This is a genomic window from Marinobacter alkalisoli (assembly GCF_045449855.1).
GTDB lineage: Bacteria > Pseudomonadota > Gammaproteobacteria > Pseudomonadales > Oleiphilaceae > Marinobacter.
Genome location: NZ_JBJJLC010000008.1, coordinates 1 through 57671 on the forward strand (window position 1 = coordinate 1; position 57671 = coordinate 57671).

The following is a 57671-nucleotide window of genomic DNA, read 5'->3' on the forward strand; positions in this document are numbered from 1 at the left end:
TTTCGGCAACGCATCCGCACTCGCTTCATGCACGGAATGAAATATGAAGAGGAAATGGGGGCACACCGGGGCATTTCAAGCCCCGGTTTTGACGGAAAGTCAGTCTTCCAGGAGGAAGTGGGCGCGTGCAGTGGCAATCGGCTCAGAACGGGATTTCTGCCAGGCGGTGATCATTACGTTAGCCACTCGGTTGCCCTGACGGGTCAGGCGACACTCGGCGAAGGTTTCGCGGTTCAGGCCGGCGCGCAGGTAATCCAGGGAAAAATCCACGATGCGGGGCATGCGCAGGCTGTCCTGGGACATCATCAGGTAGATGGCGGCGGACATTTCCATGAAACCGCCGATCACACCACCATGGATAGCCGGTAGGATCGGGCTACCCAGGTTTTCTTCCTTTTTCGGCAAACGGAAAATCAGGTCGTCGCCGAAACGGTCGCACTCCAGGCCGATGAATCCGGCGTAGGGAACGCTTTCCAACAGGCGGGAAAAGTCGCCGCTTTCGCGGGTGTAACGGAGGATCTCAGGGTCGGTCATACATCACCTCCGGTAATCAGATCACGGAAACTTTTGGGCGAGGCTTCCTTGCCGATGCGCATGAAGGTGCCGACACAGTTGGCGATAGTCTCGCCGCCTTCCTGGTAGGCCTCACAACGGGTAAAGATGATGTTGCGGGTGATCTTGTAGGTTTCCGCGCGGGCATACACTGGCTTGTGAGGTTCTGCCGGGCGCATGTAGTCCACCCGCAGGTCCAGTGTCGGGCACAGCTCAAAATCCGTAAGGGCGCAGATGATCACCGAACCGGAGGTGGTGTCCATCAGCGTGGTGATGGCGCCGCCGTGGATCACACCGGTGTCCGGATTACCTATGATACGGTCGCTGTATGGCAGGCACATGGTCAGTACGCCATCCCCGGCTTCTTCAACAGTCAAACCCAGTTCCCGGGCCTGGTTCAGGGTTTCAATGAACCGGCGAACCCGGTTCAGTCGGATGTCATTAGTCATTTCAGTATCGCCAGATCGGTTAACTGCTGGATTTCGGAACGGCATCGGTTTTAGCCGCGGGCTCTTCAAATACTTTTCCGCCGCGCAGGGCATGCAAGGCGTTGGAACGGAATTCCCGGCGGTACAGAACGACAACAACCAGGGTAGAGCCCGCGATAAACGCCACCGGGTGGATAAACCACGCCACCACCGCCATGGCGTAGTAATAGGATCTCAATCCAAGGTTGAACGCATCGCCCGCCAGGTTGCATACCCGTGCTGCGCTCTGGGCAAAGGCTTCTCGCGCTGCCGGGCTGATTTTGGTGTCCTCCGGTAATGGTGCGCCCCCGATGAGCACAGCCACAAAGTTGTACATGCGCATGGACCAGGTGAACTTGAAGAATGCATAGATAAACACCACCAGCAAAACCACCATCCGCAACTCCCAGATCGCACGGCTGGGCAGGTTGCCAAACGGTAGGGTACTGAACACCTCCATCACTTCCTGAGTGTAGCCCAGTGCGGTGATAATACCCGCCAGGATCAGCAGGCAACTGGACGCGAAGAAAGCGCCGTTACGCTCCAGGTTGCCCACGACCGACGCATCCGGAATGCGGTTCTCCCGGCGCAGCATCCCCCGCATCCAATCCTCCCGGTACAGGTCCAGGGTATTGGACAGGCACGGTCGGTCATTGGCTTTACGGCGGGAATACTCGGTGTAGCCAATCCAGCACACCAGAAACCAGGCCAAAGCAATCAGTTCCAGATAATCAACCATGGAGGTCCCATTTGCGGAATCAGAAAAAGGAAGGTTAACAAGGGCCTTATCATACACTTCGCGAGAGGGTCTCTCCAGATGACACGGGCACGATGGCTATAACCGCTAATCACCGGATGTGGTATAAACTGACCCTAAGCACCCGGGATTATACTCACCCCGGATCAAGGACTGATAACAGGAGTTTACCGTGACGAACCGGCCGTTCTTTCGCTGCCTGCCCCTGATCGCCCTGCTCTTTGCCATGGCCGGATGTTCCGTGAATCCGGTGACCGGGGAAAAGCAGTTATCGCTGATTCCTGAAAGCCAGGAACTTTCCATCGGCGCCGAGCAATACACACCGACCCAGCAAACCCAGGGTGGCCAGTTCTATCTGGATCCGGACCTGACGGTTTACGTGAATGAAGTGGGCCAAAAGCTGGCCAAAGTCAGTGACCGACCCGACCTGCCCTACGAGTTCGTGGTGCTGAACAGCAGCGTCCCCAATGCCTGGGCCCTGCCAGGTGGCAAGATAGCCATCAACCGCGGGCTGTTGACCGAACTGGAGGATGAGGCCCAGATGGCCTCCGTGCTCGGCCATGAGATTGTCCACGCTGCCGCACGTCACAGTGTACAGCGCATGCAACAAGGCATGTTGATCAGTGCCGGCGTGGCGGGGCTGGGTTTTGCGCTGTCGGATAATGAATGGGCCGGCCTGGTCATGGGGGGTGCTGCTCTCGGTGCCCAGATGATTCAGGCCCAGTACAGCCAGGGTGATGAGCTGGAGTCCGACCGCTACGGTATCGAGTACATGGTCGAGGCCGGTTACGATCCCCAGGCCGCCGTGGAGCTTCAGGAACTGTTTGTGAAGCTGTCGGAAGGTCGCCAGTCGAGCTTTATTGACGGTCTGTTCGCCAGCCACCCTCCTTCACAGAAACGGGTTGAGGAGAACCGCAAACTGGTTCAGCAGTACGGTGCCGGTGGTTACCGTGGCAAGGATGTGTACGACAGGAAACTGGCCAAGGCCAGAAAGCTCAAACCCGCATACGAGGCCCACGACGCTGCCCTGAAGCTGGCCAGCGAAGGGGACATGGACGCCGCCCTGGGTAAAATCAATGAGGCTATCCGTATTGAACCGGACGAGGCCATGTTCTACACACTCAGGGGCCGCATTTACGAGGAGCAGGATAGCATGGCGAAAGCCGAGGCCGACTTCGAAAAGGCTGTGTCACTGTACCCCGAGATGTTCAGTTACCGCCTCTATAACGGTCTCAATGCCCTTGACCGGAACAAGCTCGACAAAGCCCGGGACAACCTCACCAAAGCCAACGAGGTGGTTCCGACCTCCATCGCCTTCCTTCGCCTGGGTGATGTGGCGGTGAAACAGAACCGTCGCGATGATGCGATCAGGTACTACAGCACGGCGGCGGAAGCCGGTGGCGAAGTGGCCGAAGAGGCCAAAAGGAAGCTTGCCAGCCTGACCCAGTAACCGCTGACCATCACTTTCGCAAAGGCCCGGACAATGCCCGGGCCTTTCTATATCTGGACGCGCGATTCCCTACCCCCTGTTCCCTACTCCTACCCCGCGTTTTGCCCTGTTGACGGACAAAGCCTGTCACTGACCGCATTGACTTTTAGAGCAAAAACTCTAAAAATCAGATTACACCAACAACAATCGGACGATTGCCATGTTAGCGAAACGTATCCAACCGATGGTTTTCCAGGCGCGACGACTTTATGTGGAGCTGATGTTCCAGGTGATGGGCCGGGCACTGCAGGCGGTAAGCGAAGTGGATGCCCAGGTCCAGCAGGAAGCCTCTGCCCTTCCGGACGGTTTTTTGTTTGAGATGATGGTGATGCCGAACGGCTCCAGCCTCATCGTTGAGCATACCGGTTGCGGCCGCTTCCACTACCACGGCAGCAGCGCCCCGCGGCCGGTGGATCTGTCAATCCAGTTCAAGCACATAGCCCACGCGTTCATGGTGCTGTCGTTTCAGGAAAAGACCTCCGTGGCCTTCGCCAACGACAGGATGCTGGTGGATGGTGACATCAGCTACGCGATCCGCATGACCCGGGTATTGAACCGGCTGGAAGCCTTCATTCTGCCGAAGCTGGTCGCGAAACGGGCGGTCAAGGAATACCCCGCCAACCTGCACCTGCCGGAAAAGCTGATCAGTGCCGCACGGATCTACCTTAAAGTCGCAACCAATTTTGTCGAAACGGTGAGAACATAATGACCAACAAATACTATGAGTTCTTTTGCCCGGTTAAGGTGATCGCCGGTAAGGCCGCGCTGGAGCATATCCCTTACGAACTGACCGGGATGGCGGCAAAGCGCCCGATGATTGTGACTGACAAAGGCGTGCGCGCCGCCGGCCTGCTGGACCCGGTTATCTCTGCCTGCGAGGAAAGCGGACTGGAAATCGTCAGCATTTACGACGACGTTCCGCCGGACTCGTCCACCGGCGTGGTGCGTGACATTGCTGGCGTTTACCGTTCCGAGAAGTGTGACTCCATCATCGCCGTAGGCGGCGGTTCCGCCATCGATACCGCCAAGGCCGTTAACATCCTGGTGTCCGAGGGTGGTGATGACATTGCCGCGTACGCCGGCGCCGGCGTGCTCAAGCATCCGCTCAAGCCGTTCTTTGTGGTGCCAACCACTGCCGGTACCGGCTCCGAGGTGACTGCGGTGGCGGTGATTGCCGACACCGAAAAGCACGTAAAACTGCCGTTCACATCCTCGTTCCTGTTGCCGAACGCGGCGATCATCGATCCCCGCATGACCCTGACTCTGCCGCCTCACATCACCGCGGCGACCGGGATGGACGCAATGACCCACGCGATCGAAGCCTTCACCTGCATGGCGAAGAACCCGCTCAGTGATGCCTACGCCACGGCAGCGATCAAGAAGATCAGCGCCTCTCTGCTATCGGTGATGGAAAACCCGAAAGACACTGATGGCCGGCTGGAGCTGGCCCAGGCTTCCACTATGGCCGGGATTGCGTTCTCCAACTCCATGGTGGGTCTGGTGCACGCCCTGGGCCACGCGACTGGCGCCATCTGCCAGCTGCCCCACGGCCTATGTATGAGCCTGTACCTGCCTTACGTGCTGGAGTACAACATCGAAGCCATCCGCGAGCCGCTGGGTGAACTGCTGCTGTATCTGGACGGCCCGGACGTGTACGCAGCCACCCCGGCAGCCCGCCGGGCCGAGGCCAGCATTTCCGCCATTCGACGCCTGCGGGATGCTCTGTACAAGCACTGCCAGCTGCCACGTACCCTGAAAGAGGCTGGCAAAGTAGTCGAGGAACAGCTCGACCAGATCGCCGAACTGGCGCTGGACGATGGCGCCATCATGTTCAACCCGAAAGAAGTGTCCCTGGAGGACGCTCGCGAAGTTCTGCGACGCGCCTGGGCATAATCCGGAAAGTGCATTGGTACAGTCCGCCCTACGGGCTGTACCAATGCAGGCTGATTGCCAGCGTTTCAAAACATGCCAATCAAATCATTGAAAAGGTCTTACAAAAAAGTAACAATTGCCCAAAAGCTGGCAAGGATGTGCCGGGTAAGTTCTCGTTTCCGACATCAGGGCCTTCCTTCTTATGCCAAACCGAACATCCAGCTTCCCCGCTGTACTCCCTCTGTTCTCACTCCTGCTGCTGATTTCTACCTTTATGATGACAGGCATCGCGTCAGCAACCACCAGTGAAACTGAAGACGACAGTAAAACTTTCAGATTCAATGTTTCTCCCAATGGATACCCTCCGTACCTGATCCTGGACGGGCGCCAACCCTCTGGCATCATGTGGGATGTAGTCAGCCTGATTGCTCAACGTATCGGGTATGAAGTCATCCCGGAAATGATTCCCCGCAAACGAGTGGACAAGATGCTGTTGCGGGGGTATATCGATGGCACGCCACGGGCGATCGAATGGACGGACAATCCGGATAAGTTCCTGTTTACCGATCCCATTGTGGCGATTGAGGAAGTCTTTTTTATTCCCACGGATTCCGACCTGCAGTACCGGACGCCTGAAGATCTCTTCTCGAAAACCGTGGTCACTCACCTGGGCTATGTCTACCCTGTGCTGGAACCCCATATCGAGTCCGGCGCGATCAAGCGCTTTGACGTATCCCGCGACCGGGACATGTTCACCTTCGTGCTCCACGGAGAACACTTTGACGCGGTCGTGGCTGACCGGCTGGTTGGTCAGTGGATCCTTCTCAATGAAGGATGGCAGAAGGATTTCCGGACCTCCGCCGAGAGCATCAGCAATTACGGATTCCGCCTGATGCTCCGCAAGGATTGGGGGGAGTTTGCCAAACGATTCAATGTCGAGCTCGCCAACATGCGCGCGAATGGCGAACTCGAAGAGATCCTGTCACGCTACCGCTGAGCGCCGGATTACTCCAGGCGCCTCAGCAACAGCATCGGAGACACACTCAGCACCGGCCTCAGTTGCCAGCGTCCGAACAGCGCAAGAACCACCGCACTGAATAGCGGAATGGGCAATACCACCGCCCAGTGCCACTGGAACTGACCTTCAAACATGCGGAACTGCAGGGCCCAGACAGCAGCTTCCGCAGCCGCGACACCCAACACACCGGCAAACAGTCCCAGCAACGCGAATTCCAACATGGTACTGCGGACCAGCAGGGACTGACGTCCGCCGAGGGTCCGCAACAGCGCCCCTTCCCTTTGCCGATCCCGCAGTGTCGCGCTGACCACCGCAGCCATCACCACCAGCGCCGCCGCCAGGATCAGCGCCAGAATGGCTTCGATGGCCTGGGTCACCTGCCGGACAATATCCTGTATCCGCTCTATGATGTGATCAATCTCTAGCACCGAGACCGTCGGGTACTGGCGTGAAAACTCGTTGAGAGCGTTTTTATTGCCCCGAGACAGGTAGAAGCTGGTAATCCAGGTGGCCGGCATTTCCTCCAGGCCGCCCCCCGGTGGAAAGGCCATGTAGAAATTGGGCTTCATGCTGTCCCATTGCACCGTGCGGATACTGGTGACAGGTTCAGTCACTTTCTCTGAGCCGATGGTAAAGGTCAGCTCGTCACCGATTTTCAGCCCCAGCTTTTCCGCCAGCTCCGCCTCAACGGACACCCCGGAGGTCTGACCCGGTGTAAACCAGGTACCATCGATAATTTCATTATCCGCCGGCAGGGATTCCATCCAGGTCAGGTTCAGTTCCCGGTTCAGCGCGCCCACCCGTTCGTCTTTGGTGACCGCTTCCTTGACCGGTTCTCCGTTCAGCTCGGTGAACCGGCCACGCACCATCGGGTACATCTCATCCAGCGGCTGACCGCGTTCCTGCCAGAACGCGTCGATGTCCTCAACCACATCCGGGGCAATGTTGATCAGGAAATGGTTGGGGGTATGTTCCGGCAGCTGTGCCTGCCAGTCCTCCAGCAGAGAGGTTCGGACCAGGATCAGTGTTGCCGCCAGCATCAGCGTCATGGCGAATACCGCAATCTGGGACAGGCTGGCTCTCCGGTGGCGGTAGAGGCCAACCAGGGCCAGACGCCAGGCATTACCGCCACCACTGATTTTGCGAAGGCTCAACACCATCAGCCATCCGAGCAGCGCCAGGGTACCCAGTAACAGCATCAGCCCACCCAGCAATGCCAGAACCAGGGACACTTCGCCAGCGTACATCCACACCAGTCCGAAGATGGCCGCCAGGGCAATAGCAAGATCCGGTAGCGCTTCCCGCCCGGATTCCCCGGGCTGGGAACGCAGTACCCGCATGGCCGGCACATTGCGCAAACGGCGGATGGGCGGGTAGGCAAAGGCAAACAGCGACACCAGGGCTGTCAACAGAGACGGCGCCAGTGCGGCGGGGTCGAGCTGGTAATCCACCGGCCGCTCCAGCGCATCGCTGAGCAATCTGGACAGCAGCCAGTACAACGGCAAGGCAATCACCAGGCCGCCAACCGCGCCGGCGACGCCCCAGAGCCCCAGGCGTTGCAAATACAGTTTGCCGATACCATGACTGCTGACCCCCAGGGTTTTCAGCAGTGCCACGGTATCCCGCTGTGACAGCGCATACTGACGGCTGGCAACGGCCACCGCGACGGCGGCCAGCATGACCGCCAGGCTGCCGCCCAGCAGCAGGAAGCGCTCAGCCCGCTCCAGGGAACGGGAGAAGGTTTCGCCGTCTCGCACGCCTTCCCATTCATGGCTGGGTTCCAGTTGCGGTTGCAGCCAGCGGTAATAGCCTTCCAGTGCCGCTTCCTCGCCGGCGAACAGGTAAACGTATTCCACCCGGCTGCCTTCCTGGATTACACCGGTGTCCGTTACGTCGTCAGCATGCATCATCACCCGCGGCGCCAGGGCCGACAGGCGGAAGCCGCCATCGGGTTCGCGCACCAGCAGGCCGGATATTTCCAGCTCCAGATTACCCACTTCCAGGGTGTCGCCCACGTTGGTGTCCAATAGCCGGAGCAGCCGCGGGTTAATCCAGACCTCACCTGGGCCCGGGCCCGACGACACCAGTTGCCGGGGTTCATCCGGCCCCTGCTGATATTCGACCTGGCCACGCAACGGATACTCATTGCTGACCGCCTTGATGGATACCAGTTGGAAATTGTCCGCCCCGAACACCATGGTGGAAAATTCCACCATTTGCCCGGTTTCCAGCTGGCGGCTCTGGGCTTCCGTCAGCCAGCCCTCAGGAATCGGACGACCATTCTCGGCTTCCAGTTGCCGGTCCGCTGCCAGAAACGAACTGGCCGAGGACACCAGCGTGCGTTGCAGCTGGCTGGCGAACAGCGCAATCGTGGCGACCGTAGCAACCGCAATCATCAGGGCCGCCAGCACAACGCGCACGTCACGCTCGCGCCAGTCACGGCGTATGGACATCAGTTTACGGGAAGCCGCCATCAGATTACCGGCTCCTCGGTTGTACGGGTGTCTGGTTCGGTGAGAATGCCTGCTTCGATACTGAACTGGCGACCACAGCGAACAGCCAGATGCTCATCGTGGGTCACCATGACCAGCGTGGTGCCCTGCTCCCGGTTCAATGCCATCAACAGGTCCGACACCGCCTGCCCGGTACGGTTATCCAGGTTGCCCGTGGGCTCATCCGCAAACAGCACCACCGGATCCGACGCAAAGGCCCGGGCAATGGCAACCCGCTGCTGTTCACCGCCGGACAACTGACGCGGGGTATGGCTGAGACGCTCGCCCAGCCCTACGCGCTCCAGTAACTCCCGGGCTTTTTTCTGCGGGGCATCATGCCCCCCCAGCTCCAGGGGCAGCATCACGTTTTCCAGCGCCGTCAGCGCTGGTAGCAGCTGGAACGACTGAAACACGAACCCCACTCTGTGGGCCCGTAGCCTGGCACGCTCGTCCTCGGACAGTTTGCTGATCACCGCCCCGTCCAGTTCCACGGTGCCTTCCGTGGGCGTATCCAGCCCCGCCAGCAAACCCAGCAACGTGGTCTTGCCCGATCCGGACCGCCCGACAATCGCTACGGATTCACCACGATTGATTTCCAGACTGACCCCCTGCAAGATCGTCAACGTATCAGTCTCCAGACTGACGCGGTGGGTCAGGTCACTGACTTTCAACATGGGTGGCTTGCGGCCCCCTGGGTTATGTTCGGTCTGGTCGCTCACGGAGTCTCCAACGATTTTGGGTCTTTAACAGGTTGTCTATGGATACGGTATTTTTACGTCTGAGATCAATAGTTTTCCTCGCTTTTCTTTGCGCCTTTACCCAGGTTCAGGCCAATCAGGACGAGGCTCCGAACACCTTGCTGATTGTCGGGGACAGCCTGAGCGCCGCCTATGGCGTGCAATCCGACGAAGCCTGGGTGGCGCTGTTACGGGCCCGGCTGGATGCCGAAGGCCTGGAAAACTGGCGCGTCGTCAATGCCAGCATCAGCGGGGAAACTACCGATGGCGGCTTGCGCCGGCTGCCGGGATTGCTCGACAAGAACGAGCCGGAAGTGGTGGTGATCGAGCTCGGCGGCAACGATGGCCTGCGGGGATTCCCGCCGGGTGTGATCGAGAAAAACCTGGCAAAAATGATTGAACAGGTACGCGAAGCCGGCGCCCATCCGCTGCTTGTGGGCATGCAGATTCCCCCCAACTATGGCGAACGCTATACCCGCGCCTTCGCCGGTATTTTCCCGAAACTGGCGGAACAGTATGACACCGGGCTGGTCGAATTCTTTCTCGAAGGCATCTACAACCAGGACGGCATGATGCAGAGTGACGGCATTCATCCCACCGCCGAGGCGCAAAGCCTGTTGTTGGCCAACATCTGGCCGAAACTGGCGCCACTGCTGAAATAAGCCAGCGTGCCGGGCCCACCCGGCACCGTCATCCGTTTCGGACTAACCCACCACCGACTGGATATGGGCCACGGCGCGGCGCTCGGACCAGTAATAACCGTCCCGGGCGTGTTCAACAAAACCGACGTGGCCACCCCAGCGTGGCGCTTCCACGCGAACATGCTGCCCTAGCAGGTCCCTTGATTCCGGGAAACACCGGAGCGACAGGAACGGATCATCAGCCGCGTTCACCATCAGCGAAGGCACACGGATATCCTTCAGTTTGCCAAGGGCGGAACAGCTGGCCCAATAATCAGCGGCATCCCGAAAGCCATGTAATGGCGCGGTGTAACGGTTATCAAATTCGTGAAAGCTGCGAATGTTCTCGAAGCCGGTTACATCTATCAGGTCCGGGAAGCGCCGGGCCTTCTCCTGCATTTTTACGTGCAGATCCCTCAGGAATCGCTGCATGTAAATTTTCCGGCTGGGTTTGGCCAGTTCATCCGCGCTACCTGCCAGGTCACAGGGCACGGAATAGGCAACCGCACCGCAAATGCGGCTGTCCACCCTTTCCGACTGCTGACCGAGGTACAGCAGGGTGAGGTTACCGCCCATACTGAAACCGGAAAGGAATATTGTCCTGTAGTCTCGTGACAACCCGTGGCGCACCACGCGGTCCAGGTCTTCCGTTGCACCGCTGTGGTAGAAGCGGGGCTGCAGGTTCATCACGCCACCACAGGAGCGGAAGTTCCAGGCCAGAACATCCCATCCCGCCGTTAAAAGCGCCCGGGTCAGCCCGAGAATGTAGGGTCTGCGGCTATGACCCTCAAGCCCATGGGACAGGATCGCCAGCCGGTTACTGCCCTGGCGGTACCAGTCCAGGTGCAGTTCGTCGTTATCACTGGTGGTGAGTACCTCTGTCTCCGGCTCGGCCATGGCCACCTTGCGGAACAGCGTTGGCCACACCGATTGCAGGTGACCGTTGCGAAGCCACGGTGGCGGCCGATAACGGAACGCCTGTTTGCCAATATCCGGCGGCACCGGATGGGGAGCAGACTGATAGTACAAATTTTAACCTTTTAATTCAGAGGGTTGACCCCAACGAATAAAGCCCTTATTATTCGCGCCACTTAGCTGTTCCCCGATAGCTCAGTTGGTAGAGCAACGGACTGTTAATCCGTTTGTCGCTGGTTCGAGCCCAGCTCGGGGAGCCACTTATTCCGAAATGCCGCTGTTTCCAACGAAACAGCGGCATTTTTCGTTCCGGGCTTCAGATAACCTGAGGCCGCTGCATGAAATCCTGCAATACACGATACAGAGTATAGCCGTCCTCGGTGCCGGCCACCTCACGAATCGAGTGCATACCCAACTGGGGCACGCCGATATCCAGCGTGGTCACCCCAAGGATCCCGGCTGTCAGCGGCCCGATGGTGCTGCCACAACCCATATCGCTGCGTACCACAAACGTCTGGTGGGGCAAGCCCAGCTCGTCACTGATGTGACGATACACCCCGGCGGATCGGCTGTTGCTGGCATAACGCTGGTTGTGGTTCACCTTGATCACCGGCCCCTGGTTGATCAGCGGGCCGTGGTTCTCGTCGTGGCGATCCATGTAGTTGGGGTGAATGCCGTGGGCATTGTCAGCCGAGATCATCATCGAGCGGGCAATAGCGCGGGATCTTCCGTCGCCGCACCAGCGATCAAGAACCGTAGACAGGAACGGCCCCTGAGCGCCCTCTGCCGACATGCTGCCCACCTCTTCGTGGTCGTTACACACCAGCAGCGCGGGTTCGTCGCCGGAGGTGTCCAGCAACGCCTGCAGACCGATGTAGCAGCTCAGCAGGTTATCCAGCCGCGCCGAGGCGATAAACTCGTCCCGCAGCCCCACGAATGACGCACCACGGGCATCGTAGAAACTCAGCTCATAACCAAGAACCTTGCGGACGCTGATGCCGGATTCATCAGCAATCTGGCGCTCCAGCAGCGAGGCAAACGTGGTGGTGTCGGAATCCGGCACCTGCATCATCACCGGTGGCAGGTCCGTTTGCGCATTAATGCTCCGGTTGCTGTTGGCTTCACGATCCAGGTGGATGGCAAGGCTGGGAATAAACGCCACCGGCTTGCGGAAATTCACCAGGACATCCTGTACCGCGCTGCTCTCATCCAGAACGGTGACGCGGCCGGCCAGTGACAGGTCACGGTCAAACCACGGGTTCAGCAACACACCGCCATAAACCTCGACACCCAGTTGGAAGAACCCTTTACGACGCAGTTCCGGGTTCGGCTTCACCTTCAGACAGGGGCTGTCCGTGTGAGCGCCGACCATGCGAATGCCCTTCTCTACAACATCACCCTGCCCGGTCCGGAACGCCACAATCGATGAACCATTACGAATCGCATAATAGCCCCGGCCCTTCTCCAGCGACCACTCGTCTTTCTCATCCAGCTCGGTAAAACCGGCCTCGTCGAGACGGGCCTTCATGGTGGCTACCGCGTGCCAGGGGGTTGGGGAGGAATCGAGAAAATTCAGCAAACCGTGATTAAACTGCGCGTGTTCCATGATGCTCCTGATTAACTGATAATACCGGCAACAGTATGGCATGAAGCCAATAACCGTCATACTGGTGTCCTTGAACTAAATGGCACCAGATGAAACCCGGAGTTTACCTTGCCGCTACCACGATTTCTCGACATCGAATACTGCCAGACCGACGACACCGTATTTCCGACCGCCATATCCTGGTCACTGGAAGATGGGCGCCTGAAAACCGTCGTCATCGCCCCGGAAGACAGCTGGATTCCCGAAGACGGCGACCTGGGCGACATCGATCTGCTCTACCTCGAGGAACAGGGCGTGCCCATCATCGAATTGGCGCGGGAACTTCACCAGGACCTGCCGGACCAGACCGTATTCACCGACGGCATGGACCCGGATGAAGTCCTGGTGGACCTCATATTTACCGCCGTCGCCATGGAACCCCCGTTCGAACTCGCCCCCATCACCGAGCTGATCACCACCCTCGACACCGACAGCCTCGAAGACCGCCGGCGCCAGTTACTGTTTGACGAAGGGCTGGAACCTACTCTCGCCGAGAACGGTGTGTATGTCCTGCTCCTGATGGCCCGGGAAGAAGGCTTGCTGGAAGACTAAGCGAATGATCACGGGCTGCCTGAGGGAAGTGTGACGCGGGTCGACGTAACAAACCGTTACAGAAGGCAGAATCTGCCCGTACCCGCAATCGTCAGGAAAGCCCATAACAATGAACAAGGTGTTGCGACATACCCTGCCGGCAGCCCTGCTGCCCATTGCCCTGGTTGGCGCCGACCTCGTCACGGCCGCTGAGAAAGCCCGTGAAGACATGCACTACGTCGGCCTGTACGCCACCGCCCTGCACCATCGCAGCATTGGCGAGATCAGCAACGATTCCGCCTGGGGCCAGGTCGGCACACTGGTCGTCGGCGGCCACATCACCGACCTGTTCCACGCTGAGGTGCGCGCCGGCGGTGGCTACAAAGACGCCAAAACCGGCGACCTGACCCTTTCCATCGACTACTTCGCGAGCTGGTACCTCGGGCTGCACTACCCTGTCACCAGCTACGCCAACGTCTACGCCCAGGCTGGCTTCTCCCACATCAGCGGCGACGCGGAACTGGCCAACTTCGGTGCGGACGAGAACCGCCAGTTCCGGGATCTGGAGGGAGACTTCCCCGACAGCAGTTTCAGCATCAGCTGGCTGGCCGGGGTGGATTTCGAAGTGATCGACAATGGTTATCTGGTGTTCGAAGGTGGCCGGCTGTTCAAGGACACCGGTTCGGATATCAATACGTTCCAATTCTCCGGAGGCGTTCGATACGAGTTCTAGTAGGTGCCCGAGAGTTTCGCAGAGGCCGGGTGTGGCCCTCCCCCGGGATTGTCGGAGGCCATGGATGGCCGGAGATCAAGCGCTCAGGGATGAGCTTGAAGCGTATCCCGGGGGAGGGCCACATCCGGCCGATACTCCAAACCATCAGATCCGGTGGCGAATATGCCAGCAGCGGTGAATTCGCGCATTGCGCTGGAAATCCTTGTCGAGGGTATCCCGTGACACTTCCTCGATGGCGAACTCCTGCTCCAGCGCCTCATCCAGCTTGAAGCGCCGGAAGTTGTTGGAGAAAATCAGCAGCCCCTCCGACGTCAGCCGTTGCATCGCCTGACGCACCAGCTTGCCGTGGTCTTTCTGGATATCCAGCACTCCCGCCATGCGAGCCGAGTTGGAAAACGTGGGCGGGTCCATGAAAATCAGATCGAACCGCTGATCCGGTGTCGGCTTCGCCGCCAGCCAGGCCAGGCAATCCGCCTGTTCCACCTTGTGATGTCGGGCATCCACCCGGTTCAGCGCCAGATTGTCCTCGGCCCACTTCACATAGGTCTTCGACATATCCAGGCTCAGGGACCGGCTGGCGCCGCCCACCGCCGCATGGACCGTCGCCGCCCCGGTGTAACAGAACAGGTTCAGGAACCGCTTGCCGGAAGCCTGCTGCTGTATCCAGTGCCTCACAGGGCGGTGGTCAAGAAACAGTCCGGTATCCAGATAATCCTTGAGGTTCACCTTCAGCGCACAGCCATGCTCGTGCACATTGAAAAACTCACCGCTGGCCGCCTGCTTTTCATATTGCGACGTGCCGGTCTGCCGCTGGCGTTGCTTGCACACCATATCCTCACGTTCGATGCCGAGGGCTTCCGGAATGACCGCCAGCGCCTCCGCCAGCCGTTCACGCGCGGCACGCTCATCCACCGATTTGGGCGCTGCGTATTCCTGCACATGAACCATCCCATCGTACATATCGATCGCCAGGGCAAATTCGGGCATGTCCGCGTCGTACAGCCGGTAGCATTCTATGCCCTGCTTACGGGCCCACTGGCCAATGGACTTCATATTCTTTTTCAAGCGGTTGCGCAGCATCGCCGCCCGCTCTTCGTTGGCAACGCGGGGCTGCACCTCACCGGGTATGCCCGGCTCCCGGGGCGTCATGGCGCTGACGTCGTCCACCGAGAACAACAGCAACTGGGCCGGTAGCTTGGCGTTGAACAGGTTGTACTGTTTGTAGCTACGCAAACCGATGGATTTCCCGAACTCCGGCGCGCCGGTAAATACCCCCAGGCGCCAGCCCGGAACGGCCGCCTTCACAGCCTCACCCAGGGAACGATACAAGGTGCCCAGTTCTTTGCGCTCACTCAGACGCTCGCCATAAGGCGGATTGGTCAGCACCAGCCCCTGGGCCGCCCATTCGCCATCAAGCTCGAAAGTCTCAACGGCGCGGCATTCAACGTCCACCAGCCCATCCAGCCCCGCCCGCTGAATATTCTTCCAGGCGGTGGCAATCACACGGCTGTCCTGATCGTAGCCTGCAATACGCGGCAGCTTTCCCTGCTTGCCTTCGTGAGCACGGCGCTCGGCTTCCTGGCGCAGTTGCAGCCACAGCTCCGGCTGGTGGCCGGGCCAGGTTTCAAACCCGAAGCGGTCGGTGTTCCGGCCCGGAGCGATATCCAGCGCCATCAGGGCGGCTTCAATCGCCAATGTACCGGAGCCACACATCGGGTCGATAAAGTCACCGCCAGCCCCGGCAATCTCTGGCCAGCCCGCCCGCAACAGCAAAGCCGCTGCCAGGTTTTCCTTGAGCGGAGCAACGCCCTTATCGGTACGGTAACCGCGCATATGAAGGCTGTGCCCACTCAAATCCAGTCCCAGGGAGAGACGGCCACGATTTAATCGTGCGGAAATAGTGACATCCGGTGTTTTGGCATCCACCGAAGGACGCTGCCCGCTGCTCGAGCGCATGCGATCGACAATGCCGTCCTTGACCCGCTGGGCGCCGTACTGGGTGTTTCGGATCGCCTCGTTCTGCCCCAGGAACATCACCCGGAAGCTGCCATTGGCCGGAATGTGCTGCTGCCAGTCGAGATGCACCACGCCGTCATAGAGCTCATCGCCGCTAACGGCGTTGACCTCGTCGATGTGAAGGATGACGCGGTTGGCCAGCCGCGACCAGAGGCACGCCCGGTAGCCGCTTTCCAGGGGCCCTTCTGCCCATACGCCAGCCGGCGCATTCCGCACCGGTTCCATACCGAAGGTGCGAAGTTCATCCGCCAGAAGGTACTCGACACCCTTCGGGCAGGTTACGAAAAAGACAGAATCAGACAAGTTCTACTCCCGGGAATTTCGGTATTCAGCTAACTGCATGGAATGGTGCATTTTCTATGGGGCAATGCACCTTCGTTATGTCACATAACTATAAGAGAAGCTTCACATAGATGAAATAAATAGTGTACATCGGCGCGATGTTCGACTTACCTTGTAAGAGACGCGTCGTTCGGGAGAGCTTAACTGCTTCTCCGTTAACAGGATCCTGACTGCTCTGGCCGGAGCTGGCAATAGTGGGTTACCCCCGCCGGGTTACACTGACGGGAAACCGCATGCCAGGGCCACTGCAGAAGTGTACACGCTTGTTCTGTTAATCCATCAGTGAGGAACGGCATGAAAAGACAGAAAAGAGATATGTACGCTCGTGCATTCAAACGGGGTTATCTGGCCGGTGTGTCCGGTAAATCCAAAGACAGTTGCCCGTTAGAGCAGGCGGAAGTCCGCCAGGAATGGTTAAACGGGTGGCGAGAAGGCCGCACAGATCAATGGGAGGGCATGACCGGCGTATCCGGCATCCATAAACTCGCAAACGTCACCACCGCGTGACACATGAACCCCGATCTTTAATCTGATCTTTTAACACTTACAATTTGACGCAATACCCCAAATAACCCAAACGGGTCCTCCCGACCCGTACCATGCGAAGAAGCGCCACGGGGTTTATTCCCCGCAAGGGCCCGCTAAGCGGGCCCACCTTCGTTCTGGGCCCGCCATTTTTTATTCCACACTGAAAACCACGGGTTCACTGCAACCGCCGAATGGCCTCCACCGCTTCCCGGATCAGTGTCGGCCCCCGATAAATAAAGCCGGTATAGACCTGAACGAGTTTCGCTCCTGCCTCAATTTTCTCAGCCGCGCTCTCGCCGTCGGTAATGCCCCCCACACCGATGATGGGCAAATCCTCCCCCAGTTCCGCGTACAGGCCCCGAATCACCCTCAGGGACGGCTCACGCACCGGTGCACCACTCAACCCGCCGGCCTCATCCGCATGGGGATGCCCCTGGACCGCGTCGCGGCTGATGGTGGTGTTGGTGGCGATCACGCCATCCAGCCCCGAATTGCGTAACGCATCCGCCACAAAGCGAATGCCCTCGTCGTCCATATCCGGCGCAATCTTGACTGCAATGGGCACGTAGCGGGAGGTGTTGGCCGCGCACTTGCACTGCTCATCCTTGATGGCATCAAGCAGTCGCTTCAGGGAATCCCCGAATTGCAGGTCCCGCAACCCTGGTGTGTTCGGCGAGGAGACATTCACGGTGATGTAATCGGCCCGGGAATAGACAGCGGATATACCCTTGCGATAATCCGATTCGGACTCGTCGTTGGGGGTGTCCTTGTTCTTGCCGACATTAATCCCGAGGATCCCCCGGTACTGGCGCTGGTCGATCTTTTCCAGCATGTGGTCAAGGCCTTCGTTATTGAAGCCCATGCGATTAATGATGGCCTGATGTTCGGGCAACCGGAACATGCGCGGCTTCGGGTTGCCAGGCTGAGCCAGCGGCGTCACTGTGCCGACTTCGATGAATCCAAAGCCCAGGGCGCCCAGGGCATCCACATGGTCGGCGTTCTTGTCGAGGCCCGCAGCCAGCCCGACTGGATTGGGAAATTCCAGTCCCATAACATTCACCGGGCATGCATCAAATTTTGGTGACAATGCCTTCAACAGTCCGAACCGATTCGCCACATCCAATCCGGACAGCGCAAGGTTGTGAGCCTGCTCGGGAGGCAGCCGGAATAACAGGTTGCGAATAGCACCGTACATCGAAAGAAACTCCTCGTCTTTGGGTGACGCGGAGTATACCGGAAGTTTTCCACAGCATCTTCCAACTCACGGATATTCGCCGTAAATGCCTGTCACGTGGACGTCCTGTAAGCTTTTCCACGGTTTCTGTGGATAACCCTGTTGAAAAACGCGGGGCAACAGGTGCTATCCCTTGATAACTGCGCCAGCCTACGAATTGATCATTTTTTAACCAGTTAAATTGTTCTTTATTTTCAATAGGTTAAAGTTAATTTGCATTATGGGCCAGCCCATGGCTACAAAATGTCACGTTGTCATTATTTTGTCACCATGTGCATAAATCGCACAGAGGTACCGTTTTTCTACTTTTGCATGGAAAGTGCCCTGATACCGCTATAATGGCACCAGAACTTCCCGGAGATTGCCCCGAATGACCAAACATCAGAATACGTCTGTTTATCATTCTCCCGATCTGGATGCGGAACGACATGCCGCTTCACGCGTCACCGTCATCGGAATGATTCTGGATGCGGTGCTTGGTGTGATTAAAGTCATCGCAGGTGCTCTTTTTCATTCCCAGGCCCTGCTGGTCGATGGTATTCACTCGTTCAGTGATGTTGCTTCCGATCTCGTGGTACTCGGGGTTATGCGGGTCTCCCGCCAGGCTCCGGACCAGAACCATCCGTACGGGCACCAGCGCATCGAGACCATCGGCACCCTGGCCCTTGGCAGTATCCTGATCGCTGTCGGTGCTGTCCTCGCCTGGGACAATACTCTGCGGCTGATTGCAGGCGGTGCCGACCAGATACCTGAATGGCCAGTGCTGGTCGCCGCTGCCGCATCCGTCGCCAGCAAGGAGTGGATTTATCACTACACCCGTCGTGTGGGTCAGGCCATTCGATCCGACCTGATCATCGCCAATGCCTGGCACAGCCGCACCGACGCGTTTTCCTCAATCATTGTTCTGCTTTCCACCATTGGCGCCATGGCGGGATTTATCTGGCTGGATATTCTGGCGGCGGTGGTGATTGCCGGCATCGTTATTCATATCGGCTGGAAATTCACCTGGAATGCCGTCAAGGAGCTGGTCGACACCGGCTTGTCACCGGAAGACACGGAAATGTTGAAGAAGATTGCGCGGGAAACCGACGGGGTGCGCAATGTGCACGAACTGCGCAGCCGTCGGATGGGGCATGACATCCTGCTTGATATTCATCTTGTGGTACGCCCGGAAATCAGCGTCTCCGAAGGGCACCAGATCGGGATGCAGGTGGTTTCAGGTATGCGGGATTCCCTCGACAGCATCCGTGACATCAACTTCCACATTGATGCTGAAAACGACGAGGACGATGTCCCCACCTCGGAACGCCTTCCTTCCAGAGAGGAGATCCAAGACATCCTCACCAGCCACGTGGGAGAACTGCCTTCCCACACGCGCCTGCGCCTGCATTACCTGAAGAACAAGGTCTACCTGGAACTGTTCTTCGACCACCCAGGGCAGGAGCCGTCCCTGAAAATCCGCGAGATCACCGAAGAACTCTCCGACTACCCATGGTTTGGCAGCCTGCGCATCTGGTACGGCACCCATTAACGGCGCCGGTTGTGCTCCATTCGGGATAGGAACTCCTGCATAATCAGGGTATAGAGTTCCCCCCCCAGGAAACGGTCTTCAACCCCTGCATCTATGCTGGGGTTGTCGTTAACCTCAATCACCGCGACCCGGTTACCGGACTGTTTGATGTCGACGCCGTAGAGTCCGTTGCCGATTAACCGTGTGGCGTTCAGAGCGGCCTGAATGACGTTTCGCGGTACCTCATAGGTTGGCATGGTCTCGAACCCGCCGCTGTCCACTTCGGCACCACCATGCTGGTAGATCTGCCAGTGTCCTTTCACCATATAGTACTTGCAGGCGTAGATAGCCCGGCCGCCCAACACACCGATACGCCAGTCGTAATCGGTGTAGAGGTATTCCTGGGCCAATACCAGGGCCGACTGTTTGAAGAGTTCTTTCAGCCCCGCCTTCAGAGATTTCTCATCTTCCGCTTTGGTCACCCCCCGTGAAAAGGCCCCGTCGGGAATCTTGATCACCGCCGGAAACCCAAGCTCACGGATTACCTGTTCCGCACTGTCCTTTTGGTCTTTCGACAGAATCAGGGTTTTGGGGGTGGGCACCTTGTTGTTCTTGAGCAGATCCGCCAGGAATACCTTATTGGTGCAGCGCAGGATCGAAACCGGGTCGTCAATCACCACCATGCCCTCGGCTTCCGCCTTGCGAGCGAAACGATAGGTGTGGTGATCAATCGCCGTGGTTTCCCGGATGAACAGACCATCGTATTCCGGCAGCCGCATATATTCGCGACGGGTGATCTGCTCCACATTGATACCGAGCTTGCGCCCGGCTTTTTCGAAACGGCTGAGGGCCACCTTGTCGCTGGGGGGCATCTCTTCTTCCGAATTAACCAGCACGGCCAGGTCAAAGCGATAGCGTCGGCGGGTTCTGGGTTTGCGCCAGACCATGCTGCTGAACCGGTCAAAGGCGGCCGCGAAGATGTCCTGTTCCTTTTCACTCAGGTCTGCCGGTGCGGCCGGTTTCATGGATTCAATCTGCCAGGCCTTGCGACGTTTGAAGACGATCTCCAGGATCGGGCATGGAAAACGCTCGAACAGGGCGCGGGCCACCGGCTTCAGATCTGCGTGCTCCGCCTGGCCAAAGTAGGTGCGGATGCGCACTTCATGTGTGGCGTGGCGTTCGTCGCTGGCCGGATCAATCTCGGAACCAGCCGCCTCCAGCCAGTTAGTGACGCTGACATCCAGATCTTCCAGCTCCAGGGAAAACAGCCCCTTGCGACTCAGGTCGTTCAGGGTCATTACCGAAGGCACCACATGGTGACCGCGGGCTTCGGCCAGCAGCGAGCAGTAATAGCCCCGGCTCAGGTACTTCGCGCTCTGACACAGATTGATGACCCGCACCCGGCTGGAAGTCGGCGCGGAGAACTGGAGGTACTGATCAAAGGTGAGGACGTCCTCACTGGGATAGTATGGTGCCCAGTCTTTGGCGCGATCCACAACGATGAGCAAACGGGACATGGTATTCCTCCCTGAGGGTAAGGCCTGACAGAATTCCGGCAACAATACGCCCGCCCCCACACCCGCACAATCCTTTCAGGATGCGTGCTTTTACGCATGGTTGAGCTAGTGTTCCGTCTGGCAAATTCGTTAACCCACTGAGCCCCTGAAAGCCTTGAGAGCAAGGCGCGGTGGCGAAGGTTTGGTGGTTCCAAATCGAGCCGACGCAACACCGCTCTCAAGGCTTTCAGGGGCTCCCGAAGGGCGTGCCGCTGGTGCCTCTGGGCCTGTGTTGCCAGCCCTTGATGTGGAACCACCACACCTGCGGACTGGCGCCTTGACCAGAGGCACCAGTGGTACGCAGTGGGTTAACGAATTTGCCAGACGGAACACTATGCGCTTGTTGAACTCTCTACCATAATAGCCTGATACGGGAAGCACGCGAGCACACCCGGCCACGATGTACCAAGGCACCACGTTTATGTCCGATCCGATCCTCCGCCAAGCCACCAATGATGACCTGGATGCCTTGATGCAGCTGGAACACCGATGCTTTCGCGATGACCGACTCTCCCGGCGCAGTTTCCGGCGTTTCCTGGACATGCCCCGGGACCGGCTGATCATTGCCGAACTGGAAAACGAGCTGGTGGGCTACTGCCTGGTGCTGATGAGCGCCGCGACCCGACTTGCGCGCATCTATTCCATCGCCGTCTCCCCTGTCGCACGGGGCCGGGGTCTTGGTGAAAGGCTGGTACAGGAAGCCGAAAGGGAAGCCGTGGAAGCGGATCGCATTGTGATGCGCCTGGAAGTGCGGGAGGACAACGCCGCCGCCATCAATCTCTACAAGCGCCTGGGGTATCGTCAGTTCGGAACTTACCGGGACTACTACGAAGACCATGGCGATGCCCTGCGTTTCGAGCGTCGCATCCTGTTCTATGAGCCGTCCCGAGAGTTCCCGAAGGTGCCCTATTATCCACAAACCACGGAATTTTCCTGTGGTCCGGCGGCACTGATCATGGCGATGGCCACCCTGGATGATCATCAGCCGGTCACCACCCTTGAGGAACTGAAACTGTGGCGCGAGGCCACCACTATCTTCATGCTAGCCGGCCACGGCGGCTGTGGTCCCCACGGTCTGGCGCTGTCCGCCTGGAACCGGGGCTTTCACGCCAGCGCCTGGATCAGCAAGGAAGGGGCACTATTCAAGGACACCGTCAGGAATGACGACAAGAAACGGGTACTGGAACTGGTGCACGAGGGCTTTCTGTATGACATCGGCCAGACCGACATCCAGCTCCACCATGATCCGCTGACACTTGAGGGGCTGGAATCGGCTCTCCACGAAGGCCGCGTCCCGGTGATCCTGATCAGCACCTGGCAACTGAACCGCAGCCGCGTTCCCCACTGGGTCACCGTCTGCGCCATTGATGGCCAGTTCGTCTACATCCACGATCCGGAGATCGACGTCGAAGCCGGCGAAACCGTGGCGGACAAACAATACCTGCCCATTGATCGCCGGGTCTTTGACAAGATGTCCCGTTACGGCCGCAATCAGCCGTTACAGGCCGCGGTCATTGTTGGTCCGAAACGCTCAGCCTGACAGCTTACCCAGTCCGCAGGGCGGCTTCCTTCAGTTCGGAAATATCGTCCCGCAGGCGGGCGGCGGTCTCGAAATCCAGCTCCGAAGCGGCCTTGTACATCTCGTCTTCCAGGCGCGCCACTTCCTTGAGGACTTCCTGGGGCGACTTGTTCCCGGTTCTGGCGCGATACCGTTCGGCTTCTTCCGCCGCTTTCTCACCGGGCCGTTCGGCTTTGCGGCGCCCACGGCCACCGCCACCAGCACCTTCCATGATATCGGAAATTTTCTTGTTCAGACCCTGGGGCGTAATGCCCTGCTCCAGGTTGTGGGCTTCCTGCTTGGCACGCCGGCGCTCGGTCTCGTCTATCGCCCTCTGCATGGAGCCGGTGATCCGGTCACCATACAGAATGGCCTTGCCATGGATGTTCCGCGCGGCACGTCCGATGGTCTGGATCAGTGAACGCTCGGAACGCAGGAAGCCTTCCTTGTCCGCATCCAGAATGGACACCAGGGACACCTCCGGCATGTCCAGCCCTTCCCGCAGCAGGTTGATCCCCACCAGCACGTCAAATTCACCCCGCCGCAGGTCGCGGATGATTTCCACCCGCTCCACGGTGTCTATGTCCGAGTGCAGGTAGCGGACCCGGATATCGTGTTCCATCAGGAAGTCCGTCAGATCCTCCGCCATACGCTTGGTCAGGGTGGTGACCAGCACCCGCTCCTTGACCGCTGTGCGTGCGCGGATTTCCGATAGCAGATCGTCCACCTGGGTAGACGCCGGGCGAACCTCGATCTCCGGATCCAGCAACCCGGTCGGCCGCACCACCTGTTCAACCACCTGGCCCGCGTGTTCCGCCTCATAGTTGCCGGGCGTGGCGGAAACGAAGATCATCTGGGGTGCAATCCGCTCCCATTCATCAAACCGCATGGGCCGGTTATCGAGGGCCGATGGCAATCGGAAGCCGTACTCCACCAGGGTTTCCTTGCGGGACCGGTCGCCTTTGTACATGGCGCCGATCTGGGGGATGGTGACGTGGGATTCGTCCACCACCAGCAAGGCGTTGGGTGGCAGATAATCGAACAGCGTGGGCGGCGCCTCACCGGGACGACGGCCTGACAGGTAGCGGGAATAGTTCTCGATGCCGTTGCAGTACCCCAGCTCCATCATCATCTCGATGTCATAGCGGGTGCGCTCTTCCAGACGCTGGGCTTCCACCAGACGGTTGTTGTCCCGCATCTGCTGCAGCCGTTCGTCCAGTTCCACCTTGATGCGCTCAACGGCATCCAGCACGGTCTGTCTGGGCGTGACATAGTGGGATTTCGGATAGATCGTTACCCGCGGCACTCGCCGCAGTACTTCACCGGTGAGCGGATCGAAGTAACTGAGGTTTTCCACCTCGTCATCGAACAGCTCGATCCGGATGGCCTCCTTCTCGGATTCCGCCGGGAACACATCGATTACATCGCCCCTGACCCGGTAATTGGCACGGTGGAACTCAACGTCATTTCGGGTGTACTGCAGTTCGGCCAACCGGCGCAGGATATCGCGCTGATCAATCTGATCGCCCCGATCCATGTGCAGCATCATTTTCAGGTAGGACTGGGGGTCGCCCAGACCGTAAATTGACGACACAGTGGCGACAATGATGGCGTCCGGTCGCTCCAGCAGAGCTTTGGTAGCGGACAGACGCATCTGCTCGATGTGCTCGTTAATGGACGCGTCCTTCTCGATAAACGTGTCCGAGGACGGCACATAGGCTTCCGGCTGGTAATAGTCGTAGTAGGAAACAAAGTACTCAACGGCATTGTCCGGAAAGAATTCCCGGAACTCCCCATACAGCTGTGCCGCTAAGGTCTTGTTGTGAGCCATGATGATGGTAGGCCGCTGAACCTGCTGGATCACATTGGCGATGCTGAACGTCTTGCCCGAGCCGGTCACCCCCAGCAGCGTCTGGTGCGCCAGACCCGAGTGAATGCCATCCACCAGCCCCTCAATTGCCTTGGGCTGATCCCCGGCGGGCTGGAAAGGCGAATCGACCTTGAACGCACCGTCTTTCATGAGGGCGCCGGTTTCTGAAGTGGCCATAATCGGCAGACAACCTCCACTGAATGATTCGGATATTCTATAGCTGCATACTACAGAGAAATTTATCGTTGCGCTGGCTTCATGGTACCATCACTGCGATCGACGACCGCCCGCAAACCAACCAGAACAACTGGATGCCGGTGCGTCGCAGCTAACAGACGCAGCTTTAAGGAGCGCAAGTTTGGACCTTCAACTTTCCAGCCGAGTACAGGCAATCAAGCCCTCTCCCACCCTCGCGGTCACCAACAAGGCAGCTGAATTACGCGCTGCAGGCCAGGACATTATCGGCCTCGGAGCCGGCGAGCCGGACTTCGACACCCCTGAACACATCAAACAGGCAGCCATGGAGGCCATTAAAAACGGCCAGACCAAGTACACTGCCGTGGATGGTACGCCCGCGTTGAAGAAGGCGATCCTTGCGAAGTTCAAACGGGACAACGGCCTGGAATACGAAGCCAACCAGATCCTTGTAAGCAGTGGTGGCAAACAGAGCTTTTTCAACCTCGCCCTCGCCACACTGAATGCAGGTGACGAAGCCATTATCCCGGCACCCTACTGGGTGTCCTACCCGGACATGGTGCTGGTCGCCGAAGGCAAGCCGGTGATCATCGAAACCACCGCTGACACCCGCTTCAAGATCACGGCGGAACAGCTGGAAAGCGCCATCACCGAGCGTACCCGCCTGTTCGTGATCAACAGCCCGTCCAACCCCAGTGGTATGGCTTATACCCTGGAAGAGCTGCAGGCCATTGGCGAAGTACTGAAAAAGCACCCGCAGATCATGATCGCCACCGACGACATGTACGAGCCGATCCTGTGGACCGGCAAGCCGTTCTGCAACATCCTCAACGCCACACCGGAGCTGTACGACCGCACGTTTGTACTGAACGGCGTGTCCAAGGCCTACTCCATGACTGGCTGGCGTATCGGCTACGCCGCTGGTCCGGCGAAAATCATCGGCGCCATGAAGAAGATCCAGTCCCAGAGCACCTCCAACCCGGCGTCGATCTCCCAGGCCGCCGCACAGGCTGCCCTGGATGGCCCGCAGGATTGTGTCGGTGAGATGGTCACGGCGTTCAAGGAGCGCCACGACTGGCTGGTAGAGGCCCTGAACAAGCTGCCGGGCGTAGAGTGCCTGACTGGTGACGGAACTTTCTATGTGTTCCCGAGCTTCCAGGGCGCTATCGATGCCGACAACAGCGTGAGCACCGACGTTGAGTTCGCCGAGAAGCTGCTGACCGAAGCTGGCGTGGCCCTGGTTCCGGGCTCGGCGTTTGGCTCTCCGGGCCATATGCGCCTGAGCTTCGCGACCAGCATGGATAACCTGAAAAAGGCCATCGAACGGTTGCAAAAAGCCCTCGGCTAAAAAGTTTTTGCCAGGGGTTGACGGGGCGGTATAGCCACCTTAATATACGCGCCTCGTCACATGACGACGTTCCCCGATAGCTCAGTTGGTAGAGCAACGGACTGTTAATCCGTTTGTCGCTGGTTCGAGCCCAGCTCGGGGAGCCACTATTCCGAAAACCCGCTAATTCTCTGAGTTAGCGGGTTTTTTCGTTTTTGGCCCTGATGGTTTGTTTTCCTTCCGGGGTTGGTGATTGCTGTTCTGGTTCTGCCCTAGCCTTTTGGCTTGGCGGGAATGGCGCGGATGGAACCCCCTCCCAAAAACCGCTACAAGCACGTCCATGTGCGCTTCTCTCCGGCCATCCATGGCCTCCGAAATTTTTGGGAGGGGGTTCCATCCGCACCACTTTGACAATATTGCGATAGTCATCAACGTAGGTCGGATTAGGCGCAGCCGTAATCCGACAATTTTGATCGCATATTTGGTGTTAAACGTTCTGTCGGATTACGCTTCGCTAATCCGACCTACGTTTTCCTGGACTATATCTCTGAAGCTTAATTGGGGTGATGGGGCCTTTCTCCCAAAAATTTTGAGGGCCAAGGATGGCCCGAAAGAAGCGCACATGGATGTGCTCGTAGCGGTTTTTGGGAGAAAGGCCCCATCACCCCTGACACCAAGCCTCAAAGGCTAGGGCCGGACTAGAACGCTCGGCGCCGAGCTTAAGATTTAACGAAGGTCAGAGGGCCATGATCTCAGAATGAATAGCCTCCAAAGCCGCCAGAGGATCAGAGGCCTGGGTAATCGGACGCCCGATAACGAGGTAATCGGAACCGGCCTTGAGGGCATCTGAGGGCGCCATGATGCGTTGCTGGTCGCCTTTGGCTGCGGTCAGGGGGCGGATTCCCGGGGTGATCAGTTTGAAGTCGGCGCCCTGCTCGGCTTTCAGTTTGGGGGCTTCCTGGGCAGAGCAGACGACGCCGTCGAGGCCGCAGTTTTTGGTGAGGGTGGCCAGGCGGGAGACGTGGGCCTCCGGGCCTTCGGTGATGCCGATGCCGGCCAGGTCGTCGGCTGACATGCTGGTGAGCACGGTGACGGCGATCAGCAGCGGACGGTCCGCGCCGAAGGCTTCCAGGCGTTCGCGGCAGGCGACCATCATGTTTTCGCCGCCGGAGGCATGGACGTTCACCATCCACACGCCGAGATCAGCGGCAGCCGCTACCGCCGCAGAGGTGGTGTTGGGGATGTCGTGGAACTTGAGATCCAGGAACACCTCGAAACCACGATCCTGCAGGCCGCGTACCAGCGCCGGGCCGGAGCGGGTGAAGAGCTCCTTGCCGACTTTCAGGCGACACTTGGCCGGGTCCAGTTGATCGACCAGCGCCAGCGCCGGGTTTTCTGAAGGGAAATCGAGGGCAACGATGATCTTCGGGTCGTTATTGGTTTGCACGGTCAGGTCCTGCGGGTAATCGGGTTAAAAAGAACTATTCGGCTTCCACGCCCTGGATCGGGCGAACGGTTTCCCACTGCTTGCAGCTGGGGCACAGCCAGTGCAGCTGGCGGCCTGAGAAACCGCAGCTGACGCATCGGTAAACCGGACGGTTAGCCAGAATCAGGTGGCCAATACGGCTGACGAGGCGGCCTTCGTCGGTGGTCATGCCTTTCTCGTAGCCAGCCAGCTCCACCAGGCGCAACAACCCCCGGACACTGGGCCGAACCTCCAGTTCGAGGCGTAACAGGTCGATGGCAGCAGGCCGGCCGGACGCACGTTCCACCGATTCCACCAGCGCCAACAATAAACTGGTACTGGGCCAGCTCTCGTACAGCTTGCGAAGCTTTTTCACCAGGCGACCGATGTCGCCGTGTTCATGCTCCAGCTTCATCAGGCGATCGACCGCTTCGGAGCCAAACTCCGGGTTCTGATCAAACACCTTGAGGCTCTGGTTGGCGGCGTCCTTGAAACTGCCCTGGCGGACCTGCAGTTTCATGATAATAAACGTGGCACGAACGCAGGATCGGTCATGATCCAGCGCTTCTTTGGCCAGCTTCTGGGCACCCCAGCGATCGTCATTCTTGAAAGCGTCGTCCGCTAGCTCGCAGGTGATGTACGCCAGCATTTTGAGTACCGCCGGGTCGGTCTGGCCACTGGTCAGGGTTCTGGCAACCTGGGCGGCTTTCTCCCACTCTTTTTCCTGCTGGTAGAGCTCAATCAGTTGCAGCGCAGACTTGCGGCCGTATTCCCGGTCGCCCATCAGCTCGTGGAGTAAGGCTTCAGCCCGGTCCAGGAGACCAGCATTCAGGTAGTCCAGGGCCAGTTCAAAGGTGACCTGCGGGGAAAACCGGGGCGGAAGCTCCGGACGGGCAAGGAGGTTCTGGTGAATCAGGATGGCCCTGTCGGTTTCACCCTTGTGACGGAAATGTGCGCCAACGGAAAGGTGAAGACTGACCGTGTCGCGGTTAACCGCGAGGGACTGTACGAAATTCTCCACGGCCTGATCGGAGTAATTGGTAAACAGGAATTGGAGACGATCCCGCACCGATTCTTCATCGGAAATGGTTTTCTTTGAACGCCGCGAGGAACTGCCGAGGCGCCCAGCAAACCAACCGGCCGCGACAGCTATTGTCAGCAGCAGCCATTGAAGCACTATGTCCATTAAAGAGTCCGGTCGTTCTCGGCCCTGGATTTCTCCAATGCCTGCTCGGTACGAGCAAGTCGTTTCTGAAGGTTGCGACGGGAAACAGACGTTCGGAAAGTCGCCAGCATGGTAATCAGAACACCAATCAGCGCACCAATGACAAAGGACATGATAATCCAGACGGCAACACCATGGGGCTGGGTCTCAAACACCAGGAAGTTCAGGGAGACCGCCATCTGATTATTAAGGGAAAAGACCAGCGCCAGGAGGACCAGGAACAAAACCAACAGAATAATGAGAATTTTCTGCAATCCTGCCATCGATGTATCGCTCCCCAAAGGGTGTATGAACCCTGGCTCGTGTCGTTCCCGGAAAAAGGTGATCAGAAGCCTTTCTTCAAGCTGTCGTTAACCTGTTCGCGCAATTCCTTGCCTGGCTTGAAATGCGGCACGAACTTGGCGGGCAGTTGCACGGCCTCGCCGGTTTTCGGGTTCCGCCCGGTTCTCGCCGCACGATGGTGCAGTGAAAAGCTGCCAAACCCGCGAATCTCAATCCGCTGACCATTGGACAGCGACTGGGACATATGTTCAATAATGGTTTTTACGGCCAGTTCCACATCTTTCACGGAAAGCTGACTTTGCTTGGATGCTATCAGCTCAACCAGTTCGGACTTCGTCATTAGGCTCATCCCTCTTCTTTATTATTGGATAGCCGGTTACCAGCTCCATGACCCTAGTTTAGCCAAACCAGAAAAAAACACAAAAAAAACGGGCTCTTAGAGCCCGTTTTTTTCATACCAACCGGAAAACTTATTCCTTGTTGGCGTTTTGCTGCTGCATCTGCTCCTTGATGAGATCACCGATGGTGGTCGCACCAGAAGTTTCAGCGGTCTTGCTGCGCACGCTCTCAAGCGCCTGCTTATCGTCCTCAACGTCTTTGGACTTCACAGACAGGTTGATGATGCGGTTCTTGCGATCGATGCTGATGATCTTCGCTTCAACTTCTTCGCCTTCCTTCAGCGCGTTGCGGGCATCTTCTACCTTGTCGCGGCTGATTTCGGAAGCCTTCAGAACAGCTTCAACTTCGTCGTTCAGAGAGATAGTGGCAGCCTTGGCGTCAACGGCGGATACGGTGCCCTTAACGATGGAGCCCTTGTCGTTCAACTGAACAAACTCGGCGAACGGATCGCTTTCCAGCTGCTTGATGCCCAGGGAGATGCGCTCGCGCTCCGGGTCTACAGACAGGATAACGGTTTCAACTTCGTCGCCCTTCTTGTATTCACGAACGGCTTCTTCGCCAGTCTCGTTCCAGCTGATATCGGACAGGTGAACCAGACCATCGATGCCGCCGTCCAGGCCGATAAAGATACCAAAGTCAGTGATTGACTTGATCTTGCCGGAGATACGGTCGCCCTTGTTGAAGTTGCCGGAGAAATCTTCCCACGGGTTGGATACGCACTGCTTGATACCCAGGGAGATACGACGACGCTCTTCGTCGATATCCAGAATCATCACGCCCACTTCGTCGCCCACCTGGACAACCTTGGACGGATGGATGTTCTTGTTGGTCCAATCCATTTCGGATACGTGAACCAGACCTTCAACACCCTCTTCCAGCTCGGCAAAGCAGCCGTAGTCGGTCAGGTTGGTAACGCGTGCCGTGACCTTGCTGCCTTCCGGATAACGACCCTTGATATCAACCCAGGGATCTTCGCCCAGCTGCTTCAGGCCGAGGGATACACGGTTACGCTCACGGTCGAACTTCAGAACCTTGACGTTGATCTCGTCGCCCACATTCACGATTTCGCTCGGATGCTTGATGCGCTTCCAGGCCATGTCAGTGATGTGCAGCAGGCCGTCAACACCACCCAGATCCACGAACGCGCCGTAGTCGGTCAGGTTCTTGACGATACCCTTGATTTCCAGACCTTCGGTCAGGGTTTCGAGCAGAGCTTCACGCTCGGCGCTGTTTTCAGCTTCCAGAACGGCGCGGCGGGAAACAACCACGTTGTTACGCTTCTGGTCCAGCTTGATAACCTTGAATTCCAGCTCTTTGTTCTCCAGGTGCGCGGTGTCGCGAACCGGACGAACGTCTACCAGAGAACCTGGCAGGAAGGCGCGGATGCCGGCCAGATCGACGGTGAAACCACCCTTGACCTTGCCATTGATAACACCCTTGACCACTTCTTCAGCTTCGAAGGACTTCTCGAGTACCTTCCAGGCTTCAGCGCGCTTGGCCTTCTCGCGGGACAGACGAGTTTCACCGAAACCGTCTTCAACAGCGTCGAGAGCTACATCGACAACGTCGCCAATAGCAACTTCCAACTCGCCTTTTTCGTTCAGAAACTGGGAGGCGGGGATAACGCCTTCGGACTTCAGTCCGGCGTTAACGGTGACCCAGTCGTTGTCGACGTCAACTACGGTTCCCTGGACGATGGAACCCGGTTGCATGTCAATTTCTTTTAGGCTTTCTTCAAAAAGATCCGCAAAGCTCTCGCTCATTATGTGTCCTATATGATCAACGCAAGTGTGCTCCGTGCCACCAGCAACACGGTCTGTTAATAAGTTCCGGAGGCAACCTGTGGCTGGCAGATAACGCTACATCCGGCATTTCAACGACAAAAAGGTGTAGTCAGGCCTGGCCTGCTGCGGCCATACACCTGTCCAACACCTCTTCTATACTCAACCCCGTAGAATCAATGACTTGCGCATCATCCGCGGGCTTGAGAGGGGCTGCGGAACGGTTCATATCCCGTTCATCACGAACCCGTATCTCCTCTAAAAGGGCGTCAATATTAACATCGACACCTGCGTCCTTCAACTGGCTGTAGCGCCTTCTCGCACGTTCCTCGGCACTGGCCGTCAGGAAAATCTTGACCGGGGCATCCGGAAAAACCACGGTGCCCATGTCTCGGCCATCGGCCACCAGGCCGGGAGCCTGCCGGAAGTCCCGCTGCCGCTGCAACAGGGCATCACGAACCGGCTGAATCACTGCCACCCGGGAGGCGTTATCGCCAGTGGCTTCCGTACGTATATCTGCGGTCACGTCTTTACCAGCCAGGATCACCTTGACCGGCTCCCCCGCATCCGTTGGCTCAAAGGCCACATCCAGACTTGCGGCCACCTCCACCAGACCCGCTTCGTTGTCCAGGGCAACACCCTGACGCACGGCGGCCAGAGCCGTCAGGCGATAAAGCGCACCGCTGTCCAACAGGTGCCAGCCCAGCTTGCGGGCGAGCATCTGGGTAACCGTACCCTTGCCGGACCCTCCCGGGCCGTCAATGGTGATGACCGGAGCCTTGGTGCTGGACATCACTCCCCTCCTTCGGTGGCAATCCGGATGCCGGTATCACAGGCAAGTTCCACAAATCCCGGGAATGAAGTCGCCACATTGGCGCAATCCGTCACCTCAATGTCTCCGGTTGCCCGCAGCGATGCCACGGCAAAAGACATGGCAATGCGGTGATCTCCGTGGCTATCGACCTTGCCACCACCGATCGGCTGACCGCCGTCGATGACAATGCCATCAGGCGTCACCGTGGTTTCAACGCCAAGTGTGGCCAGACCATCCGCCATCACCTGAATCCGGTCACTCTCCTTCACCCGGAGCTCTTCCGCACCCCGCAACACCGTGCGACCTTCAGCACAGGCGGCGGCAATGAACAGCACCGGGAACTCATCAATGGCCAGAGGCACCTGATCTTCAGGAATATCAATACCCTTGAGCTGGGCGGAACGCACCTTCAGATCCGCGACCGGCTCACCACCGATTTCACGCTCTTCCAGCACTTCGATATCCGCACCCATCTTCTGCAGGATATTGATCACCCCGACCCGGGTCGGATTCATACCGACGTGCCGTAACGTCAGCTCGGAATCCGGGGCAATACTGGCCGCCACCAGGAAAAACGCCGCAGAGGAAATATCCGCAGGTACGTCAATGGCGGTAGCTGTCAGCGTGCCGCCACCGGTGACACTGGCGGTAGCGCCGTCCCGGTGCACATGGTAGCCAAACCCGGCCAGCATACGTTCGGTGTGATCCCGGGTGGGCGCCGGCTCGGTTACCGACGTCACGCCTTCGGCGTACAGACCCGCCAGCAACAGGCAGGATTTTACCTGGGCTGAGGCCACCGGCATTTCGTAATGGATGCCGGTCAGAGGCTGGCCACCACGGATCTTCAGTGGCGGACGACCGCCCTCGGCGGTATCAATCACCGCCCCCATCGCTCGAAGGGGATCGGCAACGCGTCCCATCGGGCGCTTGGACAGACTGCTGTCGCCGGTCAGCTCGGAATCAAAGGGTTGCGCGGCCAGCAAGCCTGCGAACAGGCGCATGGCGGTGCCGGAATTCCCCAGGTACAGCGGACCACGGGGTGCCTGCAAGCCATTTACGCCAACGCCGTGGATGCGCACGAAACCGTCATCCGGCCCTTCGATGGTGACGCCCATATCGCGGAACGCCTGCAGGGTCGCGAGACTGTCCTCCCCCTCCAGGAATCCCTTTACTTCGGTGATGCCATCAGCCAGCGCACCCAGCATGATGGAACGGTGGGAAATGGATTTGTCCCCCGGCACCCGGATATCGCCGGCAATACTGCCACCGGGCTGAAGACGGAACGTTACCTGTTTCTGACTGTTGTTTGTCACGTAAGCCTGTCCTGAAAGCATTTTCGAAAAATGTTCCCGCGCCGCCTTGGCGCGACTGAACACCCTGAGCATGGTCGCTCCGTCCCCACTGGCAATGGCGGTACGAAGCTGGTCAAGATCGTGTGTGAAATGATCAACGACCCGTAACACGGCATCCCGGTTGGAGAGAAAGATGTCATGCCACATCACCGGATCACTGGCGGCAATCCGGGTAAAGTCGCGGAAACCACCCGCTGCGTAACGGAAAATATCGAGATTCTCATCCTCACCGGCCAGCGTGTCCACCAGTGAAAATGCAATAAGATGCGGCAGATGACTGGTCGCCGCCAGCACTTCATCATGATACGCCACGGACATGGTCAGGACCGTAGCGCCACAACCTTCCCACAGCGCTTTCAACCGCGCCAGATCCCCGGCATTGACGTTATCCGGCGGGGTAAGGATGACCTTGTGATTGGCGAACATTTCGGAATTTGCTGCCCGGATTCCGCTCTTTTCGGACCCCGCGATTGGGTGACCGGGAATAACGCGGCGAGAGAGGTCACCGAAAACCGCCCGTACATCCTCAACAAAACTGGTCTTGGTGCTGCCCACGTCGGTAAGAATCGCGTCAGCGGGCAAATGGGATTTCAATTCTTCCAGAACCGTACGGGTTGCGCGAACCGGCACGGCAAGGATGACCAGCTCACAGCCGGCAACTGCTTCGGCAATGGTTCCGGCGGCCTGGTCAATGACGCCCAGCTCCACCCCCAGCGACAGTTCGTCTTCCCGCTTGTCGGTACCAATGACGGTTTTGGCCAGACCGTTCTCACGAATGGCTTTCGCCAGTGAGCCGCCAATCAACCCCAGACCGATAACGGCAACCCGACTGAACAGTGGCTTGGTCGTCGCCACGTTACGCCCCCTGCCCCGGCTGACCGAGCGCATTGGCCAGGGCCGTTAACAACTTTGCGTTTTCCCGCTCAAGACCGATGGACACCCGCAGGTGCCGGGGCATGCCATAACCGGCGACCGGGCGCACAATCACGCCCTGCTCCAGCAACGACTGGTAAATGCCCATGGCGTTATCGCCGACATCCACCGCGATGAAGTTACCCGCGGACGGAATAAATGACAGCCCAAGCTCGCGGAAACCGGCCTCCAGCTGCGCCATGCCGCTGGCATTCACTTCGCGGGAGCGCTGCAGGTATGCTTCATCATCAAGTACCGCCGTGGCCGCGGCCAACGCAATAGTGTCCACATTAAAGGGCTGACGTACCCGGTTCAGGACATCCGCAATCTCGGGAGAACTGATACTGTAACCTACCCGCAACGCCGCCAGCCCCCATGCTTTGGAGAAAGTGCGGCAAACGATCAGGTTCGGGAACCGGGACAGCAACTCGACACCGTCAGCGTAGCCTTCGCCCTGCAGGTACTCGCAGTAGGCCTCATCCAGCACCACCAGGACCCGCTCGGGGATCGTCTCCAGAAACGCCAGGATGGCCTCGGCGTTATGCACCGTGCCCGTCGGGTTGTTGGGGTTGGCCACAAATACCAGCTTGGTGCGGTCAGTGACTGCCGCCGCCATGGCTTCCAGATCGTGGCCCCAATCCTTCGCAGGAACAGACACACCTTTGGCGCCAATCGCCTGGGTTACCAGCGGATAAACCGCAAACGCGTACTCGGAGAAAATCACCTCCGATTCCGCATCCGCAAAGCAGCGGGCAATCACTTCCAGTACATCATTGGAGCCATTGCCCAGGGTAATCTGCGACATGTTGACGCCGAAACGGGCCGCCAGTGCCTGCTTGAGATCAAAGCCGTTACCGTCGGGGTAAAGGCACAATTCGCTGAGTGCGTCCCGGGCTGCGGCCAGCGCTTTTTCACTGGGCCCCAGGGGATTCTCGTTACTGGCCAGCTTGATGATATCGGCGGGATCCAGACTCAGCTCGCGGGCCAGCTCATCGATGGGCTTGCCGGGCTGGTAGGGAGACAATGCCTGCACCCCTGCCACCGCCAGACTTTGGTAATCAATCGACATCACACCTTCCTCAACGCCTGTCCGAATCGTTTTGCTGCCAGAGCTTCCGTTAAAGCACACCAATGGGGTAAGACCCCAGACGCTTGAGCTCCACGGCTTCGTCGTCCACGTCCGCCAGCACCTTGCGCACCTGCTCGTCTTCCACGTGGCCTTCAAAGTCAATATAGAATACGTAGGCCCAGGTGCCGCTGGGCGACGGCCGGGTTTCGATACGCGTCAGGCTGAGACCGTGGCGATGAAATGGCTCCAGCAACTGGTACAACGCCCCTGGTTTGTTCCGCATGGACACCAGGATGGAAGACTTGTCGTGACCACTGGCGGGCACTTCTTCCCGGCCGATAATCAGGAACCGGGTGGTGTTGTCCGGGCGATCTTCAATGCTGTTGGCCACAACATCGAGCCCGTACAACTCCGCCGCCATATCACCGGCGATGGCGGCCGTTCCCGGCTCTTCCGCTGCCCGACGTGCGGCTTCGGCATTGCTGCTCACCGTCACGCGCTCAATGCCGTAGCGATGGGTGTCCAACCACTGGCGGCACTGGGCAAACGATTGCTGGTGAGAGTATATGCGGGTTATTTCCTGATCCTTGTTGGCAGGCGATACCAGCAGATGATGGTGGATACGCAGCTGCACCTCACCACAGATTTTCAGGGGCGACGACATGAACATGTCGAGAGTGTGATTGATCATGCCTTCGGTGGAGTTCTCCACCGGCACCACACCATAATGGGCTGCGCCGGATTCCACTTCACGGAATACCGCATCAATCGCCGGTAGCGGAACACTGACCACGGAATGCCCGAAGTGCTTCAGGGCCGCAGACTGGGTGAAGGTACCCATAGGTCCCAGGAAGGCAATGTGCATGGGTTTTTCCAGCGCCAGGCAGGCGGACATGATCTCACGGAACAGCCGGGCCATCTCTTCACCGGATAACGGGCCGGGATTCTGCTCCTTGATGCGGCGCAGTACCTGGGCTTCCCGCTCCGGACGGTAGAAGAACACATCCTGCCCCGGGTTAGCCGTCAATTTGACGTTCGCCACTTCCTGAGCGCATTGGGCACGGGCGCTGATCAGCTCCATGATCTTCTGGTCAAGCTGGTCGATTTCGTCCCTCAGTTCGGCCAGGCGGGTCTGTTCGTCCGTCATGATCAGCCCCGCTCCTTCGCAAATTCCGCCATATAGGCGATCAGGGCGTCCACACCGGCTTCCGGCATGGCGTTGTAGATGCTTGCGCGCATACCGCCCACCGAACGGTGACCTTGCAGATTCAGCAGCCCACGGGCGTCCGCACCTTTGAGGAAGTCACCGTTCAGGGCAGCATCCCCCAGTGTGAACGGCACGTTCATCCAGGAGCGGAAACGGGGATCAATCGGGTTGGCGTAGAAATCATTGTCATCAATGAAATCGTACAGCTTTTTCGCCTTGCGCAGGTTGATTTCACCCATGGTCTGCACACCACCCTGGGCTTTCAGCCATTTGAACACCAGCCCTGCCAGATACCAGGAATAGGTGGCCGGCGTGTTGTACATAGAGTTGTTATCGGCGATGACCTGATAGTTCATCATCGTTGGGGTTTCCTTGCGGGCCTTACCCAGCAAGTCCTTACGGATGATGATCACCACCAGACCGGACGGCCCGATATTCTTCTGGGCGCCGGCGTAGATCAGACCGAATTTCGACACGTCCAGCGGGCGCGACAGCATGGTGGACGAGAGATCCGCCACCAGGGGCACGCTGCCACTGTCGGGGATGAAGTCAAACTCCAGACCGCCGATGGTCTCGTTTGGCGTGTAGTGCAGATAAGCTGCATCAGCATCGGTATTCCAGGAGTCCTGGCCGGGAATGGTGGTAAACCTGTCCGCCTCGCTACTGGCCGCCACGTTAACGTTTCCATACCGGCTGGCTTCCGCAATGGCCTTCTTGGACCAGATACCGGTGTTCACATAATCCGCAGACGTCTTGTCACCCAACAGGTTCAGGGGGATGGTCGAGAACTGGCTCGAAGCTCCACCCTGCATGAAGAGTACGGCGTAATCATCTGAAATACCGGCCAATTCACGGAGGTCTTTTTCGGCTGTCTCGGCGATTTCCAGGAACTCGTCACTGCGATGGCTCATTTCCATCACCGACATGCCGGTACCGCGCCAGTCGAGCATCTCATCCCGTGCCTGTTGCAGCACGCTTTCCGGCAAGGTTGCCGGGCCTGCACAAAAATTATACGCCCTGCTCATGATCCTGTGATCTCTCAAGTCTTACCAATCGTTCTGCGAAGCGCCGGCTTATTCCTCGCCAGCGCCCTCATCTGCATTATCGCCTTCTGCGACAGGAGTTTCTTCGCCATCAACGTCTTCGTCATCGCTTTCGGCGATCCGTTCGACACCGACCAGACGCTCGTCTTCCTGACTCAGTTTGATCAGGCGAACACCCTGGGTGTTCCGGCTCAATACCGACACTTCGTCAGTGCGGGTACGAACCAGCGTGCCCTTGTCCGAGATCAGCATCATTTCATCGCCGTCGAACAACTGCAGCGCCGTCACCAGGTTACCGTTACGCTCGGAGCACTGCATGGCGATAACGCCCTGGCTGCCGCGGCTGTAGGTCGGGAACTCGTCGAAAGCCGTGCGCTTGCCGTAACCGTTCTCACTGGCGGTAAGAAGTACGCCGTCTTCCTGCGGAATGATCAACGACACCACGTGGTGGCCTGCTGGCATCCGGATACCGCGAACACCGCGGGCGGTCCGGCTCATCGGGCGAACCGCTTCCTCATTGAAGCGAACGGCCTTGCCGGCGGTCGAGAACAGCATGACTTCGGCATCGCCCTTGGTGATGGCTGTGCCAATCAGGGTATCGCCCTCATCCAGCGACAACGCAATCAGGCCATTGCTGCGCGGACGGGAGAAGTTCGGCAGTGGGGTCTTCTTGACCACACCGGCAGAGGTGGCCATCAATACAAATTGGTCTTCCGGATAATCACGGACCGGCAGGAAGGTGGTGATGCGTTCACCCTCGTCCAGCGGCAGAATGTTGACCATCGGGCGGCCACGGGAAGCGCGGCTGGCACGGGGAATCTCGAACACCCGCAGCCAGTACACCTTGCCACGGTTGGAGAAACACAAAATGGTGTCGTGGGAATTGGCGACCAGCAGTTTCTCAACGAAATCCGCGTCCTTCATGGACGTTGCCGCCTTGCCCCGGCCACCACGGCGCTGGGCCTGATAGTCTTCAACGGCCTGGGTCTTGGCATAACCACCGTGGGAAATGGTGACTACCAGGTCTTCTTCATCGATCAGATCAGCGATGGTCAGGTCGCGCTGGGAGCTGGTGATTTCAGTAAGGCGCTCGTCACCGAACTCGGATACTACCGCTTCCAGTTCTTCGCGGATCACCTGCATGAGGCGATCCGGATCCGCCAGGATTTCCAGCAGGCCGGCAATCTTCTCAAGGATGTCCTTGTATTCGTTCTGGAGTTTTTCGGTTTCCAGACCGGTCAGGCGGTGCAGACGCATATCCAGGATCGCCTGGGTCTGCTCCGGCGACATATGGTACAGCCCATCACGCAGGCCGTAGATTTCCGGCAGATCATCAGGGCGACAGGCGTCTTCCCCGGCACGCTCCAGCATGGCCAGTACATCACCCGGCGCCCAGCCCTTGGCCATCAGCTTCTCTTTCGCTTCAACCGACGTCGGAGAAGACTTGATCAGCTCAATCATCTCGTCGATGTTGGCCAGAGCAACGGTCAGACCTTCCAGGATATGGCCACGTTCCCGGGCCTTGCGCAGCTCGTAGATGGTCCGGCGGGTCACCACTTCGCGGCGATGACGCACGAACGCGTCGAGCATTTCCTTCAGGTTGAGGATCTTCGGCTCGCCGTTGATCAGCGCCACCATGTTGATACCAAACACGGTTTGCAGCTGGGTGTGGGCGAACAGGTTGTTGACGACCACTTCCGGGTTCTCACCACGGCGCAACTCGATCACAACCCGGATACCTTCCTTGTTGGACTCGTCCCGCAGTTCGGTGATGCCTTCCAGGCGCTTTTCCTTGACCAGCTCGGCGATCTTCTCGATCAGGCGCGCCTTGTTCAGCTGGTAAGGCAGCTCGGTAATGATGACGGCATCGCGATTGGTCTTCTTGTCGTGCTCGATTTCGTGACGGGCACGAATGTAGATACGACCACGGCCGGTGCGATAGGCCTCAACAATACCGGCACGGCCGTTGATGATGCCCTGGGTCGGAAAATCGGGGCCGGGAATGAACTCCATGAGTTCATCCACGGTCAGATCCGGATTATCAATCAGCGCCAGGCAACCGCTGACCACTTCAGTCAGGTTGTGGGGCGGAATGTTGGTGGCCATACCGACCGCGATACCGGAAGAGCCGTTGACCAACAGGTTCGGAACCCGGGTAGGCAGTACATCGGGAATTCGCTCGGTGCCGTCGTAGTTGTCGACGAAATCCACGGTTTCCTTGTCGAGATCCGCCAGCAGGGAGTGAGCAACCTTCTCCATGCGGATTTCGGTGTAACGCATGGCGGCGGCGTTGTCGCCGTCGATGGAACCGAAGTTACCCTGACCGTCGACCAGCGGATAGCGCAGGGAGAATGGCTGAGCCATACGAACGATGGTGTCGTAGACCGCGGAGTCACCGTGGGGGTGGTATTTACCGATGACATCACCGACCACACGAGCGGACTTCTTATAAGCCTTGTTCCAGTCATTGCCCAGTTCGGACATGGCGAACAGAACGCGGCGATGAACCGGCTTGAGACCGTCACGAACATCCGGAAGGGCCCGCCCGACGATGACGCTCATGGCGTAGTCGAGATAGGACTGCTTCAACTCATCTTCAATATTTACCGGCAGGATCTCTTTGGCTAACTCACCCATCGAGAAAGGTTCCTTTGCGTTTGCTGGAAGTCGTTTCAGGGCTTTTTCGGTGCCCCATAGTTATTCTTTAACAAGCGGCCAATACTAACACAGTCAGCCCCTTACAGGGGCAACTGCGACCAGTTCTTAATTAAAAACGACCGTCTTGTTTTCGTAGGTAATCACCCGGTCCTCGATATGGGACCGCAGGCCACGGGCCAGTACGTTCTTTTCCACGTCCTTGCCCAGGCGAACCATGTCTTCGATGGAGTCGCTGTGGGTAATGCGGATAACGTCCTGCTCGATGATCGGGCCTTCATCCAGCTCCTGGGTCACGTAGTGGCAGGTGGCTCCGATCAGCTTGACCCCGCGGCTGTAAGCCTGGTGATAAGGACGCGCACCGGCGAACGATGGCAGGAAGCTGTGGTGAATATTGATCACCTTACCGGCGTACTTTTCACACAGACTGGCAGGCAGGACCTGCATGTAGCGGGCAAGTACCACCACGTCGGCGTCATAACCCTCGATCAGGCCATCGATTTCACCAAAGGCTTCGTCACGGTTATCACGGGAGACCGGGATATGGTGATAGGGTATTTCATGCCACTCGACCATGCGGCGCAGGTCTTCATGGTTGGAGATGACCGCCACGATCTCGGCGTTGATCTCGCGACTGTGCCAGCGGTGCAGGAGGTCTGCCACACAGTGGGATTCCTTGCTGCACATCAGGATCACTTTCTTGGGCTGGGCCGAATCCGCAATGTGCCAGTTCATGCCAAACTCGCGGGCAATGGGTTCGAACGCTGCCCGGAACTGGTCCAGACCGAAGGGGATCGAGCTGGCCTTGATCTCGTGGCGCATGAAGAACCAGCCAGTCTGGGTGTCCGAGTGGTGGCTCGCCTCGGTAATCCAGCCATTGTAGGTGGACAGAAAATTACTCACCTTGGCGACAATTCCGACCCGGTCCGGGCAGGAAATCACAAGACGATAGGTATGCTCCATGAAAGCCTTTCCTTAACTGAAATCCGGGAAAGCAGGTGCGTCGGGGAATCACCACCGACATTAACGGCAGGTTAACGGTACGCACCTATGAAAATGACCGGCTATCATAGCCTATCTGAACGTCAGAAACGAGGAATGGAGATATGGACAGAGGCCTCTACCACCGCACAGACAAAAACCTCGCCAGGAGGCGCTCAGGCCGCCTTTCGATTATGACAGCCCTGGCTTTTCTTGTGACCATCGGGCCTGCGTTCGGGCAAGCCATTCTTGAGGGCGAACGGTTTCATCCGGTCACGGCAAAACAGGGCATGGTAGCCACCAGCCACACGCTTGCCACTGAGGTAGCCCTTGAGGTACTGAAAAATGGCGGCAATGCCGTGGATGCAGCCGTGACGGCTGGTTTTGCCCTGGCGGTGACCCAGCCCCGCTCCGGCAATATTGGCGGCGGTGGTTTTATGCTGATTGCCAAAGGGGATGGCTCAGAGCCAGAAGCCATTGATTACCGCGAGAAAGCGCCCGCCGGAGCCTCAGAAACCATGTTTCAGGATGAATCCGGCGACGTCGTCCGCGATCGCAGCCGCTTCACTCACCTGGCGGCCGGCGTGCCGGGAACCGTGGCAGGTCTGGCGCTGGCGCTGGAGCGGCACGGCACCATTTCCCTGAAGCAGGCACTGGCACCCGCTATCAAGCTGGCCCGGGAAGGCTTTATTGTGCCTCTGCGTTTCACCGAAGGCCTGGAACAGGCCCGGGAACGGCTTCAGCGCTGGCCCGCCACTCGCAGTACCTTTTATAAAGAGGACGGCAGCGCCTGGCAGCCCGGCGAGCGCTTTCACCAGCCTGAGCTGGCTGACACACTCCAGCGGATTGCCGATGAGGGCGTAAAAGGTTTTTATGAGGGCAAAACGGCAGAGCTGATTGCCGATGAGATGGCCCGGCACGACGGCCTGATCACCCGGGAGGACCTGAAAGACTACCGCCCGGTGGTCCGCACTCCGGTCCGGGGCAACTATCGGGGTTACGACATCTATTCCATGTCGCCGCCCTCCTCCGGCGGTACCCACATTGTCCAGATTCTCAACATTCTGGAAGGCTTCCCCATAGCTGACTACGGCCACAATTCCGCCGATGCGATTCACCACATGGCAGAAGCCATGAAACTGGCCTACGCCGACCGTGCCCGCTATCTGGGCGACACCGACTACGTGGATGTGCCGCTGAAAGGACTTACCAGCAAAGGCTATGCGGAAGAACTCCGTAAAAACATTGAGCCTGATAAAGCCCGCCCAGCGAGCGACATTAGTCCCGGCCAGCCGGCTGCCTGGGAGAGCCCGGAAACCACCCACTTCTCGGTGGTGGATCAATGGGGCAATGCGGTGTCCAACACCTACACCATCAACTTCAGTTACGGCTCCGGCATCACGGTGGAAGGCGCCGGTTTTCTGCTCAACAATGAAATGGATGACTTCAGCGCCAAGCCCGGCGTGCCCAACGCTTATGGTCTGATCGGAGGTGAAGCCAACAAGGTTGAGCCCGGCAAGCGGATGCTCAGCTCCATGTCGCCCACTATCGTCAAAAAGGATGGCAAAAATGTCCTGGTGACCGGCAGCCCCGGCGGCTCACGGATTATTACCACGACCTTGCAGGTGATCCTGAATGTGATTGATCATGATATGAACATCCAGACTGCCGTGAGCGCGCCGCGCATGCACCATCAGTGGCTGCCCGATGAGATCCGTATTGAACAGGGCGTCAGCCCGGACACAATTCGCCTGCTGGAAGAGCGGGGCCACAAAGTGGTCGATGGTTCGGCCATGGGCGCTATCCAGAGTATTATGATGGATGGAGATGGCGTTCTGTATGGTGGTGCGGACCCAAGGCGTAGCACATCGTCAGCCATGGGCTATTGATGACGGTAATTGACCAGGGTCACTGACCTGAGCGGAGGCATTATGTACCTTTCTGTACAACTGAGCTGTTACCCACTGAAAGAAGACTACAAACAACCCATCTGGGACTTGATTGACCGCCTGAAGCAAACCGGGCTTGAAGTGTACCCGGGGCGCATGAGCACCGAGCTGTTCGGGGAGTACGATGAAGTCATGAAAGTGCTGTCCGATACCATGAAGTGGTCCTTCGAGACCTACGGTAAAGCGGTCTTCGTGGCCAAAATGATGGAGGGTGACCGGCGGCCAAAACAGTAGCCACCGACCTCCCGCCCCATCATCCCCGGGGCTCTGTCTTTACTGAGCGGGTCAGGCGCACCTCCACGGTGACGGACAGGGAATCCAGTGCAGAGGCTCGCTCGATCCCCTCTGCACTGGCCCGGTACAGGTGTGGTGTCATCGCCAGCAGATCGGAAATCTGCTCCTGACTGGTCAGTTCCAGGGGAAAGCGCTCCGTTGTAGCCTCCAGGGTGGTGAACCCCTTGGGGGCGACAACGTCCTCATTTTTCTCCGGCTTCAGCGTGGGATAGATAATTTCACGCAATTCCCTCAGGTGCCAGGGGCCGGCATCCACTTGCAGAAGCTGACCGCCCGGTTTCAGAACCCGGGCAAACTCGGAATACACCGGAAACCCGAACAGACATAGCACCCGGTCCACGGAGCCAGACAACACCGGGAGCCTGGCGTTGGTACCCACCACCCATGCCGGTCGTTTGTCCTGTTTCGCGGCCGCCAGCACCGCCCACTTGGAAATATCCACCCCCAGCAGTTCCAGGGTTTGCCGCTCTCCGGCCGCAGTCGCCAGCTGCCTCAGGTAATACCCTTCTCCGCAGCCAGCGTCCAGGCAGCTTAGCGTGCCTTCCTCGGGCGCTTCCGCCAACGCCGCACGATTCACCGCATCGGCGATGGGTTGATAGAAACCACCATTCAGGAAGTTGCGGCGCGCCGCCACCATTTCCTTGCTGTCGCCGGGATTGCGGGAACGCTTGTTCTGCACCGGCAGCAAATGGGTATAGCCCTGGCGGGCAATATCAAAGTTGTGACCTGCCGGACAGCACCAGGCCGCGCCGGTCCGGATCAAGGGGTCGCCGTCCAGCGGGCAGGCCAGAGCCTGAAACGGGGTAACGGGCATGCAGTATCCGCCTGAGTTCATCTGTGTACGGGGATGCAAGGCTAACCCAAACGCCCCCAATGGTCTAAATTGAAAGCCACGCCTGTCATGAAACCAGCCCGTTGCGTGTCTATGAGCAACCCATTCGCCAAGCTGTTTAACATCAACCGCGACGAAATCATCCCGGTCCTGCTCGCGGTGTTTTTCTTTTTCTGTGTCCTCACCGCGCTGATGGTACTGCGCCCCGCGCGGGAGGCCCTTGGTATTCAGGGTGGCATAGAAACCGTGCGCTGGCTGTTTATCGGAACCGCGGTCATTACCCTGCTGGTTAACCCGGTGTTCGGATTGCTGGTCAGCCGCTTGCGCCGCCTGACCTTCATCACCACAACCTACGCTTTTTTCGGGCTCAGCCTGGTTGCGTTCTATCTGGTCATGACGCTGGCCCCCAACGTCATCGGCGTCACCACCGGGCAGATTTTCTATGTCTGGTTCAGCGTGTTCAATCTGTTCATCACCATGGTGTTCTGGGCGGTGATGGCGGATCGTTTTACCCTTGATCAAGGCAAGCGTTTTTTCGGTGTGATTGCCGTGGGTGGTACCTGCGGGGCTATTTTCGGGCCATGGTTGAGCTCCGTGCTGGCCGAGCCCCTGGGAACCCCGGCTCTGCTTCTTATCGGCACCGGCTTCCTGACTCTGGCACTGGTTGCCTGCTGGGCCATTACCTACGTACAGACTGACCGGGTCAGTCGCATGCACGACACCCGGCCAGCCATCGACGAGCGCGAACTGATCGGTGGCAGGGCCTGGGAAGGTTTTCGGGCGGTTTTTCGTTCCCGCTACCTGCTGGGCATTGCCACCTACGTCATCATCCTGGCGGTCGTGGTTACTTTCATTTATTTCACACGGCTGCAAATGGTGGCCGAACTCGGTGAAAGCACCGATCAGAGAACCACCCTGTTTGCCAGAATCGACCTGATCACCCAGGTGGCCACGCTGGTCATGCAGGCGCTGGTAGCCGGTCACCTGATGAAACGGCTCGGCGTACACATCACCCTGGCTCTGCTACCTTTAACAACAGTGCTGGGTTTTATTGGTCTTGCCATGGTCGGCTCTCTGGCAGCGCTGATTACTCTGGAAGCCTCCTTCCGTGCAGTACAGCGCGCCATCATGCGCCCGGCCCGGGAAACCCTGTATACCGTGGCAAGCCGGGAGGATAAATACAAAGCCAAGGCCTTTATCGATACCTTCGTCTATCGTGGTGGTGATGTGGTGGGCGCTCAGGTAGAAGGTCTGCTTGGGCGCCTGGGTATGGGGCTGGCCGCCGTGGCCAGCGTCGCGGTTCCCCTGGCATTGATGTGGGCCGTACTGGGGCTGTGGCTGGGCAGGACACAACAGTCAATCGCGACCGCTCTGGAATCGGGGGACGCCACCGAAAAGAGGACATCACCATGATTTCCCGCAGAGACTACCTGAAACTCACCCTCGCCGTCGGGGCCACATTGGCCCTGAAACCAGGCATGCTCTGGGGCGAGGACAAACAACTGGAATTGATTACCCGTGCCATCCCGTCGTCCGGCCAGCGCCTGCCAGTGGTGGGGCTGGGCAGCTCCGCCACCTTCGCCAGCGTTTCCCGCAGCGAAGACCGGGATGCCTTGCGGGAAGTGCTGAAAACACTGGTCGAGCAAGGCGGCAACGTCTTCGACACTGCCCCGAGCTATGGCGCTTCGGAAGCAGTGGCCGGGCAAATCGCCGAGGAACTGAACATCACCGATGACTTGTTCTGGGCCACCAAGGTGAACGTTGCCGGATGGGGTGGCGGCAAGGCCGACCCCGACACCGCGAGAGAACAAATCGAAACCTCTTTCCGGCGCATCGGTAAACCGGTCATTGACCTGATACAGGTCCATAACCTCGGGGACGTACCCACGCAACTCGGCATTCTCAAGGAGATGCGGGAAGAACAGCGGGTGCGTTATATCGGCGTAACCACCACCGTTCCCCGCCAGTATGAAAACCTGGAGCGCATCATGGCGCGGGAACCCCTGGACTTCATCGGCATCGATTACGCCGTCGACAACCTCACGATGGAACAGCGGATACTGCCACTGGCCAGAGAACAAGGCATAGGTGTACTGGTCTACGCCCCTTTCGGTCGGACCCGGCTCTGGGAGAAAGTGAAAGGCAAGGACGTGCCCACCTGGGCGGCGGAATTCGACGCCTATTCCTGGGGTCAGTTCTTCCTGAAGTTCGTCGTCGCTCACCCGGCTGTCACTGCAGCCACACCGGCAACCAGTAAGGCCAGCCACATGGCGGACAATATGGGTGCCGCCATGGGGGCGTTACCCGACGAGGAAATGCGCCAGAGGATGATCCATTATATTGCCGGCCTATGATCGCGACGGACCGGAACGCTCCTGATCAGCCGGCGTTGGCAGCATCGGTTCGCGCCGCCATGATGAAGTCATTCCGGTGCAGACCACCGATCTTGTGGGTCCACCAGCGCACGGTCACCTTACCCCATTCCAGCAGGATAGCAGGGTGATGGCCTTCCGCTTCGGCCAGATCAGCGACTTTATTGGTAAACACCAGGGCCTCGGCAAAATTCCTGAATTTGAAAACCCGTTTCAGCTGTTCTTCCCCATCCAGCTCAACAGGCTGCCAGTCCGGAATTTCTTTCAGCAGGTTCTGTTTCTCATCTTCGGTGACTTTCGGAGCATCCGCACGACAGGCTTCGCAGGATTGCGCGGTCAGTGAACTCATGGCTCAACCTCCCTGACTGATGACTTGTATTACAAGCGTGGGCCCCGGGCTCCACATTATCAAGCCCGCTATTGAAATCCCCGCTTTTTCAGAATACTGTATATTTAAACAGTGTTATGAAAAACCAGGACCACATTCATGAACGAACTTCTGAACACCCTGATGCAGGATGCCCGGGTCTGGCAGGGGGATCGCCACATCCAGACCAGACAGCCGGCGGAGCCAACCGGCTACCAGGTGCTGGACAACCATCTGGGCGGGCTCGGATGGCCCCGGGGAGCGTTGAGTGAATGCCTGCTGGATGCACCCGGAATTGGTGAGTTGCAACTGGTACTGCCGCTGATGCAGCGCCTGACCCAGGCCGGCAAGACCGTGTTCTGGCTGAACCCGCCACACACCCCCTACGCCCCCGCCCTGGCACGGGAAGGCGTAGACCTGAAACAGGTGGTCATGGCTCATACCGACGATAACGGTGACCTGCTGTGGACCCTGGAAAACTGCCTGCGCTCTGCCGTCACCGGACTGGTACTCGCCTGGCCCGGCAAGCTGGCTGCCCGGGATATCCGCCGTCTGCAACTGGCCACCGAGTCCGGCAGCAACATATGCGTGCTGTTCCGCAACCGCAAACTGGCCGGGCAAAGCTCACCCGCGGCCCTGAGGCTGGAACTGGAAGCGGGAGAACACCAGGACTTGCGGATCAATGTGTTGAAACGCCGGGGCAGCTGGCCAGGGCAACGCTGCACCGTCGCCATGGCACATCGGGCACATGTGCCATTTCCCGAATCCAGCCGGATCGTTCAGGGCCCCTGGCTCCAATCCGGCTTATAACAGGTGCAACATGCTCTGGGTTTACCTGCATTTTCCTCACCTGCTGCTGGACCATATTCGCCGCTCCCGGAAGAACGGAGAGAACGGTAGAGAGAACAGCGAAGAAGCGCTGGTGGTCGTGGAAGCGGCCGGTCAGCGGGTACTCCAGGCCTGCCCGGAAGCCCAGGATCAGGGCGTGCAACCGGGTATGCCCCTGAAAACCGCCATCACCCTGGTACCGTCACTGGCCATTGCCCGGGCCGACACCAGCCGGGAACAACAGATTCTGGCAGAACAGGCCCGCTGGCTGTATCGCCATGCCGCCAATATTACCCCCTACCCTCCGGACGGATTACTGGCGGAAGTGGGCAGCCTGCAAAAGCTGTACGGCGGCCTGGCAGCCGTCTGGCAAACCTTCGAACAGGCCCTGTCACAAAGGCAGTTAACCGCCTGGATGGCTAGCGGACAAACACCCCTGGCAGCCCGCTTGTGCGCTCGCGCCGGTCAGGGCCAGTGCACCACCGACAGGGACCACATGGCGCATCAGTTGTCCGGCCTGCCACTGACAGCCGTGGAGCTTGACGATCGCACCCTCACCCGCCTGCAGCGGTTGGGACTGACCCGGCTGGGGGAAATCATGCAGTTGCCAACCAGGGAGCTCGCTCACCGGCTATCACCGGAGACCCTGGCCTACATACAGAAAATCCAGGGTACCCGCCCAGACCCACAACAACCCTGGCAGCCTCCACATCACTTCCGCCAACAGGCGGATTTTGCCCAGGACATTGAACATTCCGAGGGGCTGCTGTTTCCCCTGCACCGCATACTGGGGGAACTGGAAGAGGATCTGTGTTGGCGCCAACAGGATACCGACAGCCTGCTGTTGGTACTGAACCACCGTCACCACGAACCTACGCGCCTGCGAATTCGCACCTCGGGACCGGAACATCGGGCCGAAGCGTTTCTGGACTTGCTCCGTCTACGCTTTGAACAGCACCCGTTGACAGCGCCGGTTACGTCCCTGGTGCTCTCGGTACGTCGCTTCATGGGTCGGGAGGCGAGTAACGGCAACGATCTGCTGGGAGAAACCCCGGACCTGAACGAAGCCTGGCATACCCTGATCAGCCGCCTGCAGGCCCGGCTTGGAGAGAATGCCCTGCAGCAACTGTCACCCCGGGCCGACCATCGCCCGGAACATGCCTGGACTACCGCCAATCTCCCGCAACGGGCACACGCCACCAGTGCAGAGACAAGCAACCTGCCCCATCGGCCGCTATGGTTACTGAAAAGCCCACACCCCCTGCAGGAAACACCCAGCGCCTGGTTTTCCGGACCGGAACGTATCAGCGGCGGCTGGTGGGACGGTCAGCGGGTTCACCGGGATTACTACATCGCCCAACTGGCCAGCGGCCAGTTGGCCTGGGTGTTCCGGGATGTGCGTGATGGCTGGTTCGTACACGGCTGGTTCGGGTGATCTCCATGTCCTACGCCGAACTCCATTGCCTGAGCAACTTCACCTTCCTCACAGGCGCATCACATCCCCATGAACTGGCGGAGCAGGCAGCGGAACTGGGTTACCACGCCCTGGCGATCACCGATGCCTGCTCGGTCGCCGGCATTCCCCGGGCCTGGGCGGCCCTGAAAGACAGTCCGGTCAAGCTGATTACCGGCAGCTGGTTTGAGCTGAGTGACATACCGGCCAACGGCGCCACCCCCCGCTTTATCCTGCTGGCCCGCACCCGCACCGGCTATGGTCAGTTATGCCAGCTGATTACAACGGGTCGGCGGCGGGCGGAAAAGGGTCAGTACCAGCTATTCTGTCAGGACATCGAAAACCACACCCTCGACGATTGCCTGTGCCTGTGGCTGCCGCCTTCGCCTGCCTGTACCGCTTACGACGATGCCCTGAGCTGTGGCCAGTGGCTACACCAACTGTTCGATCACCGCCTGTGGCTGACGGCCGCCCGCACCCTGGAATCCGGTGAAGAGCAACACCTGGCCCGGGTACGCCAGCTCGCCACGGACCTGCACTGCCCGATTACCGCCACCGGCCAGGTCCACATGCACAGCCGTGAGCGCCAGCCCCTGCAGGACGTGCTCACCGCCCTGCGCCACCACACCTCACTGGAGAACGCCGGCCATCACCTGTTCCAGAATGGCGAACGCTACCTGAGACCACTGCCGGTACTGAAACGCCTGTTTCCCGGGCACTGGCTCAGGGAAAGCCTGACCATAGCCGATCAGTGCAGCTTTGAACCCGGCAGCCTGCGCTACGAATACCCAGCAGATCTGGTGCCCGAAAGGAAAACCCCGGCGTCATACCTGCAGGCACTGACGCGACAGGGCGAACGCCGTCGCTACCCCGAAGGCACGCCACTGGGCGTCCAGGCCCTGGTTCGCAAGGAATTGGCGCTGATCGCGGAGATGCGTTACGAGCACTATTTCCTGACCATTCACGACATTGTTGCCTTTGCTCGCCAACAGGGCATCCTTTGCCAGGGGCGGGGCTCCGCGGCCAACTCGGCCGTCTGCTACTGCCTGGGCATCACCGAGGTTGACCCCGCCCACACCGAGTTACTGTTTGAGCGCTTTATCTCCAGGGATCGGGGCGAGCCGCCTGACATCGACGTGGACTTCGAACACGAACGGCGGGAAGAAGTGATCCAGTACATCTACCGGCGCTATAGCCGGGAGCGGGCCGCCCTGGCCGCCACCGTCATCCGCTATCGCCCCAAAAGCGCCATCCGCGATGTCGGAAAAGCCCTGGGGTTTGATCCGGCGCTGGTGGAACAACTGCTGGAAGGCATTGACTGGCGAGACCGGGCCACGGACTGGCGCCACCAGATCCTGGACAAACGCCTGACCCGCAATCCTCAGGTGGCTAACCAGTTCTTCACCCTGGTCAACACGCTGCTGGGATTTCCCCGCCATCTTTCCCAGCATGTGGGCGGCTTTGTCATCAGTGCCGGTCCCCTGTCGGAACTGGTCCCGGTGGAGAACGCCGCCATGACCGACCGAACCGTTATCCAGTGGGACAAGGACGATCTGGAAAGCCTGGGGCTCATGAAGGTAGACGTGCTTGCCCTGGGCATGCTCTCTGCCATCCGCCGGGCCCTGGAACTTATCAGCAAAGAGCGCGGGCAACCGTTTGGCATGCCCGACATCCCCGCGGACGACCGCCCTACCTATGACATGCTCCAGCAGGGAGACAGCATCGGCGTCTTCCAGGTGGAGTCCCGCGCCCAGATCAGCATGTTGCCCCGCCTGAAACCCGAGTGTTTCTACGACCTGGTCATCGAAGTTGCCATCGTCCGCCCCGGCCCCATACAGGGTGACATGGTGCATCCTTACCTACGCCGTAAACACGGCCTGGAAGCGGTGGAGTATCCCAACGCCGAGATACAGGCTGTGCTGGAGCGCACCCTGGGCGTGCCGATCTTCCAGGAGCAGGCCATCAAACTTGCGATGGTGGCCGCCGGCTTCACCGCCGGCGAGGCTGACCGGCTCCGCCGCGCCATGGCCGCCTGGAAATCCCACGGCGACCTCAGCCCGTTTCGTGACAAGCTCATCAACGGCATGCTGGCTCGGGGCCACGACGCGGACTTTGCCGAACGGCTGTACCAACAGATCTGCGGTTTCGGCGGCTACGGCTTCCCCGAATCCCACTCCGCCAGCTTTGCCCTGCTGGTGTACGTGTCCGCCTGGATCAAACGTCACTACCCGGCAGCCTTTTACTGCGCCCTGCTCAACAGCCAGCCCATGGGGTTCTACTCCCCTTCGCAGCTGGTCCAGGATGCCCGCCGCCATAACGTCACCGTATTACCCGTGGATGTGAACCACAGCCAATGGGAACACAGCCTGGACGGCCCCGAACGACACCTCCGACTGGGGTTACGGTTGATACAGGGCCTGTCCGCCAGTGGCGCCGAACGCCTCCGCCAGAACCGACCTCCCCTGGGTTACCGCTCCAGCAACGAACTCCGCCGACTGGCCGAGCTCAGCCAGAAAGACATGGAACTCCTGGCCGGTGCCAACGCCATGCCAGACTTCACCGCCAACCGCCACCAAGCATACTGGCAATTGCTGGGCCACGAGCAACCGGCCGAACTCTTTGCCGCCGAAAACAACGAAGACTACACACCAGACACCTGCGACCAACTGCCCGAACCCACGGAAGGCCAGAACGTCCTCGCCGACTACGCCAGCCAGGGCCTGACCCTGCAACGCCACCCACTGGCCCTGCTGCGGGAACAGGGCCACCTGAAATTCTGCCTGAACGCCGAACAACTCAAGACCACCAAAGCCGGTATCCCGGTCCAGGTTGCCGGCCTCGTCACCGGCCGCCAACGACCCGGGTCCGCCTCCGGCGTTACCTTTGTAACCCTCGAAGACGAAACCGGCAACGTCAACGTGATTGTCTGGCTGGAGACCGCCCGGCGGCAGCGGAAGGCGTTATTGACGGCGCGGCTGCTACATGTGAAGGGCGTACTGGAAAAAGAAGGGGAAGTGGTTCATGTGATTGCGGGGAAGCTTTCGGATCTGAGTCACCTGATTCATTCATTGCCGGTTGATTCCCGGGATTTTCATTAGTTTGTCGGATTACGCTTCGCTAATCCGACCTACATTTTCTATCAGGCAGCTGAAATGCCAGAAGCGCTGGGGCGGTAGTCCTTTTCAGGAATTTCGAAGGCCAAGGATGGCCTGAGAGAAGCGCACATGGATGTGCTCGTAGCGGTTCCTGAAAAGGACTACCGCACCAGTGCCTCCCCCAAAACCTGAAGCCCAGAAAAAGAAAACCCCGCGAGACAAAAGCCCGGCGGGGTTTTCGGTACTGAAAGAGCGAGATCAGCCCAGGAGCTTGATCATCACACCTGCAGCAACCGCAGAGCCGATAACACCAGCCACGTTCGGGCCCATTGCGTGCATCAGCAGGAAGTTCTGCGGGTTGGCCTCAAGGCCTACCTTGTTGGATACCCGTGCTGCCATCGGCACCGCGGATACACCGGCAGAACCGATCAGCGGGTTGATGGGCTCCTTGGTGAAGCGGTTCATCAGCTTCGCCATCAGGACACCGCAGGCAGTACCCACACCGAAGGCCACAACACCCAGGCCCAGGATACCCAGAGTCTGGCCATCCAGGAACTTGTCCGCCATCAGCTTGGAGCCAACCGACAGACCCAGGAAAATGGTGGTGATGTTAATCAGTGCATTCTGGGCAGTATCACTCAGACGTTCTACTACACCACACTCACGCATCAGGTTACCGAAGCAGAACATGCCCAGCAGCGGCGCCGCGTCTGGCAGGAAGAGAACCACCGCAATCAGAACCACCAGCGGGAAAATGATCTTCTCTTTCTTGCTCACCGGACGGAGCTGGGACATCTTGATGGCCCGCTCTTTCTGACTGGTCAGCGCCTTCATGATCGGCGGCTGAATCATCGGAACCATCGCCATGTAAGCGTAGGCGGACACCGCAATGGCACCAAGCAGATGCGGAGCGAGCACGCTGGACACGTAGATGGAAGTGGGACCATCCGCACCGCCGATAATACCAATCGCAGCGGCTTCCAGAATGGTGAAATCCAGGATACCCAGCCAGTCGAGCAGAGCCGCACCCAATACAGTACCGAAGATACCGAACTGGGCCGCAGCACCCAACAGCATTGTCTTGGGGTTGGCCAGCAGCGGACCAAAGTCCGTCATCGCGCCAACGCCCATGAAGATCACCAGCGGCCCGATGGTGCTGCCGATAACTACAGAGTAGAAGTTATACAGCATGCCATTGCCATATCCGAAATCCTGGGCAATAGAGTTTGCCATCGCCATCTCGGAATAGCTGGCCTCTTTCACCGCGACCTTGAAGGCTTCTTTCAGCTCAGGCGTTATTGCCTGGCCAACCTGATAAGCCACATCCAGCGGCGCCGCCAGCGCCGCAAGAATCTCGGTGCTTCCGCCCTTCAGCGCGAAGTGGATCGCATTTTCCGCCGCAGTCAGGGCAAGCCCCGCCTCCGGAATGTTCGCCAGAATACCGCCAAACCCGATGGGTACCAGCAGCAAAGGCTCAAACCCCTTGCGAATCGCAAGGAACAGAAGAAGAAGGCCGACGGCGATCATAATCACCTGGCCAAGCTCGATATTGAACAGGCCACTACCCGTCCAGAGAGTCTGTAATTTATCCATGGAATGCTGGCCCTTATGCGATTGTCAGCATTTCATCATCAGGAGAGACGGCATCACCGACCTTGATGAAGACTTCACCGATGGTACCGGCCTTCGGTGCGCGAACCTCGGTTTCCATCTTCATGGCTTCGAGGATGATCATCACATCGCCTTCTTCTACGGTGTCGCCCGGAGAAACCAGAACCTTGAAGATGTTACCGCCAAGAGGTGCGACCACAGGCTCACCTTCACCAGCAGCAGGTGCTGCAGCCGGTGCAGAAGCAGCACCGCCCTCGCCCTGGATCTGGGTGATTTCGCCACCTTCGGATACTGCCACCACAAACTTCTTGCCGTTCACATCAACGGTGTAAGTTTCGGGGCCACCGGCCTTCTTGGCAGGTGCAGCATCTTCAGCGGTCGGAACCGGCTCAAACGCATCGGGGTTGTCGCGGTTTTCCAGGAACTTGAGACCAATCTGCGGGAACAGGGCGTAGGTCAGCACGTCATCAACAACGTTGTCTGCCAGTTTGATGCCTTTCTCGTCCGCCAGCTTCTTCAGCTCGTCGGTCAGCTTGTCCATTTCCGGCTCGATCAGATCCGCCGGACGACAGGTAACTGGCTCTTTTCCGTCCAGAACACGCTCCTGCAGCTCCTTGTTCATTGGCGCCGGCGCGGCACCGTACTCGCCCTTCAGGATTGCAGAGGTTTCCTTGGAGATGGACTTGTAGCGCTCACCGGTCAGAACGTTCAGCACCGCCTGGGTACCGACAATCTGGGAGGTCGGCGTTACCAGCGGGATGAAGCCCAGGTCTTCGCGGACCTTGGGAATCTCGTCCAGAACCTGGTCGAACTTGTCGCTTGCGTTCTGCTCGCGCAGCTGGTTTTCCATGTTGGTCAGCATACCGCCCGGCACCTGGGCAATCAGGATGCGGGAATCGGTACCCCGGAGGCTGCCTTCAAACTTCGCGTACTTCTTACGTACCTGACGGAAGTAGCTGGCGATCTCTTCGAGCAGGTTCAGGTCAAGACCGGTGTCACGGTCAGTACCTTCGAGGATGGCGACCACGGCCTCAGTGGGCGAGTGACCATAGGTCATACTCATGGAAGAGATAGCAGTATCCACGTTATCAATGCCGGCTTCCGCCGCCTTGATCGCGGTGGCGGTAGACATGCCAGTAGTCGCGTGGCACTGCATGTGAATCGGTATATCCAGTTCTTTCTTCAGACGGCTGACCAGGTCAAAGGCCACATAAGGCTTGAGAATACCCGCCATATCCTTGATGGCAATGGAATCCGCACCCATATCGGCGACTTCCTTTGCCAGCTCTACCCACATGTCGATGGTATGCACCGGGCTGGTGGTGTAGGCAATGGTGCCTTGGGCATGCTTGCCGGTCTTGCGCACGGCCTTGATGGCGCGATCCAGGTTACGGGGATCGTTCATCGCATCAAAAATACGGAACACATCGACGCCATTCTCGGCGGCACGCTCACAGAAACGGTCTACCACATCATCCGCATAATGACGGTAGCCCAACAGGTTCTGGCCCCGCAGAAGCATCTGCTGCTGGGTGTTGGGCATGGCTTTTTTCAGCTCGCGGATACGCTCCCAGGGGTCTTCGCCCAGGTAACGGATGCAGGAATCAAAGGTAGCTCCACCCCAGGATTCCAGTGACCAGAAACCGACTTTGTCGAGTTTCTCGGCAATGGGCAGCATGTCGTCCAGCCGCATACGGGTGGCGAGCAGGGACTGGTGGGCGTCACGCAGGATAACGTCCGTAATCCCCAGCGGTTTCTTTGTGTCAGTCATCGTGTCAGCCTTCTGTTTAAAGGTTCTATCTTTTACCGGGTCACTTCTTGTGGCGTGACCGGAATTGTGCAATCGCCTTCTTGATGGCCTCGGCGGTGTCAGGGTCAACCGACGTTGGCGCCTTGGGCTTGGCACGTGGCGTTCTGGCCGGGGTTGCCGGCTCTGGCGGCGCAAACCGTGAGATGAGTTTGGACATGAGCAGCGTTGCGAACACCAGCACAACCAGGAACGCAAACACGAATCCCATGCCTGCAATCATCAGATCTACGGCTTGTGACATCAGGTCATTCATATCGAATAGCTACCTGTATTGGTTTGTGTGATTTCCCCGACTTGCCTGATCTACTCTGCTGAACTAAGGTTTTAGGTCCAACAAAAACAAACCGGGAGGCAAAATCCTGCGTAATTTACCGTTTTAGATTGCCTTGAGCAACCGGAATGCGAATTGCTATACGCGCTTACCGAGCCTCACGGCCCATTATGACAGAGCCAAGCCCGCTTTAAATCATTCTCATTCAGGCATATCTGACCCGCATTTTACGGCCTTTTATCCTGCCATTCTCCAGCCTTTTAAGCGCTTCTCCGGCGACATTACGGTCAACCGCCACAAAGCACTGAAAATCAAACAGGTCAATCTTCCCGACCGCCTTACCGGAAATACCGGCCTCTCCGGTCAGCGCCCCCAGCACATCGCCCGGCCTGACCTTGTCCTTCCGCCCACCGGAGATGCACAGCGTGCGCATGGCAGGGGCGATCGGCCTGTCAGGGTTGGCCAGCAACTGTTCCGCATTTCCCCATCGCACTTCCTCGCTACGATGGGACTCCAGCCTGGAAACCTTATGACCCTGGGATGGCGTGCACAGCGTTACGGCCAGACCAGCCTCACCTGCCCGACCGGTTCGACCAACACGGTGGGTATGAACTTCCGGATCCCTGGCCGGCTCCACATTCACCACCAATGGTAACGCCTTGATATCCAACCCCCGGGCAGCCACATCCGTTGCCACCAGGACCGAGCAACTCTGATTGCCAAAGCGGACCAGCACGCTGTCCCGATCCCGTTGCTCCAGGTCGCCATGAAGGGCCAGCGCCGAAAAGCCACGCTCACCCAGCGCCGCCGCCAACTCGTCACACTGCAACTTGGTGGTGCAAAAGGCGATGCAGGAGGCAGGCTGCAGTTCTGACAACAAGGCGGCCAATGCATCCGCCTGCTGCCCCGGAGCGATCTCATAGAAAATTTCACGAATATCGGGCTTCTCAACATGCCCCTCAACCCGGATATCCACCGGACTGGACTGGTAGCGCTCACTCAGTACGCGGATGCTGTCCGGCCAGGTTGCGGAAAACATCAGGGTCTGACGCTGTGACGGCGCCTGGCTGATAATGTCCTCTACAGCGTCCTGAAACCCCATATCCAGCATGCGGTCGGCCTCATCCAGCACCAGGGTTTGCAACCGCTCAAGGGTCAGGGTGCCCTTACGAAGATGATCCTGAATCCGCCCCGGTGTGCCCACCACAATATGGGCGCCATGACTCAGGGAGCCAATCTGCGGTCCGATGGCAACACCGCCACACAGCGACAGCACCTTTACGTTGGCTTTCGCCCGCGCCAGCTCCCTCAACGCTTTTGCCACCTGATCGGCCAGTTCCCTGGTTGGACACAACACCAGCCCCTGAACCGAAAACTGCTTCGGCCTGAGCTTTTCGATCAGCCCGATACCGAACGCAGCTGTTTTACCACTGCCGGTTTGCGCCATGGCGATGACGTCCTTCCCGGCGATGGCCGCAGGCAGCGCCCGGGCCTGGATAGGCGTGGGCTGGCTGAACCCCAGTTGCTCAAGATTGGCGACCATGGCCTGAGACAGACCAAGCTGGTTAAAGGAAGACATA

General features: G+C 58.7%; 47 protein-coding genes and 2 tRNA genes. 20 read left to right on the top strand and 29 right to left on the bottom strand.

All coding sequences use genetic code 11. From position 1 onward, the window contains the following. Positions 1–99: 99 nt before the first annotated feature. From ACJO5Y_RS04805 to ACJO5Y_RS04815, 3 genes are read right to left on the bottom strand one after another with little or no spacing between them, the layout of a single operon-like run. On the bottom strand, positions 100–534 hold the full coding sequence (locus ACJO5Y_RS04805) for a PaaI family thioesterase (RefSeq protein WP_406985292.1): 435 nt from the start codon (positions 532–534) through the stop codon (positions 100–102). Then, positions 531–1001, bottom strand: coding sequence for a PaaI family thioesterase (locus ACJO5Y_RS04810; protein ID WP_406985293.1), 471 nt, complete (start codon positions 999–1001; stop codon positions 531–533). The genes ACJO5Y_RS04805 and ACJO5Y_RS04810 overlap by 4 nt, the downstream gene beginning before the upstream one ends. Before the next feature lie 19 nt (positions 1002–1020). Next, positions 1021–1758: a DUF599 domain-containing protein gene (locus ACJO5Y_RS04815; RefSeq protein ID WP_406985294.1), complete on the bottom strand. Its 738-nt coding sequence runs from the start codon at positions 1756–1758 to the stop codon at positions 1021–1023. A gap of 244 nt (positions 1759–2002) precedes the next feature. On the opposite strand from ACJO5Y_RS04815, the gene ACJO5Y_RS04820 reads away from it, so the two are divergent. The 4 genes from ACJO5Y_RS04820 to ACJO5Y_RS04835 all read left to right on the top strand — a co-directional run bounded on the left by ACJO5Y_RS04820 (position 2003) and on the right by ACJO5Y_RS04835 (position 6134). Beyond that, positions 2003–3226: a M48 family metalloprotease gene (locus ACJO5Y_RS04820; RefSeq protein WP_406985334.1), complete on the top strand. Its 1224-nt coding sequence runs from the start codon at positions 2003–2005 to the stop codon at positions 3224–3226. 199 nt (positions 3227–3425) lie between these two features. Beyond that, entirely contained in the window at positions 3426–3971 is a 546-nt protein-coding gene (locus ACJO5Y_RS04825; RefSeq protein ID WP_406985295.1) for a hypothetical protein, read from the top strand. Beyond that, positions 3971–5158: an iron-containing alcohol dehydrogenase gene (locus tag ACJO5Y_RS04830; protein ID WP_406985296.1), complete on the top strand. Its 1188-nt coding sequence runs from the start codon at positions 3971–3973 to the stop codon at positions 5156–5158. Before ACJO5Y_RS04825 ends, ACJO5Y_RS04830 begins: the two co-directional genes overlap by 1 nt. A 253-nt stretch (positions 5159–5411) precedes the next feature. Further along, complete coding sequence (locus ACJO5Y_RS04835) at positions 5412–6134, top strand: substrate-binding periplasmic protein (protein WP_406985297.1); 723 nt, start codon at positions 5412–5414, stop codon at positions 6132–6134. A gap of 8 nt (positions 6135–6142) precedes the next feature. Here the strand turns inward: ACJO5Y_RS04835 and ACJO5Y_RS04840 are convergent, their stop codons facing one another. After that, positions 6143–8629 (bottom strand): ABC transporter permease, encoded by a 2487-nt coding sequence (locus ACJO5Y_RS04840; protein ID WP_406985298.1) that lies wholly within the window; start codon positions 8627–8629, stop codon positions 6143–6145. Continuing rightward, the gene (locus ACJO5Y_RS04845) at positions 8629–9321 is read right to left on the bottom strand and encodes an ABC transporter ATP-binding protein (RefSeq protein WP_406985335.1); all 693 of its coding nucleotides are present in this window, start codon (positions 9319–9321) and stop codon (positions 8629–8631) included. The genes ACJO5Y_RS04840 and ACJO5Y_RS04845 overlap by 1 nt, the downstream gene beginning before the upstream one ends. An 83-nt stretch (positions 9322–9404) precedes the next feature. Here ACJO5Y_RS04845 and ACJO5Y_RS04850 point away from each other — a divergent pair, with 83 nt between their 5' ends. Next, positions 9405–10046, top strand: coding sequence for an arylesterase (locus tag ACJO5Y_RS04850; RefSeq protein WP_406985299.1), 642 nt, complete (start codon positions 9405–9407; stop codon positions 10044–10046). A 42-nt stretch (positions 10047–10088) separates the two neighbouring features. Here ACJO5Y_RS04850 and ACJO5Y_RS04855 read toward each other — a convergent pair whose 3' ends face one another. Beyond that, entirely contained in the window at positions 10089–11093 is a 1005-nt protein-coding gene (locus ACJO5Y_RS04855) for a YheT family hydrolase (protein WP_406985300.1), read from the bottom strand. A gap of 70 nt (positions 11094–11163) precedes the next feature. On the opposite strand from ACJO5Y_RS04855, the gene ACJO5Y_RS04860 reads away from it, so the two are divergent. Beyond that, positions 11164–11239: transfer RNA gene (locus tag ACJO5Y_RS04860), tRNA-Asn, on the top strand. A 56-nt stretch (positions 11240–11295) separates the two neighbouring features. Here ACJO5Y_RS04860 and ACJO5Y_RS04865 read toward each other — a convergent pair. After that, positions 11296–12585 carry a M18 family aminopeptidase gene (locus tag ACJO5Y_RS04865; protein ID WP_406985301.1) on the bottom strand — a complete coding sequence of 430 codons (1290 nt, stop codon included), beginning with the start codon at positions 12583–12585 and terminating at the stop codon, positions 11296–11298. A 108-nt stretch (positions 12586–12693) separates the two neighbouring features. Here ACJO5Y_RS04865 and ACJO5Y_RS04870 point away from each other — a divergent pair, with 108 nt between their 5' ends. Next, positions 12694–13176, top strand: coding sequence for a hypothetical protein (locus ACJO5Y_RS04870; RefSeq protein ID WP_406985302.1), 483 nt, complete (start codon positions 12694–12696; stop codon positions 13174–13176). A 109-nt stretch (positions 13177–13285) separates the two neighbouring features. Then, the gene (locus ACJO5Y_RS04875; protein ID WP_406985303.1) at positions 13286–13888 is read left to right on the top strand and encodes an outer membrane beta-barrel protein; all 603 of its coding nucleotides are present in this window, start codon (positions 13286–13288) and stop codon (positions 13886–13888) included. 144 nt (positions 13889–14032) lie between these two features. Here the strand turns inward: ACJO5Y_RS04875 and rlmKL are convergent, their stop codons facing one another. After that, a complete protein-coding gene (gene rlmKL, locus ACJO5Y_RS04880; protein ID WP_406985304.1) occupies positions 14033–16207 on the bottom strand; it encodes a bifunctional 23S rRNA (guanine(2069)-N(7))-methyltransferase RlmK/23S rRNA (guanine(2445)-N(2))-methyltransferase RlmL in 2175 nt (724 codons plus the stop codon). A gap of 333 nt (positions 16208–16540) precedes the next feature. Here rlmKL and rmf point away from each other — a divergent pair, with 333 nt between their 5' ends. Further along, entirely contained in the window at positions 16541–16753 is a 213-nt protein-coding gene (gene rmf / locus ACJO5Y_RS04885; RefSeq protein ID WP_099619549.1) for a ribosome modulation factor, read from the top strand. Between the two features lie 196 nt (positions 16754–16949). On the opposite strand, the gene ACJO5Y_RS04890 is transcribed toward rmf, so the two are convergent. Next, positions 16950–17969 carry a quinone-dependent dihydroorotate dehydrogenase gene (locus tag ACJO5Y_RS04890; RefSeq protein ID WP_406985305.1) on the bottom strand — a complete coding sequence of 340 codons (1020 nt, stop codon included), beginning with the start codon at positions 17967–17969 and terminating at the stop codon, positions 16950–16952. A gap of 409 nt (positions 17970–18378) precedes the next feature. On the opposite strand from ACJO5Y_RS04890, the gene ACJO5Y_RS04895 reads away from it, so the two are divergent. Next, positions 18379–19539 carry a cation diffusion facilitator family transporter gene (locus ACJO5Y_RS04895; RefSeq protein WP_406985306.1) on the top strand — a complete coding sequence of 387 codons (1161 nt, stop codon included), beginning with the start codon at positions 18379–18381 and terminating at the stop codon, positions 19537–19539. Here ACJO5Y_RS04895 and ACJO5Y_RS04900 read toward each other — a convergent pair. Continuing rightward, complete coding sequence (locus ACJO5Y_RS04900; protein WP_406985307.1) at positions 19536–21035, bottom strand: RimK family ATP-grasp domain-containing protein; 1500 nt, start codon at positions 21033–21035, stop codon at positions 19536–19538. The two genes, ACJO5Y_RS04895 and ACJO5Y_RS04900, sit on opposite strands and share 4 nt — an antisense overlap. 460 nt (positions 21036–21495) lie before the next feature. On the opposite strand from ACJO5Y_RS04900, the gene rimI reads away from it, so the two are divergent. Then, the gene (rimI, locus tag ACJO5Y_RS04905) at positions 21496–22614 is read left to right on the top strand and encodes a ribosomal protein S18-alanine N-acetyltransferase (RefSeq protein WP_406985308.1); all 1119 of its coding nucleotides are present in this window, start codon (positions 21496–21498) and stop codon (positions 22612–22614) included. 4 nt (positions 22615–22618) lie between these two features. On the opposite strand, the gene uvrB is transcribed toward rimI, so the two are convergent. Further along, a complete protein-coding gene (gene uvrB / locus ACJO5Y_RS04910; RefSeq protein ID WP_406985336.1) occupies positions 22619–24652 on the bottom strand; it encodes an excinuclease ABC subunit UvrB in 2034 nt (677 codons plus the stop codon). 208 nt (positions 24653–24860) lie between these two features. Between uvrB and ACJO5Y_RS04915 the strand changes: the two genes are divergently transcribed. Both ACJO5Y_RS04915 and ACJO5Y_RS04920 read left to right on the top strand, forming a co-directional pair. Further along, positions 24861–26045, top strand: a complete 1185-nt coding sequence (locus tag ACJO5Y_RS04915) for a pyridoxal phosphate-dependent aminotransferase (RefSeq protein WP_406985309.1) — start codon at positions 24861–24863, stop codon at positions 26043–26045. 70 nt (positions 26046–26115) lie between these two features. Then, positions 26116–26191, top strand: a tRNA-Asn gene (locus ACJO5Y_RS04920). 569 nt (positions 26192–26760) lie between these two features. Here ACJO5Y_RS04920 and pyrF read toward each other — a convergent pair. The 12 genes from pyrF to purU form a co-directional block, all read right to left on the bottom strand. Continuing rightward, positions 26761–27477, bottom strand: a complete 717-nt coding sequence (gene pyrF / locus ACJO5Y_RS04925) for an orotidine-5'-phosphate decarboxylase (RefSeq protein WP_406985337.1) — start codon at positions 27475–27477, stop codon at positions 26761–26763. Positions 27478–27505: 28 nt separating this feature from the next. Then, positions 27506–28675 (bottom strand): lipopolysaccharide assembly protein LapB, encoded by a 1170-nt coding sequence (gene lapB, locus ACJO5Y_RS04930; RefSeq protein WP_406985310.1) that lies wholly within the window; start codon positions 28673–28675, stop codon positions 27506–27508. Beyond that, positions 28675–28977, bottom strand: coding sequence for a LapA family protein (locus ACJO5Y_RS04935; RefSeq protein ID WP_406985311.1), 303 nt, complete (start codon positions 28975–28977; stop codon positions 28675–28677). The genes lapB and ACJO5Y_RS04935 overlap by 1 nt, the downstream gene beginning before the upstream one ends. Positions 28978–29039: 62 nt before the next feature. Continuing rightward, positions 29040–29336, bottom strand: coding sequence for an integration host factor subunit beta (locus tag ACJO5Y_RS04940; protein ID WP_406985312.1), 297 nt, complete (start codon positions 29334–29336; stop codon positions 29040–29042). A 130-nt stretch (positions 29337–29466) separates the two neighbouring features. Further along, the gene (rpsA, locus tag ACJO5Y_RS04945) at positions 29467–31158 is read right to left on the bottom strand and encodes a 30S ribosomal protein S1 (RefSeq protein WP_406985313.1); all 1692 of its coding nucleotides are present in this window, start codon (positions 31156–31158) and stop codon (positions 29467–29469) included. 130 nt (positions 31159–31288) lie between these two features. Then, positions 31289–31969: a (d)CMP kinase gene (gene cmk, locus ACJO5Y_RS04950; protein WP_406985314.1), complete on the bottom strand. Its 681-nt coding sequence runs from the start codon at positions 31967–31969 to the stop codon at positions 31289–31291. Beyond that, positions 31969–34230 carry a bifunctional prephenate dehydrogenase/3-phosphoshikimate 1-carboxyvinyltransferase gene (locus ACJO5Y_RS04955; protein WP_406985315.1) on the bottom strand — a complete coding sequence of 754 codons (2262 nt, stop codon included), beginning with the start codon at positions 34228–34230 and terminating at the stop codon, positions 31969–31971. The genes cmk and ACJO5Y_RS04955 overlap by 1 nt, the downstream gene beginning before the upstream one ends. Next, on the bottom strand, positions 34199–35323 hold the full coding sequence (gene hisC / locus ACJO5Y_RS04960; RefSeq protein ID WP_406985316.1) for a histidinol-phosphate transaminase: 1125 nt from the start codon (positions 35321–35323) through the stop codon (positions 34199–34201). Before hisC ends, ACJO5Y_RS04955 begins: the two co-directional genes overlap by 32 nt. A 49-nt stretch (positions 35324–35372) precedes the next feature. Then, a complete protein-coding gene (pheA, locus tag ACJO5Y_RS04965) occupies positions 35373–36470 on the bottom strand; it encodes a prephenate dehydratase (protein WP_406985317.1) in 1098 nt (365 codons plus the stop codon). Positions 36471–36472: 2 nt separating this feature from the next. Continuing rightward, positions 36473–37555 (bottom strand): 3-phosphoserine/phosphohydroxythreonine transaminase, encoded by a 1083-nt coding sequence (serC, locus tag ACJO5Y_RS04970; protein WP_406985318.1) that lies wholly within the window; start codon positions 37553–37555, stop codon positions 36473–36475. Between the two features lie 48 nt (positions 37556–37603). Further along, positions 37604–40210 carry a DNA gyrase subunit A gene (gene gyrA, locus ACJO5Y_RS04975; protein WP_406985319.1) on the bottom strand — a complete coding sequence of 869 codons (2607 nt, stop codon included), beginning with the start codon at positions 40208–40210 and terminating at the stop codon, positions 37604–37606. 126 nt (positions 40211–40336) lie between these two features. Then, positions 40337–41191 (bottom strand): formyltetrahydrofolate deformylase, encoded by an 855-nt coding sequence (purU, locus tag ACJO5Y_RS04980; protein WP_406985320.1) that lies wholly within the window; start codon positions 41189–41191, stop codon positions 40337–40339. A 143-nt stretch (positions 41192–41334) separates the two neighbouring features. Between purU and ggt the strand changes: the two genes are divergently transcribed. Together ggt and ACJO5Y_RS04990 are read left to right on the top strand one after the other, a co-directional pair. Continuing rightward, positions 41335–43098, top strand: a complete 1764-nt coding sequence (gene ggt / locus ACJO5Y_RS04985) for a gamma-glutamyltransferase (RefSeq protein ID WP_406985321.1) — start codon at positions 41335–41337, stop codon at positions 43096–43098. 42 nt (positions 43099–43140) lie between these two features. Beyond that, entirely contained in the window at positions 43141–43392 is a 252-nt protein-coding gene (locus ACJO5Y_RS04990; RefSeq protein ID WP_406985322.1) for a YkoF family thiamine/hydroxymethylpyrimidine-binding protein, read from the top strand. A gap of 19 nt (positions 43393–43411) precedes the next feature. Here ACJO5Y_RS04990 and ACJO5Y_RS04995 read toward each other — a convergent pair whose 3' ends face one another. Further along, positions 43412–44266: a putative RNA methyltransferase gene (locus ACJO5Y_RS04995; protein ID WP_406985323.1), complete on the bottom strand. Its 855-nt coding sequence runs from the start codon at positions 44264–44266 to the stop codon at positions 43412–43414. 111 nt (positions 44267–44377) lie between these two features. Between ACJO5Y_RS04995 and ACJO5Y_RS05000 the strand changes: the two genes are divergently transcribed. Together ACJO5Y_RS05000 and ACJO5Y_RS05005 are read left to right on the top strand one after the other, a co-directional pair. After that, complete coding sequence (locus ACJO5Y_RS05000; protein ID WP_406985324.1) at positions 44378–45697, top strand: NTP/NDP exchange transporter; 1320 nt, start codon at positions 44378–44380, stop codon at positions 45695–45697. Next, positions 45694–46638: an aldo/keto reductase gene (locus ACJO5Y_RS05005; RefSeq protein WP_406985325.1), complete on the top strand. Its 945-nt coding sequence runs from the start codon at positions 45694–45696 to the stop codon at positions 46636–46638. The genes ACJO5Y_RS05000 and ACJO5Y_RS05005 overlap by 4 nt, the downstream gene beginning before the upstream one ends. A gap of 25 nt (positions 46639–46663) precedes the next feature. Here ACJO5Y_RS05005 and ACJO5Y_RS05010 read toward each other — a convergent pair whose 3' ends face one another. Continuing rightward, positions 46664–47005, bottom strand: a complete 342-nt coding sequence (locus ACJO5Y_RS05010) for a 4a-hydroxytetrahydrobiopterin dehydratase (protein ID WP_406985326.1) — start codon at positions 47003–47005, stop codon at positions 46664–46666. Positions 47006–47143: 138 nt separating this feature from the next. Here ACJO5Y_RS05010 and imuA point away from each other — a divergent pair, with 138 nt between their 5' ends. From imuA to ACJO5Y_RS05025, 3 genes are read left to right on the top strand one after another with little or no spacing between them, the layout of a single operon-like run. Beyond that, on the top strand, positions 47144–47833 hold the full coding sequence (gene imuA, locus ACJO5Y_RS05015; RefSeq protein WP_406985327.1) for a translesion DNA synthesis-associated protein ImuA: 690 nt from the start codon (positions 47144–47146) through the stop codon (positions 47831–47833). Between the two features lie 10 nt (positions 47834–47843). Beyond that, positions 47844–49286 (top strand): Y-family DNA polymerase, encoded by a 1443-nt coding sequence (locus ACJO5Y_RS05020; protein WP_406985328.1) that lies wholly within the window; start codon positions 47844–47846, stop codon positions 49284–49286. A 5-nt stretch (positions 49287–49291) separates the two neighbouring features. After that, positions 49292–52402, top strand: coding sequence for an error-prone DNA polymerase (locus ACJO5Y_RS05025; RefSeq protein WP_406985329.1), 3111 nt, complete (start codon positions 49292–49294; stop codon positions 52400–52402). A gap of 255 nt (positions 52403–52657) precedes the next feature. On the opposite strand, the gene ACJO5Y_RS05030 is transcribed toward ACJO5Y_RS05025, so the two are convergent. From ACJO5Y_RS05030 to dbpA, 4 genes are all read right to left on the bottom strand, one after another. After that, positions 52658–53992, bottom strand: a complete 1335-nt coding sequence (locus ACJO5Y_RS05030; RefSeq protein ID WP_406985330.1) for a sodium ion-translocating decarboxylase subunit beta — start codon at positions 53990–53992, stop codon at positions 52658–52660. Positions 53993–54005: 13 nt separating this feature from the next. Further along, complete coding sequence (oadA, locus tag ACJO5Y_RS05035; protein ID WP_406985331.1) at positions 54006–55781, bottom strand: sodium-extruding oxaloacetate decarboxylase subunit alpha; 1776 nt, start codon at positions 55779–55781, stop codon at positions 54006–54008. A 40-nt stretch (positions 55782–55821) separates the two neighbouring features. Beyond that, the gene (locus ACJO5Y_RS05040; protein WP_012139449.1) at positions 55822–56073 is read right to left on the bottom strand and encodes an OadG family protein; all 252 of its coding nucleotides are present in this window, start codon (positions 56071–56073) and stop codon (positions 55822–55824) included. Between the two features lie 223 nt (positions 56074–56296). Then, positions 56297–57670 (bottom strand): ATP-dependent RNA helicase DbpA, encoded by a 1374-nt coding sequence (gene dbpA / locus ACJO5Y_RS05045; protein ID WP_406985332.1) that lies wholly within the window; start codon positions 57668–57670, stop codon positions 56297–56299. Position 57671 lies beyond the last annotated feature (1 nt).

What these genes read in the sequence shown, in the direction of transcription:
- ACJO5Y_RS04815 (WP_406985294.1), bottom strand. Translation starts at nt 1,758, where the DNA reads ATGGTTGATTATCTGGAACTGATTGCTTTGGCCTGGTTTCTGGTGTGC.
- ACJO5Y_RS04935 (WP_406985311.1), bottom strand. Translation starts at nt 28,977, where the DNA reads ATGGCAGGATTGCAGAAAATTCTCATTATTCTGTTGGTTTTGTTCCTG.
- ggt (WP_406985321.1), top strand. Translation starts at nt 41,335, where the DNA reads ATGGACAGAGGCCTCTACCACCGCACAGACAAAAACCTCGCCAGGAGG.
- ACJO5Y_RS04850 (WP_406985299.1), top strand. Translation starts at nt 9,405, where the DNA reads ATGGATACGGTATTTTTACGTCTGAGATCAATAGTTTTCCTCGCTTTT.
- ACJO5Y_RS04825 (WP_406985295.1), top strand. Translation starts at nt 3,426, where the DNA reads ATGTTAGCGAAACGTATCCAACCGATGGTTTTCCAGGCGCGACGACTT.
- ACJO5Y_RS05010 (WP_406985326.1), bottom strand. Translation starts at nt 47,005, where the DNA reads ATGAGTTCACTGACCGCGCAATCCTGCGAAGCCTGTCGTGCGGATGCT.
- ACJO5Y_RS04820 (WP_406985334.1), top strand. Translation starts at nt 2,003, where the DNA reads ATGGCCGGATGTTCCGTGAATCCGGTGACCGGGGAAAAGCAGTTATCG.
- ACJO5Y_RS04875 (WP_406985303.1), top strand. Translation starts at nt 13,286, where the DNA reads ATGAACAAGGTGTTGCGACATACCCTGCCGGCAGCCCTGCTGCCCATT.
- ACJO5Y_RS04955 (WP_406985315.1), bottom strand. Translation starts at nt 34,230, where the DNA reads ATGCGCTCGGTCAGCCGGGGCAGGGGGCGTAACGTGGCGACGACCAAG.
- rpsA (WP_406985313.1), bottom strand. Translation starts at nt 31,158, where the DNA reads ATGAGCGAGAGCTTTGCGGATCTTTTTGAAGAAAGCCTAAAAGAAATT.
- ACJO5Y_RS04995 (WP_406985323.1), bottom strand. Translation starts at nt 44,266, where the DNA reads ATGCCCGTTACCCCGTTTCAGGCTCTGGCCTGCCCGCTGGACGGCGAC.
- ACJO5Y_RS04845 (WP_406985335.1), bottom strand. Translation starts at nt 9,321, where the DNA reads ATGTTGAAAGTCAGTGACCTGACCCACCGCGTCAGTCTGGAGACTGAT.
- ACJO5Y_RS04900 (WP_406985307.1), bottom strand. Translation starts at nt 21,035, where the DNA reads ATGTCCCGTTTGCTCATCGTTGTGGATCGCGCCAAAGACTGGGCACCA.
- ACJO5Y_RS04865 (WP_406985301.1), bottom strand. Translation starts at nt 12,585, where the DNA reads ATGGAACACGCGCAGTTTAATCACGGTTTGCTGAATTTTCTCGATTCC.
- serC (WP_406985318.1), bottom strand. Translation starts at nt 37,555, where the DNA reads ATGAGCAGGGCGTATAATTTTTGTGCAGGCCCGGCAACCTTGCCGGAA.
- lapB (WP_406985310.1), bottom strand. Translation starts at nt 28,675, where the DNA reads ATGGACATAGTGCTTCAATGGCTGCTGCTGACAATAGCTGTCGCGGCC.
- ACJO5Y_RS05030 (WP_406985330.1), bottom strand. Translation starts at nt 53,992, where the DNA reads ATGGATAAATTACAGACTCTCTGGACGGGTAGTGGCCTGTTCAATATC.
- dbpA (WP_406985332.1), bottom strand. Translation starts at nt 57,670, where the DNA reads ATGTCTTCCTTTAACCAGCTTGGTCTGTCTCAGGCCATGGTCGCCAAT.
- ACJO5Y_RS04840 (WP_406985298.1), bottom strand. Translation starts at nt 8,629, where the DNA reads ATGGCGGCTTCCCGTAAACTGATGTCCATACGCCGTGACTGGCGCGAG.
- ACJO5Y_RS04890 (WP_406985305.1), bottom strand. Translation starts at nt 17,969, where the DNA reads ATGTACGGTGCTATTCGCAACCTGTTATTCCGGCTGCCTCCCGAGCAG.
- ACJO5Y_RS04835 (WP_406985297.1), top strand. Translation starts at nt 5,412, where the DNA reads ATGATGACAGGCATCGCGTCAGCAACCACCAGTGAAACTGAAGACGAC.
- ACJO5Y_RS04830 (WP_406985296.1), top strand. Translation starts at nt 3,971, where the DNA reads ATGACCAACAAATACTATGAGTTCTTTTGCCCGGTTAAGGTGATCGCC.
- ACJO5Y_RS04805 (WP_406985292.1), bottom strand. Translation starts at nt 534, where the DNA reads ATGACCGACCCTGAGATCCTCCGTTACACCCGCGAAAGCGGCGACTTT.
- ACJO5Y_RS04810 (WP_406985293.1), bottom strand. Translation starts at nt 1,001, where the DNA reads ATGACTAATGACATCCGACTGAACCGGGTTCGCCGGTTCATTGAAACC.
- pheA (WP_406985317.1), bottom strand. Translation starts at nt 36,470, where the DNA reads ATGACGGACGAACAGACCCGCCTGGCCGAACTGAGGGACGAAATCGAC.
- rmf (WP_099619549.1), top strand. Translation starts at nt 16,541, where the DNA reads ATGAAAAGACAGAAAAGAGATATGTACGCTCGTGCATTCAAACGGGGT.
- ACJO5Y_RS05040 (WP_012139449.1), bottom strand. Translation starts at nt 56,073, where the DNA reads ATGAATGACCTGATGTCACAAGCCGTAGATCTGATGATTGCAGGCATG.
- rimI (WP_406985308.1), top strand. Translation starts at nt 21,496, where the DNA reads ATGTCCGATCCGATCCTCCGCCAAGCCACCAATGATGACCTGGATGCC.
- ACJO5Y_RS05005 (WP_406985325.1), top strand. Translation starts at nt 45,694, where the DNA reads ATGATTTCCCGCAGAGACTACCTGAAACTCACCCTCGCCGTCGGGGCC.
- ACJO5Y_RS04990 (WP_406985322.1), top strand. Translation starts at nt 43,141, where the DNA reads ATGTACCTTTCTGTACAACTGAGCTGTTACCCACTGAAAGAAGACTAC.
- uvrB (WP_406985336.1), bottom strand. Translation starts at nt 24,652, where the DNA reads ATGAAAGACGGTGCGTTCAAGGTCGATTCGCCTTTCCAGCCCGCCGGG.
- ACJO5Y_RS05025 (WP_406985329.1), top strand. Translation starts at nt 49,292, where the DNA reads ATGTCCTACGCCGAACTCCATTGCCTGAGCAACTTCACCTTCCTCACA.
- ACJO5Y_RS04895 (WP_406985306.1), top strand. Translation starts at nt 18,379, where the DNA reads ATGACCAAACATCAGAATACGTCTGTTTATCATTCTCCCGATCTGGAT.
- imuA (WP_406985327.1), top strand. Translation starts at nt 47,144, where the DNA reads ATGAACGAACTTCTGAACACCCTGATGCAGGATGCCCGGGTCTGGCAG.
- ACJO5Y_RS05020 (WP_406985328.1), top strand. Translation starts at nt 47,844, where the DNA reads ATGCTCTGGGTTTACCTGCATTTTCCTCACCTGCTGCTGGACCATATT.
- ACJO5Y_RS05000 (WP_406985324.1), top strand. Translation starts at nt 44,378, where the DNA reads ATGAGCAACCCATTCGCCAAGCTGTTTAACATCAACCGCGACGAAATC.
- gyrA (WP_406985319.1), bottom strand. Translation starts at nt 40,210, where the DNA reads ATGGGTGAGTTAGCCAAAGAGATCCTGCCGGTAAATATTGAAGATGAG.
- ACJO5Y_RS04940 (WP_406985312.1), bottom strand. Translation starts at nt 29,336, where the DNA reads ATGACGAAGTCCGAACTGGTTGAGCTGATAGCATCCAAGCAAAGTCAG.
- cmk (WP_406985314.1), bottom strand. Translation starts at nt 31,969, where the DNA reads ATGTCCAGCACCAAGGCTCCGGTCATCACCATTGACGGCCCGGGAGGG.
- purU (WP_406985320.1), bottom strand. Translation starts at nt 41,191, where the DNA reads ATGGAGCATACCTATCGTCTTGTGATTTCCTGCCCGGACCGGGTCGGA.
- oadA (WP_406985331.1), bottom strand. Translation starts at nt 55,781, where the DNA reads ATGACTGACACAAAGAAACCGCTGGGGATTACGGACGTTATCCTGCGT.
- hisC (WP_406985316.1), bottom strand. Translation starts at nt 35,323, where the DNA reads ATGTCGATTGATTACCAAAGTCTGGCGGTGGCAGGGGTGCAGGCATTG.